Source organism: [Empedobacter] haloabium, from assembly GCA_008011715.2.
Classification (GTDB): Bacteria; Pseudomonadota; Gammaproteobacteria; order Burkholderiales; family Burkholderiaceae_D; genus Rugamonas; species Rugamonas haloabia.
Map to the genome: position 1 here is coordinate 2,355,954 of CP136508.1, position 56,511 is coordinate 2,412,464.

The window sequence follows — 56,511 nt, forward strand, 5'->3', positions numbered from 1 at the left end:
GACAGCAGCACCGGCCGGCCCTGCGACATCGTCGTCTACAGCGCCACCGCCGCGCCGGCCCTGGCGCCGGCTGCCGTGCCAGGCACGCTGACGATCGTCGATGGCGCGCGCAGCGGGCATTACCAGGGCGCCGTCACGCTGGTCGAGGAAGACCCGCATCTGCGCTTCGACATCGATACCCGCGAGGCGGCCCGGGCCGGCCTGAGATTCAGCTCGCGCCTGCTGCAACTGGCCAGGAACGTACTCTGATGCCGCACCGCAAACAAGCCGTCGCACCCGGCCAGCAGATCACGCGCACGCTGGGCGCGGGCCAGCTGGCGGCCGCCATCTCCGCGCTGGTTTTCGTCGGCGCCATCCTGCTGGCCTGCGAATGGGTCGCGCTGCGCGGCGCGCTGGCCGACGAGACACGCATGCAGGCCGCCATCGTGGCCGACAACGTCGCCGCCTCGCTGATGTTCGGCGATCAGCAGGCCGCCGGCGAGATGCTGGCATCGCTGCGCCAGGCCGGGCACTTGCGCACGGCCGCGCTGTACAGCCGCGACGGCCGGCTGTTCGCCCGCTACGTGGCGCCCGCGCATGCGCACCGCGCCGGCCTCGAGGCGGCCATGCCGGCCGTGGGCACGCTGGCGGTGACGCATCCGGTCAGCTATCGCGGCCAGGCGCTGGGCCGGATCGAGCTCGTCACCGGCGCCGACCGCATCGTCACGGGCCTGCTGCGCTATGCCGGGCTGCTGGCGCTGGCGTCGCTGGGCGGCCTGCTGGTGGTCGCGGTCGTGATGTACCGTACCCGTGCACGCGTGGCCGCGGCGGAACGGGAGCTGCACTACCTGGCCAATACCGACGCGGTCACCGGCCTGCCGAACCGGCGCGCCACCTACCAATGGCTGGAACAGGCCATTGCCGACCATCGCGACGGCCAGGTCGCCGTGCTGCTGGTCGACCTGGACAACTTCAAGCTGGTCAACGACACGGCCGGCCATGCGGCCGGCGACGTGCTGCTGCGCCAGGTGGCGGCGGCGCTGGGCGGCGTGGTGCGCCCGCCCGACCTGGTGGGGCGCATCGGCGGCGACGAATTCGCCGTCATTGCCGAAGTGGCCGACACGGCCGGCGCCCAGGCCATCGGCGAACGCCTGCTGGCGGCCCTGCGCACGCCGTTCGCCTTGGCATCGGGCGAGGTGTTCGCCACCGCGAGCGTGGGCCTGTGCCTGTATCCGCAGGATGCGCCCGGCATGACGGAATTGCTGAGCAGTGCGGACGCGGCGCTGTACCGTGCCAAGAGCGCCGGCCGCAACCGGCTGGTCGCCTTCGTGCCCGAGATGACGCTGGCCGCGCAGCGCCGCGCGCAGCTGGAGGCGGAGCTGCGCCGTGCCATCGAGCAGGAAGCGCTGCTGCCGTATTATCAACCGCAGTTCGATTGCCGCACGGGCGCGATGGTGGGCGTCGAAGCGCTGCTGCGCTGGCCGCACCCGGAGCGCGGGTTCGTCTCGCCGGCCGAGTTCATCCCGGTCGCGGAGGACACGGGCCTGATCGTCGAACTGGGCCGCTGGGTGCTGCGGCGCGCCTGCGCCGACCTGGCCGCCTGGGACCGGGCTGGCGCGCCACCGCTGACGGTGGCGGTGAACGTCTCGGCGCGCCAGCTGAAGGAACCGGACTTCCTGGGCGACGTGCTGGCCGCGCTGCACGCCAGCGGCCTGGCACCCGGCCGGCTCGAGCTGGAACTGACGGAAAGCCTGCTGATGGACGACGTGGAGTGCGCCGTCGCGTTCATGCACGCGGTGCGCGCGGCCGGCGTGCGCCTGTCGATCGACGACTTCGGCACCGGCTACTCGTCGCTGGCCTACCTGCAGTCGTTCCCGATCAACCAGTTGAAGGTGGACCGCAAGTTCGTGCAGTCGCTGCCGGTGGCCGGCCACACGATCGCCACCGCCGTGATCGCGCTGGCGCGCGGTTTCGGCCTGGCCGTGGTCGCGGAGGGCGTGGAGCGGCAGGAGCAGCTCGACTGGCTGCGCGCCGCCGGCTGCGATCATGCGCAGGGCTTCCTGCTGGGGATGCCGATGCCGGCGGCCCAGCTGCTGGCGACGGCAACGGCACCCCGCACCGCGGCGCTGACCTGACTCAGGCGCCTTGCTTGCGCACGCGCGCGGCGAACGACTTCTCGAAGAACTCGCCCAGCGTGGCTTCCAGCCATTGCGGCGTCAGCTCGGAGCAGGCGATGGTACCGCCTTGCTTGCCGCTGCCGTCGCGCGCGCGCAGGTCGAACGCGCTGGTCCACTCCAGCAGGCAGCTGTTCTCGATGGCGGCAAAGGTCAGCATGCAGGCATCGCGGCCCGCATGCGCGGCCAGGCGGTTCTTTTCCGGCACGAAGATCAGGCGGATGAAGTCGTTCCAGCCGTCGTTGCCTTCCTCGACCTTGCCGTCGTAATCGTGTTCGTACATCTGCTTGCGCACGGCGGCGAACTGTGGCCGCACGACGTTCTCCAGCGTGCGCCGGTATTGTTCCCGGAAATCCAGGCGCGCCTGGCGCGCGGCCTGCTCCTGCGCGGCCTGCCTGGCCGCCGCCAGGTCCGCCTCATGCTTCAGCGCGGCTTTAGAGAAGATCGACATCGCATCCTTACCTGAAAAACATCAGTGTACACGCAAGCCGTTGCGTTCTTGCGCCAGAAAGGGTAGCGCAAGCGCGTAAAACGTGGCCTGGCGGGTTCACCCATGCTACCATTGATTCCACATGGCAATATCACTTGTTGCCTTGCCCCTTCGGCCCCCATCCCCGCCCGAATCCGCGACGTCCCGTCGCCAGACTCATTCACATCCAGACAATATTATGAAGCTTGCTAATCTGAAAATCGGCGTTCGCCTGTCGCTGCTGGGAGCATTCTTCCTGGTGACCCTGCTGCTGGTCGGTATCACCGGCTGGTCGGCACTGCGCAGCATGAACGAGCGCAACGCGGCCGGCTTCGCCGAGGCGGAGCAGCTGCTGCGCGCCGTCGACAACGCCCGCATGGCCCAGGTGGATTTCAAGATCCAGGTGCAGGAATGGAAGAACATGTTGCTGCGCAGCTACGATGACGAGCACGCGACCAAGTACCGCGAAGCCTTTGTCAAGGCCGGCGCCAGCACGCAGGACAAGCTGAACAAGCTGCACAAGCAGATGACGCAACTGCAGCTCGATACCGCCCTGGTGGACGACGCCGTGCGCCTGCAGGGCGAGCTGCAGCAGCGCTACGTGAGCGCATTCAACGAATATACGGTGGGCGACCCGGCCAGCGCCAAGGGCGTGGACGCGGCCGTCAAGGGCATGGACCGCCCGCCGACCGAGCAGATCGACAAGATCGTCGCGTTTATCCAGAAGGCGGCCGACGAGCGCATGGCCAAGGTGGCGGCGCAGAACACCAGCGAGTACGAGCGTTCCGTGTTCATGCTGCTGGCACTGCTGGTGGCGGCCGTCGCCATTGGCGCCGTCATCGTCGTGATGCTGGTGCGCGGCATCACCGTGCCGCTGGCCCGCGCCCTGGACATCGCCCGTGACGTGGCCGACGGCGACCTGCGCGCCGAAGTGCGCTCCAACCGCCAGGACGAAATCGGCGACCTGTTGCGTGCCCTGGGCACGATGAGCGGCAACCTGGCCCGTATCGTCACCCGCGTGCGGGGCGGAACCCAGGCCATCGCGGCCGCCTCCGCCGAGATCGCCCATGGCAATGCCGACCTGTCGGCCCGTACCGAGGACATGGCCGGCTCGCTGGAAGAGACGGCGGCGTCGATGACGGAGCTGACCAGCACCGTGCGCGCCAACAGCGACAACGCCAGCGAGGCCGCGCGCCTGGCCGGCCAGGCCTCCAGCGTCTCCGGCCGCGGCAGCGAGACGGTGGCCGAGGTGGTGGCGTCGATGGGTGCGATCGGCGAGAGCTCGGGCAAGATCGCCGAGATCATCGGCGTCATCGACGGCATCGCGTTCCAGACCAACATCCTGGCACTGAACGCCGCCGTGGAAGCGGCCCGCGCCGGCGAGCAGGGCCGCGGCTTCGCCGTCGTCGCCAGCGAAGTGCGCAACCTGGCGCAGCGCTCGTCGTCGGCCGCCAAGGAAATCCGCGAGCTGATCACAGCGTCCGTTGCCGAGGTGGGCTCGGGCCGCGCGCTGGTGGACCGCGCCGGCGCCACGATGCGCGAGGTGCTGACGTCGGTCGAGCAGGTCACGGCCGTCGTCACCGAGATCTCGATGGCCAGCACCGAGCAGCAGGAGGGCATCGAACAGATCGGCACGGCGATCTCGCACATCGACAGCGTGACGCAGCAGAACGCGGCGCTGGTGGAGCAGGCCGCGGCGGCGGCGGAATCGCTGAAGCAGCAGGCGCGCGAACTGGACGAGGCGGTGGCGATCTTCAAGCTGGCTGCCTGAGTCACGGCAGCTCGATTGAAACGGCCGGGGCGTGCGAGCGTCCCGGCCGTTTGCGCATTCAGCGCGCCAGCACCATCCCCAGCCGCAATGCCGTGTCGCTGACCTCGTCCAGCGACGGCCGATAACCCTGTTCGATCCAGCGCAGCGCGATGTGGATGACGCCGCCGACGACGCCGGCCTGCAGCAGCGCGTCGCCGGGGCGGCCGGGCGCCAGCAGCCGCGCCACCATGGCGCCGGTGGTCCGCAGCGCCGCGTCGAACGCGGCGTCCACGGCAGGGCTGACGCCGCGGATTTCGACCAGGAACACGCGCGCGCAATGCGGCTCGCGCTGCAGTGCCGCGAAATAGGCATGCAGCATCGCTCGGGCGCGGCGGGCGCGCGCGCGGCCGGCGGCTTGCGCGGCCGCGGCGATTTCCGCGCCCACGCTGGCAACCACCGCTTCGAAACTGGCCACCAGCAGCGCCTCGCTGTTGGCGAACGATTCGTAGAAATAGCGCTCCGTCAGCCCGGCCGCCGTGCACACGGCTTTCACGGTGGCCTGGCGGTAGCCCGTGGCGCCGTACACGGCGATGGCGGCCGCGATCAGGCGGTGGCGCCGCTCGGCGCGTCGCTCCTCGGGAGGAAGGCCGCGGTAGGCGCGGCGGGATGGCTCTGCAGTCATGGCGTATTTTGGCACAGCGATTGTGTTTCCTGCATGGCTGGGCTATTCTGACAACGCGCGGTGTCAGAATGCCGCGACAGGAGACCGTATGTCACATGCCACCGCAAGCGGCGCCACGAACGACGTGCTGGACGTGCTGATCGTGGGCGCCGGCCTGTCCGGTATCGGCGCCGCCTGTGCCCTGCGCGCGGACAGCCCGGAGCGGCGCTTTGCCATCCTGGAGGCGCGCGATGCGATCGGCGGCACCTGGGACCTGTTCCGCTATCCGGGCGTGCGTTCGGACTCCGACATGCACACGCTGGGCTACCGCTTCCGCCCATGGGCCGACCCGCGCGCCATCGCGGACGGCCCGGCCATCCTGGACTACATCCGCGCCGCCGCGCGCGAGGGCGACGTGGAACGCCATATCCGCTTCGGCCACAAGGTGCTGCGCGCCGACTGGTGCAGCGCCAGCGCGCTGTGGACCGTGCAGGCCGAGCATGCGGGCGTCCCGGTGACCTTCAACTGCCGCTTTCTCTATCTGTGCGCCGGCTATTACGACTACCAGGCGGCGCACCGGCCCGCGTTCGACGGCGAGGCCTCGTTTCGCGGCACCGTCGTGCAGCCGCAGTTCTGGCCGGGCGAGCTCGATTGGCGCGGCCGCCGTGTCGTCGTCGTCGGCAGCGGCGCCACCGCCGTGACCCTGGTGCCGGCCATGGCACGCACGGCGGCGCACGTGACGATGCTGCAGCGTTCGCCCACCTACGTGGTGACGCGGCCGGCGGTGGACCGCTTTGCCGACACCGTGACGCGGCTGCTGCCGGCGCGGCTGGCCTACCGGGTGGTGCGCTGGAAGAACGTGCTCGAGAGCATCGTGCTGTACCGGCTGGCGCGGCGCCGTCCCGAGCTGGTCAAGCGCCACATCGTCGCGCAGGCGGCGCGCCAGCTCGAGCATGCCTGCGACGCGCGCCTGCACTTCACGCCCAGCTACCGGCCGTGGGACCAGCGTGTCTGCGTGGCGCCGGACGGCGACCTGTTCCAGGCGATCCGGCAGGGCCGCGCCAGCGTGGCGACCGACGTCATCGAACGCTTCACGCCGTGCGGCTTGCGCCTGCGCTCGGGGCGCGACCTGCCGGCCGACATCGTCGTGCTGGCCACGGGCCTGCAACTCAAGCTGCTGGGGGGCATGGCGCTGACGGTGGACGGCCGCCCCGTGCGGCCGGCCGACACGCTGGTATACAAGGGCATGATGCTGAGCGACGTGCCGAACCTGGCGCTGGCGTTCGGCTACACCAACGCCTCGTGGACGCTGAAGGCCGACCTGACGGCGCAGTGGGTATGCCGCCTGCTGCGCCACATGCGCCGCCACGGGCACGCGATCGCGCTGGCACGGCGCGAGCCGGACGTGGCCCCACGCCCGTTCCTGGACTTCACGTCCGGCTACGTGCAGCGCGGCGCGGGCCTGCTGCCGCGCCAGGGGGAGCGCCGGCCCTGGCAGGTGTACCAGAACTACCTGCTCGACCTGCTGACGATCCGCTGCGGCAGGCTGGCCGACGGGGTGCTGCGCTTCGGCGCCGCCGGCACCTTGCCCTGAGCCCCCATCAACCTGGAGGAGTACACGATGATCGGACCTGTAACGACGGCGCTGCTGGCCACGCCGGCCCTGGCCGCCGCCGCCCTGGCACTGCTGACCCAACGCGTGGCACGCAAGGTGGAGACGGCGCTGCCGCCGCGCGGCCGCTTCATCGACGTGCCAGGTACCCGGCTGCACGTGCGTGAGCTGGGCAGCGGCCCGGCGCTGCTGCTGGTGCATGGGCTGGGCGGGCAGATGGCACACTTCACCTACGGCCTGGCGCAGCGGCTGGCCGACCGCTACCGGGTGATCGTCGTGGACCGCCCCGGCTCAGGCTATTCGCAGCGCCATGCCGGCGGCGCGGGCCTGCGGACACAGGCCGCTGCCCTGGCGGCGTTGATCGATACGCTGGGATTGGAGCGCGCCATCGTGGTAGGTCATTCGCTCGGCGGCGCGGTCGCGTTGACGCTGGCGCTGGAGCATCCGGACCGGGTCGCCGGCCTGGCGCTGCTGGCACCGCTGACGCAGGCCCAGGACGAGGTGCCGCCGGCGTTTCGCGCGCTGACGATCAAAAGCGAGGCCGTGCGCACGGCGCTGGCGTGGACGCTGGCCACGCCGGGCGGCATGGCGCGCGGCGCCGCCGTGCTGCGCGAGGTGTTCGCGCCCGAGCCGGTACCGCAGGATTTCGCAGTGAAGGGCGGGGGGCTGCTCAGCCTGCGCCCGAGCCAGTTCCTCGCCGCGGCGGCCGACCTGCAGGCGCTGCCGGACGAGCTGCCGGCGCTGCATGCGCGCTATGCGGGCCTGCGCCTGCCGGTGGCCGTGCTGTTCGGGCGCGAGGATCGCATCCTGGACTGGCAGCGGCACGGTGCCGGGCTGACGGCCGCGGTACCTGGCGCGGTACTGGAAACCGTCGCGGGCGGGCACATGCTGCCGGTCACGCAGCCCGACGTGGCGGCAGCATTCGTCCACGCCGCCGCGCAACGCGCCCTGGCGCCAGCGAGGCAGGTCGCGTCGCCCTGATCAAGCCAGCGCATGGCCGGCGCCCGCCGGCAGGCGCGCATCCACCCCCCGCGCCAGATCGGCCAGCGTCACGCGGCCGAAGCGTGCCAGCAGCAAGGCCTCGGCCTCGCGCAACGCCTGGCCCAGTTCATCGTTGACTGCCTGCTCGACCAGGCAGGTGCTGCGTTCATTGGCCGCGCCGATCGCGAATACCGACGGACTGCCCAGCGCCGCATGGATGTCCAGCAGTGTGATCTCGGCCAGCGGGCGTGCCAGTACCCAGCCACCGCCGTGGCCTTTCTCCGAACTCACATAGCCGGCATCGCGCAGGCCGGCCATGGTGCGGCGTACCACGACGGGGTTGGTGGACAACATCTGCGCGATCGCTTCGGACGTCGCCCGTCCCGCGTGCGCATCCATATGAATCAGCACATGCAGCATGCGCGATAGTCGGCTGTCGGGTCTCATGCCGGCATTGTACGATGCCGCTTCCTGTAACTTCATGAGTTGCGTGATTTGGCTACTTATGTAACACTGTGAGTTACATAAGGAGGATTCCATGGATGCCATCATCATCGGCGGCAGCTTTGCCGGCCTGTCGGCCGCGCTGCAACTGGCCAGGGCACGCCGGCGCGTGCTCCTGATCGACGCGGCCGAGCCGCGCAACCGTTTCGCCGCGCACGCGCACGGCTTCCTGGGACAGGACGGCGTGCCGCCGCACGTCATCCGCGCCGGCGCGCGCGCCCAGCTGGCCGCCTACCCGACGCTGCGCTTCCACGACGGCGCCGCCACGGCTGCGCAGTGCGGGCAGGGCGGCTTCGTCGTCACGTGCGCCGACGGCAGCCTACATCGGGCAGCGCGGCTGGTGCTGGCCACCGGCGTGCGCGACACCCTGCCGAACCTGCCGGGATTGGCCGAGCGGTGGGGCCGCACGGTGATCCACTGCCCGTACTGCCACGGCTACGAGCTGGACGGGGCACCCGTCGGCGTGCTGGCGGGCCATGAAAAATCGGCGCACCAGGCGCTGCTCCTGCCGGACTGGGGGCCGACGACGTTCTTCACCGACGGGACCCACGAGCCGGACGCGCAAGCGCTGGCCTTGCTGGCGGCGCGCGGCGTCGTCGTCGAACGCACACCGGTGGTGGCGCTGCTGGGCGATGCGCCGGGCTTGACGGGCGTACGGCTGGCGGACGGCCGCACGGTGGCGCTGGGTGGCCTGTTCGTGGCGCCGCGTACCGACCCCGGGCCACTGGCGCGCCAGCTCGGCTGCGCGCTGGACGATGGCATGACGGGGCCGCTGGTGCGCGTCGACGCCCTGCAGCAGACCAGCGTGCCGGGCGTGTTCGCCGCTGGCGATGCGGCGACCCAGATGCACAACGCGACGTTGGCCGCGGCCGCAGGCGTGATGGCCGGCGTGGCGGTACATCAGTCCCTGGTGATGGCCGCCGCTACCAGATGATGGCGGTCAGCAGGTCGCCATCCTCCAGCACGCGCCAGTGCGCCCGTACGCCGGCGCCCACCGGCCACTCGGCGCACAGCGGTTCGGCCACGACGAAGTCCAGCCAGCCCTGGCCGAGCGCGCGCACGCGCACGGCGGAGAAGTCGAAGAAGCGGCCCACGGCGCCGTAGGCGGCCTTGTAGAAGCTCTCCTTGGCGGAAAATACCAGCGGCAGCAGCGCGTCGCGCGCCAGCACGTGCTCGTGCGCCGCCAGCAGCGCCAGTTCGGCCGCATCGACCGCGAGCGCGGCGATGCTGTCCTGCAGCTCGGGCGGGGCGGGCGACTCCAGGTCGATGCCCACGCCGTGCCACGCGCTGGCGCGCAGGGCGACGGCGCCGGCGCGGCGGCTGTTGTGGCTGATGCTGCCGATCGCGCCGGCCGGCCACAGCGGCTCGCGGTTGGGGCCCTTGCCGACGTCCGCCACGGGCAGATCGGCCTGCGCCAGGGCCAGGCGCGCGGCCAGCCGGCCATGGAAGTATTCGGCCTGGCGCTTGCGCACGCTGCGCGCCACGTCCGGCGGCAGCGCGATGGCGGCGCCGGCGAAAGCAGCAGGCTCGAAGGCGGCCGGGTTGAAGTCCAGCAGGTGCACGGCCAGGGTGACGGGCGTTGCGCTGCCGGCGGCGGTCACGGGCCAGGACAGCACGGCATGGCCGGCCGGCGCGGTGGGCATGGTCAGGTCGGCGCTCATGATGGTCTGAAAAATTGGCACGATACCCCTACAATAGGTTTTCGTCCACTTCGCCGCCGCCCATGCAACCCGAGATCCTCGTCATGGCCCCCAGCCCGTCGCCCGCCGTCATGGCGCAATTCGACGCCCGCTTCACTTGCCACCACGTGTGGCGCCTGCCGGCCGATGAGCACGAGGCGTTCATCGCCCGCGTCGGCGCGGGCGTACGCGGCCTGGCGACGACCGGCACGATCGGCATGGACGCGGCGCTGGCGGCGCGCTTGCCGCGGCTGGAAATCGTCGCCGTCAACGGCATCGGTGTCGATGCCGTCGATTTCAGCGTCACGCGCGCGCGTGGCATCCGCGTCACCAATACGCCTGGCGTGCTGACCGACGACGTGGCCGACCTGGCGGTGGCGCTGCTGCTGGCGGCGGCGCGGCGCATTCCGGCGCTGGACCATTATGTGCGCGGTGGCCAGTGGCAGGCACGCGTGCCGCTGCAGCCGGCCCGCACCCTGCGCGGCAAGACGGCCGGCATCTATGGCTTCGGCCGCATCGGCAAGGCCGTCGCCCAGCGGCTGGCCGGCTTCGGCATGGCGCTGCGCTATTTCCAGCCGAACGTGGTCGCGACGACGGACGTGCCGCGCAGCGCCTCGCTGCTGGCTTTGGCCGAGGAGAGCGATTACCTGGTGGTGTGCGCGCCGGGCGGCGCCGCCACCCGCGGTGTGATCGACGCGGCCGTGCTGGCGGCGCTGGGCCCGCAAGGGACGCTGATCAACGTGGCGCGTGGCTCGATCGTGGACGAGGCGGCGCTGGTCGCCGCGCTGGCGCACGGCACGCTGGGCGCGGCGGGGCTGGACGTCTTTGCCAATGAACCCGAGGTGCCGGCCGCGCTGGCGGCGCTGCCGAACGTGGTGCTGACCCCGCACGTGGGCAGCCTGACGGTGGAGACGCGCCATGCGATGGGCCAGCTGGTGATCGACAACCTGCTGGCGCATTTCGCCGGCGCGGCCCTGCTCACGCCGGTGCCGTAGGCCTCAGGGCGTGGTGCCGTGCAGCGCGCGCTCGCGGAACTGGCGCGGCGTGATGCCCATCAGCTTCTTGAACGCGCGGCTGAAATAGGCCGGGTCGCGAAAGCCCAGCTCCTCGCCCACGCTGGCGATGGAGGCCGGCATATAGGTCAGCTTGCGGCAGGCCTCCAGCAGCAGGCGGTCCTGCGTCATGTCGAACGCGGACTTGCCCGCCAGGCGCAGGCACACGCGGTTCAGGCGGGCGGCCGTGACCTGCAGTTCGTCCGCATAGCGGGCCACCAGCCACTGGGCGCGATAGTGCTGTTCCACCAGCGCGCGAAAGGCGCTGAACAGTTCGAAGTCGGACCGGCCCGATTCGTCGGCCAGGCGGCGCTCCGTGTCCAGCCGCACGACCAGCAGCAGGATGCTGCGCGCCAGCCACTCCACCATCAGCGGCTGCCCGTAGCGCGGTCCGCGCGCCTCGGCCGCCAGTTCGCCCAGCAACGCCGCCAGGCGCGCGCGCAGTTCCGGCGCCTCGTGCAGCCGCAGCGTCTGCGCGCGCTCGAACAGCGGCGTGAACAGGTCCACCGAGGTCACGATATGGTGGTCCAAGGTCAGCACCCAGCCGGCCGCGTGGTCGGGAAAGCTGAACGCATGGGTGACCTCGGCCGGCACGGCGATGACGGTGGGGCCGTCGCACTGCCACAGCATGTTTTCGACCTGGGCACTGACCCGGCCGGCCATCAGGAATACGAGCTGGTACAGGCCGCGATGGCGGTGCGCACCGATGTGCCAGTCGTGCGGGCGGCTGTGCGCCTCGATCGGCTCGATGTGGACGAATTCGGCGTTGTCGATCGGCGCGTTCGCGCCGTACAGGGCAAAGCGGGGCAGTTCGCGGGGCAGGCTTTTCATGGGGACTCGCCGGTGAGGTCCCATAGTACAAGTTTTATTCCCCGGCGACCAGTTGTTCACCGGGAGCTTGCCAGCGCCGCCAACTGCTCCAGCAACGCCATCATCCTTTTTTACTTGTTGCGGTTGGCGATCTCGTTGCCGACATAGCCGCCACCGATGATGCCGGCCAGCGTCGCCAGTTTCTTGCCATTGCCGTCGCCGACCTGGTTGCCCAGCAGGCCGCCGACCACGGCGCCGGTACCGATGGCCAGGTAGTTCGGCTGGCTCGGTTGAGCAACGGGGGCAGGGGCGGGCGCCGGCTGGGGATGGCGCTGTGCATAGCTGCGCGTTGGCTCTTTGTGCACATGCTTGCGCGGCGCCGGTTCGCGGTAATCGCTGTCCCGTGCCGCTACGCGCTCGGGCGATGCCTGAACGGCGGGCTGCGGTACCGCGGGAGCCGGTTGCGGTCCGAATGCCGGCTGCTGCGGCCCAAGCTGTTGCGCGGTCAGCGGCGCCGGCGCCAATGGCTGCGCTGCGAGAGCCTGGCGAGCGGCGAGGGCTTGCTGTTCCTGCTGCTGATTCACGGGCATGGTGTACGCCGCGGGTTCGGCTTTGCTCGTTGGCAGTACGCCGGTCAGCGCAGCGATGCCGGTGCCGCTCAGGGCGATCACCGATACGGCCGCGGCGGCGAACAGCGGGTGGATACGATTGGCGGTAGCGACTTTTTCCATGATCTTGTTCTCCGTTGCGATGGTTTTGCTTGCAGAGACAGATTAAGGGTTGCACCGCGCAGCGGCTAGGCAGCGACCTGTATCACTCGTTACCGTTTGTAAAACCGGCGTGGGAACTATAAGGGCAGCGCCGTCTGGTACTTCACCTCGCGCAGCGCCACGTTGGTGTTGATTTGCGAGACGCCCTGCAGCTTGAACATCACCTCGTGCAGGAAGTTCTGGTAGGCCTCCATGTCCGGCACGATGACCTTGATCGTGTAGTCCGAATTGCCGGTCGTTTCGTAGCACTCGACCACCTCGGCGCGCGCCTGCATCGCGCTTTCGAACGCCTCCACCACGCCGGCCGAGTGCCGGTTCAGCGACACGTGCGCCAGGCAGCACACCATCAGTCCCACCTTGCGGCGGTCCACCAGCGCCGCGTAGCGGGTGATGTAGCCGTGGTCCTCCAGCTCCTTCTGGCGGCGCCAGCAGGGCGTGGCGGACAGGCCCACGGCCTCGGCCAGCTCGGCCGTCGAGAGCCGGCTGTTCTGCTGCAGCGCGGCCAGGATCTTCACGGAGGGGGCGTCAAGGGAATGGTTTTTCATTTTGTGCGCAAAATCGAAAGAAACTCACCTGAAACTTAGCATACTCGACAATAAATAGGGAAATTATTCCGCTTCCGCGCAACTATCATTTTCGGCACGGAGACAAGCCCATCGAGGCAAGGAACAAGAATGAACGCCCACACCGCGCACAGCGCCGCCGCCATCGAAGCGGCCGGCAGCCCCACGACCATCGTCGATCCCGATTACGCCCTGCAGGACAACCTGACCCGCGCCAGCGGCCGCGTGTTCCTGACCGGTACCCAGGCCCTGGTACGCCTGTTGATGATGCAAAAGCGCCTGGACGCGGCCAATGGCCTGAACACGGCCGGCTTCGTCAGCGGCTACCGCGGCTCGCCCCTGGGCGCGGTCGACCAGGAGATGTGGCGCGCGCAGCAGCAGCTGGCCGCGCATGCCGTCGAGTTCCTGCCGGCCATCAACGAGGACCTGGGCGCCACCGCCGTGCTGGGCTCGCAGCAGGTCGAGACCGACCCGACCCGCAAGGTCGACGGGGTGTTCGCCATGTGGTACGGCAAGGGTCCCGGGGTGGACCGCTCCGGCGACGCCATCAAGCACGGCAATGCCTACGGCTCCTCGCCGCACGGTGGCGTACTGGTGGTGCTGGGCGACGACCACGGCTGCGTGTCGTCGTCGATGCCGCACCAGAGCGAGCAGGCGCTGATCGCCTGGAGCATGCCGGTGCTGAACCCGGCCAATATCGAGGAGTACCTGGAGTTCGGCCTGTATGGCTGGGCGCTGTCGCGCTTTTCCGGCAACTGGGTCGGCTTCAAGGCCATTTCGGAAACGGTGGAGGGCGGCGCGGTGGTCGAAGTGCCGGAACCGCCGCGCTTCGCCGTGCCCGACTACAGCTGTCCGCCCGAAGGCCTGCACTACCGCTGGCCCGACCTGCCCAGCCTGAAGATCGAGCAGCGCGTGGCGGAAAAGCTGAACGCCGTGCGCGCCTTCGCCCGCGTCAATTCGATCGACCGCTTCGTCACCGCCGCGCCGCAGGGGCGGCTCGGCATCGTCAGCGCCGGCAAGGCCTACCTGGACCTGATGGAAGCGCTGGATCGCATGGGCCTGACGACGGAGCGGCTGGAGCGGTTGGGCATCCGCCTGTACAAGCCGGGCCTGACCTGGCCGCTGGAGCCGACCCGGCTGGACCGCTTCGCCGACGGCCTGGCCGAGGTGCTGGTGGTGGAGGAAAAAGACCCCATCATCGAGCAGCAACTGAAGAACCATTTCTACAACCGCCCGGCCGGGCAGCGCCCGCAGTTGCTGGGCAAGACCGACCTGGCCGGCCAGCCGCTGCTGGCCGCCATCGGCGAGCTGCGGCCGTCGCGCATCGCGCCGGCGCTGATCCGCTGGCTGGCGCCGCACCTGCCCGAGCTGGGGCTGGAACAGCAGTTGCCGCACTTCTGCGCCGCCCAGGTGAAGGCCGATCCGGCCAACGCGATCCGCACGCCGTACTTCTGTTCCGGCTGCCCGCACAACACGTCGACCAGGGTGCCCGAGGGCAGCCTGGCGATCGCCGGCATCGGCTGCCATTTCATGGCCACGTGGATGGGCCGCGAGACGGTGCAGCTGACGCAGATGGGCGGCGAGGGCGTCACCTGGGTGGCGGCGTCGCGCTTCGTCGACCGGCCGCACGTGTTCCAGAACCTGGGCGACGGCACCTATTATCATTCCGGCTTCCTGGCACTGCGCCAGGCCGTCGCCGCGCGCGCCAACATCACGTACAAGATCCTGTACAACGACGCGGTGGCGATGACGGGCGGCCAGCCGGTGGACGGCAAGCTGACGGTGCCGCAGATCGTGCAGCAGGTGCTGACGGAAGGCGCGGTGCGCGCGGTCGTCGTCACCGACCAGCCGGAGAATTATGAGGGCGTGGCGCTGGCGCCGGGCGTCACCGTGCATCACCGTTCCGAGCTGGACATGATCCAGCGCCAGTTGCGCGATACCCGCGGCGTGACGGTGCTGGTGTACGACCAGACCTGCGCGGCCGAGAAGCGCCGCCGCCGCAAGAAGAACACCGCCACGCATACCGAGTTCCCCGATCCGGCCCGCCGTGTCGTCATCAACGAGGAAGTGTGCGAGGGCTGCGGCGACTGCGGCGTGCAGTCGAACTGCCTGTCGATCCTGCCGCTGGAGACGGAGCTGGGCCGCAAGCGCCAGATCGAGCAGGCTTCCTGCAACAAGGACTATTCGTGCGTGGAAGGCTTCTGCCCCAGCTTCGTCTCGGTGCTGGGCGGGCAGTTGAAGAAGCCGGCCGCGGCGAAGCTGGACACGGCCCGGCTGGAGGCGGCGCTGGCCGCGTTCCCGCCGCCGGCGCCCCATGATTTCAACGGCAAGCCGTTCGAGATGCTGGTGGCGGGCGTCGGCGGCACCGGTGTCGTCACCATCGGCGCGCTGATCACGATGGCCGCGCACCTGGAAGGCAAGGGCGCTTCCACGCTGGACTTCATGGGCTTCGCGCAGAAGGGCGGCGCCGTCATGTCGCACGTGCGCCTGGCCGCCTCGCCACGCGCGCTGCACCAGGTGCGCATCGACCTGCGCCAGGCCGATGCCGTGCTGGCCTGCGACGCCGTCGTCGCGGCCATGCCGGACGCGCTGGCCGTGATGGAGGTCGGCCACACCCAGGTGATCGCCAACGAGCGCGAGATCCCTACCGCCACGTTCACGCGCAATCCAGACGCCAGCAACGACATGGGCGGGCTGTTCGCCCAGCTGCGCCGCGCCGCCGGGGAGCATAACGTGCATGCGCTGGACGCGCAGGAGCTGGCCAGCCGCCTGCTGGGCGAGCCGATCGCCGGCAATATGCTGATGCTGGGCTATGCGTGGCAGAAGGGCCTGGTGCCCGTGGCACTGCCGGCGCTGCTGCGCGCGGTCGAGTTGAATGGCGTGGCGGTGGCGATGAACAAGCAGGCGCTGCTGCTGGGCCGCCTGGCGGCCGCCGACATGGCGCAGCTGGACGTGCTGGCCGGCAACCGCGGCAAGGTGGTGCAGTTCGCGGCGCCGGCTTCGCTGGAGGAACTGATCGCGCAGCGCATGCCGCGCCTGGTCGCGTACCAGAACGAAGCGTATGCGCAGCGCTACCTGGCCGCCGTGCGCAAGGTCGAGCAGCGCGAGCGTGCCATCGATGGCGCCGACTCGAAGACCCCGCTGGCGAAGGCGGTGGCGCGGGCGCTGTTCAAGCTGATGGCCTACAAGGACGAGTACGAGGTGGCGCGGCTGCACACGGACGCCGCGTTCCGCGCCAAGCTGGACAGCCAGTTCGCCGGCGACTTCAAGCTGCAGTTCCACCTGGCGCCGCCGCTGCTGGCGCGGCGCAAGCCGGGCAGCGACGTGCCGGCCAAGATCGCCGTCGGCCAGTGGATCCTGCCGGCGTTCCACCTGCTGGCGCCGCTGAAGCGGCTGCGCGGCACGCCGTTCGACCCGTTCGGCTGGACGGCCGAGCGGCGCCACGAGCGCGCCCAGCGCGACGAGTATTTCGCCATGCTGGACGAGCTGTGCGCGACCCTGACGGCCGACAACAAGGGCACGTGGTTGAAGCTGGTCCAGCTGCCCGAGCGCATCCGTGGCTTCGGTCACGTCAAGGCGCGCAATGCGCAGGCGGCGGCGGAAGAGGCGCAGCGGTTGCGGTTCCAGTTGCGGCAGGGGGCTGCGGCGCGGGCGGCCTAGTTGGCGGCTGAGCCGCTGGGGTCTGTCCCCGGTAAGCGTTCGCCGTGACCACGGCCTGCGGCGGTGCGAGGGGACTGACCCCGAAGTTGTAGCGTCGCGACGGCGCTGCCGAACTTCAGGGTCAGTCCCCAAGGGGACAGACCCTTGGCCCCCGTCGGCTCAATGCATCATCAACACCGGCAACGTCATCCGCCGCAATACCGTCTCCGTCACCCCGCCCAGCAGCAGCTCGCGCAGCCGCGCGTGGCCGTAGCCGCCCATCACCAGGAAGCCGGCGCCCACGTCCGCCGCCGTCGACAGCAGTTCTTCCCCGACATCGTGCCCGATCGACAGCGGCGCCACCGTGACGGCGATGCCGTGCCGGCTCAGGTACAACGCCAGGTCGGCACCCGGCTGCTCGCCATGGTCGGCGCCATGGCCGGCATTGAATACCGCGACCGTGACCGACGCCGCCCGCCGCAGCAGCGGCAGCGCGGCGGCCACGGCACGGGTGGCTTCGATGCCGCCGTCCCAGGCCACCAGGGCGTGGCGGCCGAAGTCGTCGAAGCGGCCGGCATAGGGCACCACCAGCACGGGACGGGCCGCGTGCAGCATCACATAGGCGGGCAGCGACGTCACCGCGGCCAGCGGTGCATCGGGATCGGTCTGGCTCAGCACCGCCAGGTCGCAGTAGCGCGCCTGCAGGGCCAGGCCACCCGCCGTGTCGTCGCTGCACAGCTGCCGTTCCACCGACGGCACGCCGGCGCGTCGGGCCACCGTGTCGAAGGCATCGAGCGCCCGGCGCGCGTCGTCGCGCAACGCCTCGAGCTGTTCGGCGATGGCGCCGCCGCTGATGCCGGCCGCGCCGGGCTGCAGGAAGCGCGAAATGCCGGTCGTGGCCGCGCCGATCAGGTGCGCTCCCATGTCCAGCGCGATGGCACAGGCCAGCTCGACGCGGTGGGTGGCCGCAGGGGCCAGGTCGGCATGGACGAGAATGGTTCGGTAGGTCATGGCGGATCCCCCCGCTGGCGGCGCCGATTGCGCCAGATCGCAGTGTGAACGCGTCTATGCGCAGCTTCCTTGACGTAAATCAAACAATAAAAAATTATAAATTCTCTGGCGATGTTCCGACCGGCGGGCGGCGTCCAGTCCTACTTTGTCGTCCAACCCCGCATGGGAGAATTTTGTCTCGCCGTGGCAAGCACGGCCAAGACAGGAAAAAGGAGATATTCATGAAAACGAAACTGGCACTCATTCTTACGGCAATGGTCGTCAGCGCTGGCGTCGCGGCGCAGTCGACCAGCTCGCAGGGCACCGATACCGATCCGCAGAAGAACTCCGCAACAAAGAAGACCCACAAGTCCGACAAGCACAAAAAAGGCAAGCATGACGCGGCCACTTCCGGCGCCAGCGGCAGCGACATGAGCTCGGGCAGCGCGACCGGCACGTCGGGCACCACGTCGGGCACCACGTCGGGCAGCACGTCGGGCAGCACGGGCACGACCGGCGACTGGAACAGCTCGGGCGCCAGCGGCACCGGCGCGACCGGCAGCGGCATGACGGGTACGGGCACGGGCACGGGCACCGGCGCCACGTCGGGCAACCGCAGCGGCACGGCCGGCACCACGGGCACGATGGGCACGTCGGGCGCGACCGGCACCGGCACGGGCAGCAGCGCCACCGGCACGTCCAACAGCAGCACCGGCGCCAGCGGCACGGGCACCAATACGCCGACCACGCCACCGACCCGCTGAGGCGGCGCGCAGTCGAGCAAGCCGCCCGCGGGCGGCTTTTTCTTGTCGGAGTGCGCGCACGTTACCGTGCGCGTATCGCAATCGGCGCCGTTTTACTCTACCTTGAAGGCGTCGTCCCGGGAATCCTGATCGAACAATGTCGAACAATCCAAACAGGAGGTTTTATGCTGGCGATGAATTACCGCGGACCGTACCGCGTGCGTGCGGACCACAAACCCGATCCCGTCATCGAACACCCGGGCGACGCCATCGTGCGCGTCACCCGCTCGTGCATCTGCGGGTCCGACCTGCACCTGTACCACGGCCTGGTGCCCGACACCCGCGTGGGCACGACGTTCGGGCATGAATTCGTCGGCATCGTCGAGGAGGTCGGATCAGGCGTGACCAAGCTGAAGGTGGGCGACCACGTGCTGGTGCCGTTCAACGTGTTCTGCGGTTCCTGCTTCTTCTGCCAGCGCGAGCTGTATGGCAACTGCCACAATACCAATCCGCAAGCGTCCGCCGTGGGCGGCATCTACGGCTACTCGCACACGGCCGGCGGCTACGACGGCGGCCAGGCCGAGTTCGTGCGCGTGCCGATGGCGGACGTGGGGCCGACCGTGATCCCGGCCGACCTGCACGAGGACGATGCCGTGCTGCTGACCGATGCGCTGCCGACCGGCTACCAGGCCGCCGAGATGGGCGACATCGCCGAGGGCGACACGGTGGTCGTGTTCGGCGCCGGCCCGGTCGGCATCTTTGCCGCCAAGTCGGCCTGGCTGATGGGCGCGGGCCGCGTGATCGTCGTCGACCACGTCGAATACCGGCTCGATTTCGTGCGCCGCTATGCGCAGTGCGAGGTCATCAACTTCCGCGAAGTCGATGACATGGCCCTGCACATCAAGAAGATGACGGACTGGCTGGGCGCGGACGTCTGCATCGACGCGGTCGGCTGCGAGGCGGCCGGCAACGCGATGCAGACCATCGCCGGGCCCTACACGATGCTGCAGGCCGGGTCGGCGACGGCGCTGCACTGGTGCATCAACTCCGTGCGCAAGGGCGGCAACGTGTCGATCGTGGGCGTCTACGGTCCCACCTTCAATGCCGTGCCGATCGGCAATGCGCTGAACAAGGGCCTGACCTTGCGCATGAACCAGGCCAGCGTCAAGCGCCACCTGCCGCGCCTGATCGAGCACATCCAGGCCGGCCGCATCGATCCCAAGCAGATCATCACGCACCGCGTGCCGCTGGAGGAGGTGGCCGACGCCTACCACATCTTCTCGAGCAAGCTGGACAACTGCATCAAGACCGTCCTGATTCCGCCCAGCGCGCGCCAGACCCGCGCCGTCGCCGCCACCGCTTTGAACTGAGGAGGATCGCATGAGCCATCACACCCATGAGCACGGCCACGACCATGAGCACGGTCACGGCCGCAACGACCTGGCCGTGTTCCAGCACGGTCGTCCGCCGGTGGACCGCTCGGCCATCCAGGGCTGGGGCGCGGACCTGGACCGCAAGAACCGTCCCGCCTATCCGATGGAGCGGATGCCGCAGCGCCTGGATGCGCCGCTGACCCAGCCCGACCAGCAGCCGCAGCACGTCGAGGTGCTGGTGTCGCCCGAGCGGCCGCACATGACGCCGCTGTTCGGCAGCCCGCAGCCGCCGTCGGGGTTGTCCGGCATGCTGCGCCGGGCCGCCTTCAGGAGTACGGAAAACGACGTCCGCCACTGGCTGCTGTTGCTGCTGGCGGACCGCGTCAACGTCGTCGAGGGGCTCGCCGAGGACCTCGCGCGCGGGCACGTGCCGAACATCTTTGCCGAGATGGGCATCAAGGCGGAGTGGGAGCACAACCGCGTCGGCCTGGCGAAGAAGGTGGCGGTGGCGGCGGCCGTGGCCGGGGTCGGCTACTACCTGCTGAAACGTCGCAGCGAGCGCTGACGGTGGCGGCCATGCAGACCAACGCCGCCACGCCGTCGTTGTGGACCGCCACGGCCCAGGTGCCGTCCAACCCGCCGCTGCCCGGCGATACCCAGGCCGACGTGTGCGTGGTCGGCGGCGGCATCGCGGGCCTGACGGCGGCCTATCTGCTGCTGAAGGAAGGCCGCTCCGTGCTGCTGATCGACGCGCTCGACGTGGGCGCCGGCGAGACCGGCCGCACCACGGCCCACTTCTTTCCGCCGGACGAGCGCTACTTTGAAATCGCGCGCCGTTTCGGCGACGACAAGGCGGCCATGCTGCGTGCCAGCTACGAGCAGGCCACCGACCTGGTCGAGAGCATCGTGCAGAGCGAGCAGATCACCTGCGATTTTCGCCGGCTGGAAGGTTACCTGGTGCCGGCCGGCCCGGGCGGCGCCGAAGTCATCGACAAGGAGCATGCGGCTGCCGTCAAGCTGGGCGTGGACGTGGCGCGCCTGCCGCGCGTGCCAGGGCTGGAGTGGGACACGGGGCCGGCGTTGTGCTTCCATCGCCAGGCCCAGTTCCATCCGGTCAAATACCTGGCCGGCCTGCTGCGCGCGGTCAAGCGCCTGGGCGGCCAGGTGTACGGCGGCACCCGCGCGCGCGAACTGTCCAGCAGCGCGGACGGCATCACGGTGACGACGGAGCGGGGCAATATCCGCGCCCGCGCCGTCGTGGTCGCGACCAATACGCCGTTCAATACGCGCGTCGTCATGCATACCAAGGTGACGGGTTACCACAGCTACGTGGTGGGCCTGAAGGTGCCGCGCGGCGCGCTGCAGCCGTTCCTGCTGTGGGACACGGGCGACCCTTATTATTATGTGAGGTTGGACGCGCAGCATGACGAGCAGCCGTACGACATCCTCGTGGTGGGTGGCCAGGACCACAAGGTGGGGCAGGACGGCACGCCGCGGCACCGCTATGACGAGATCGAGGCCTGGACCCGCCAGCGCTTCCCGCAGGCACAGGAAGTGGCGTATCGCTGGTCGGGCGAGGTGATGGAACCGGCGGACGGCGTCGCCTACCTGGGTCGTGCGCCAGGCGAGAAGGGCGAGGTGTACCTGATCACGGGCGACTCCGGCAACGGCATGACGCATTGCACGGCCGGCGCGATGCTGGTGACGGACCTGATCCAGGACCGCACCAACCCCTGGGTGCCGCTGTACAACCCGGCGCGCAAGCCGGTGCGCAGCCTGGGCGAATTCATGCTGGAACAGGCCAATACCCTGGCGCAGTATGCCGACTGGCTGCAGGGCGGCGAAGTCAGCGCGCCGGACCGCATTCCGCCGGGGGAGGGCGCGTTGATCCGCGACGGCCTGAAGCTGATGGCGGTGCACCGGGCCGACGACGGCAAGCTGACCTTCCTGTCGGCCGCCTGCCCGCACATGGGCTGCGCGGTGCACTGGAACTCGGGCGAGAAGTCATGGGACTGCCCATGCCATGGCTCGCGCTTCGACATCGAGGGCAAGGTGCTGCACGGGCCGTCGGCGGCGCCACTGGCACGCCTCGAGAGCAAATAGCATTGCTGTCGCCAGGGTCTGGCCCTCCGGGACTGACCCTAATGCCGCTAAGTTAAGGAAATTTATCAGCCGGCCGCAGACGTCTTTCCACCCAAAAGCGGAGAGCTGGGGTCAGACCCGGCGGGTCTGACCCCGGTTTTGGACCTGGGGTTGAGGGATACGCCTGCGGCCCAGTGAGTCTGACACCCTTAACTTAGCGGCATTAGGGACTGACCCTGAAGTTCGTCGGTGCTCTGCAAACTTCGGGGTATGGTGCCGGTTGGCAGACCGGCACCGCGCCGCAGGCAAGCAGCGCTGATGCTCGCAAGCCCTGCTGCGCTCCCTCAGGGACAGACCCAGTGCCAGGGGTGTCGTCTTCTACCATCCGATCGCCAGCAGGCGCTCCGCCATCCGCGGCCAGCACAGGTTGCGCACCTCGTCCGCCGTCGCCCAGCGGTAGCCGTCCGCCTCGGGCGTCGGCTTGCCCGTGATCCGGTGCGCAAAGAAGCTGGTGCAGCGCAGGGCCGACAGGTCGCCCAGCTCGTCGCCAGCGTCCACCCGGAACAGGTGCAGGCGCTTGTCGCGGCGATAGTCGAACACGCCCAGGTCGACATAACGGTCCAGGTCGAACACCACGCCCGCTTCCTCGAACAGCTCGCGCGCGGCGGCCTGCAGCGGCGTTTCGCCCGCGTCCAGCAGGCCTTTCGGGATGTCCCAGTGGGCCGTGCCCGTCACATGACACAGCAGCAACAGGCCAGCGCCGTTGACGACCAGGGTTCCGCACGACGTTTCCAAATTCTCATCCTCTTTACAAGACAGCAGCAAGCATTGTAGGGCAGTGCCGGCGCGGACAGCGCCCGACTGTTGTTTCTGTTGATCCGCGTAAAGTTCCTTGCGGAAACTTATCGACAGTTACTGTTGCTTTGGGTAAAGTTGTACGCCTGGTGGCACCCCGCCCTCGTGCCCCCGCCATTCCGGCAACCCATGCGAGCTGATGCTCGCCTATGTCTGTTCCGCTTGCCGCCCATTGGCCGGCGCGGCGTTCTTTCAATCGTCATCGGATCTTGCACATGCCACGCAGCTGCCGCCCAGTCTGTCATCGTCATCGCCGCGCGCGCGCCGCCGCGTGCCTGCTCGCCGTCGCGGTCGCGTTACCCGGCGCCGCCTTCGCGCAGAGCGGACCCAAGTGGACATTCGGCGGCTTCGGCACCGTCGGGGCAGTGCACAGCAGCGAAAAGTTCGCCGACTACGCCGCCACCCCGCTCTCGCCCGGCCAGGCCGGCCACACGCGCGACTGGGCCTTCGATGTCGACAGCCGCCTGGGCGCGCAACTGGCGGTGCAGCTCGACAAGCGCTGGTCCGGTGTGATCCAGGTCATCTCGGAACGCACCGTGACGGCCGGGTTCCAGCCGCACGTGGAGTGGGCCAACGTGAAATACCAGGCCACGCCCGACCTGTCGATCCGGGTGGGCCGGATCGCCGCACCGATGTTCCTGGCGGCGGACTACCGCAAGGCCAGCTTCGCGCTGCCGTGGGTCCGACCGCCCGTGGAGCTGTACAGCACCATGCCGATCACCAACAGCGATGGCGTCGATGCCACCTATCGCTGGCATACCGGCGCCGTGCGCCTGACCACGCAGGCGTTCGTCGGCGGCACCCGCATCCATCTGGCGCGCGACTTCACGGCGCGCGCCCGCCATGGCGGCATCAACCAGACGGCCGCGCTGGGCGCGCTGACCTTGGGCGTCTCGCTATCCCAGGCCCGGCTCGAGGTGCCGAACGGCGGCGAGCTGTTCGACGTGCTGGACCGGTTCGGCCCGCAGGGCCGGGCGCTGACCGAGCGCTACGACGTGCGCTCGCGCCGCACCAACGTGTTCGCGGCCGGGTTCAACTACGATCCGGGCAACTGGTTCGTGCAAGGCGAAATCGGACGCGTCAACACCCGCTCGATGCTGGGCGATCAGACCGGAACCTATGTCAGCGGCGGCTACCGCTTCGGCGCGCTGACGCCGTTCGCGACCCTCAGTCACGTGCGCGCCAACATGGCCACCCGGGTGGAAGGCCTGGCCACCGCCCACCTGCCGCCGCCGGCGGCGGCGCTGGCCGGCCAGGCCAATGCCGTGCTGAACGATTTCCTGCGCGAGGTGCCGGACCAGAGCAGCGCCAGCGTGGGCCTGCGCTGGGACGTGGCGCCGAACTACGCCGTCAAGCTGCAGTTCGACAGCGCCAAGCCGCACAAGGACTCGGTGGGAACGCTCGTCAATGTGCAGCCGGGCTTCCGGTCCGACCGTGCCTTCCGCGTGTTCAGCGCGTCGCTCGACTTCGTGTTTTGAGGGGAGGGCGCATGCTGAAATCGACTCTCTTCGCAGCGCTGCTGCTGGGTGGCCTCACCGGCGGCGCCGCCGATGCGGCCGAACTGGTGGTGATCGTGTCCGCACGCGCGGCCGTCACGACGTTGCGCCAGGACCAGGTGGCCGGCATCTTCCTGGCCGAGGCCAGCAGCTTCCCCGACGGCGGCGAGGCCGTGGCGGTGGACCAGGGCGTCGGTTCGCCGCTGCGCGACGAGTTCTACCAGAAAGTGGCGAACCGCTCGCCGGCCCTGATGAAGGCCTACTGGACCAAGATGATCTTCACCGGCCGCGGCCAGCCACCGCGCGAGGCGCCCAACAGCGCGGCGGTGCGCCGGCTGGTGGCCGACAACCCCGGCATGATCGGCTACATCGAGCGCGCCGCGCTCGACCCGTCCGTGCGTCCCGTGCTGGTGCTGAAATGATGCGCGCCGCCAAAGCCCGGCTGGTCGGCCTGCGCTGGCTGCGCCTGGGTCTCGAGACCTATGTGTCGCTGCCGCTGTTCGCGCTGCTGTTGCTGGGCGTGATCTGGGGCGCCGCCTTCCACTTCATCGGCAACGACCGCATCGCCGCGCAGGGGGCCGCACGCGATTCCGTGCAGGAGCTGATGGAAATCTACGAGGCGCAGGTGGTGCGCAACCTGAACGGCATCGACCAGACGCTGAAGGTGATCAAGTATGCCGTCGAGCGCAAGGGCACCGCGGGCGCGCTGCCGGAGCTGGCCGAGCAGGGCCTGTTGCCGCCGGGCGTAGTGTTTGCCGTCAGCATCGCCGATGCGAACGGCCACATCGTCGCCAGCAGCCCGCGCTCGTCCCTGCATTCAGTGGCGGGGGAACGCTATTTCGCGGCCCAACGCGACAGCCGTGCCGACAACCTGTACACCTCCGAGGCGATGCGCGACGCCGCGCGCGACGACTGGCACCTGCATTTCACGCGCCGCCTGAACGATCGCGACGGCAGGTTCGCCGGCATCGTCATCCTGGAGGTCGATCCGACCTATTTCACCAGCGGCTACGAACGCTCGCGTCAGGGCGATCTGGGCATGGTCGCCCTCGTCGGCAGCGACAGCCTGGCGCGCACGGTGCGCATCGGTGAGCACAGCAGCTGGGGCCAGCGCATCGACCTGGAGCTGTGGCGCCATCCACAGGCGCAGCCGTGGCCGGGCCGGCTGGACGGCGTGCGCCGCTACACGGCGGCGCGCACGCTGCGCAACTACAACCTGACGGTACTGGTCGGCCTGGCCGAGGTGGAACAGCTGGCCGCTTTCGAGCGGCAGCGCCGCAAGTACCTGTGGGAGGCTGGCCTGGCTTCGGCCGCCACCGTATTCGTCATGGCGGTGCTGTGGATCTGGTCGTGGCAGGGCGCCAAGGCGCGCGCGCGCATCCGCCGCGCGCAGGAGACCTACGCGGCCGCGTCGGAAGCGAACCTGGACGCCTTCTTCGTGCTGCGCGCGGTGCGCGACGGCGGCGGCGCCATCGTCGACTTCCGCATCGCCTCGGCCAACAGCCGCGCCGAACAGATGACGGGCCGCAGCAAGGAGGAGCTGCGCAGCCACACGCTGTGCCAGTGGCTGCCGCAGGCGCGCGACAACGGCATGTTCGCGCGGCTGGCACAGATCATGGTGGCGGGCGGCACGCACCAGGAAGAGTGGCGCAACGAGATGCCGGAGTTCAAGGCCGAGTGGATGTACTGGCAGATCGTCGGCGTCGAGGGCGGCCTGGTGGCGATCGTGCGCGACATCTCCGAACGCAAGCGCGACGAGGCGCGCATCGTCCACATGGCGCACCACGATACGCTGACGGGCCTGCCGAACCGCAGCCTGATCGGCGACCGCCTGGAGCAGGCGATCCTGCTGGCCGAGCGCGAGAAGCACCAGCTGCTGGTGGCATTCGTCGACCTGGACAGCTTCAAGCTGGTCAACGACAGCCTCGGTCATGCGGCCGGCGACGAGCTGCTCAAGGTGGTGGCCAGCCGCATGGTGGACTGCCTGCGCCGCAGCGACACGGTGGGCCGCTTCGGTGGCGACGAGTTCGTGCTGGTGCTGCCGCAGCCGCAGGGCATCGACAGCGGCGGCATCGAGGCGGCGGCGCTGCTCGAAAAGGTGCTGGCGGCGGTGGTACGGCCGGTCGCGCTGGAAGGGCAGGAGGTCCAGGTCAGCTGCTCGATCGGCGTGGCCATGTACCCGCGCGACGGCAACGACGGCGGCACGCTGCTGATGAACGCGGATGCCGCGATGTACCGCGCCAAGGAACTCGGCAAGAACAACGTGCAGTTCTACGCGCAGGAGATGAACGCCTCGCTGGAAGAGAAGCTGGCGCTGATGGAGGGGCTGCGCAAGGCCGTCGACGATGAGCAGCTGCGCCTGGTCTATCAGCCCAAGGTGGACCTGGCCAGCGGCGCCGTGTTCGGGGTCGAGGCGCTGCTGCGCTGGCAGCATCCGGAGCGCGGCATGGTGCGGCCGGACCACTTCATACCGCTGGCCGAGGAGAGCGGCAGCATCGTCGCGATCGGCGAGTGGGTGCTGCGCGAGGCCTGCCGCCAGGCGCGCCGCTGGCAGGACGCCGGGCTGCCGCCGCTGGTGGTGTCGGTCAACGTGTCGCCGCGCCAGTTCGACGACCGGCGCCTCGTGACGCGGGTGGCGGACGCGCTGCGCGACGCCGGGCTGGAGGCGCGCTGGCTGGAACTGGAAGTAACGGAAAGCCTGATCATGCGCGATGTGCAGCAGGCGGTGGACAAGATGCGCGAACTGGAGGCGATGGGCGTCGCGCTGTCGATCGACGATTTCGGCACCGGCTATTCCAGCCTGGCCGCGTTGAAGTCATTCCCGATCAGCCGCCTGAAGATCGACAAGTCGTTCGTGCACGACCTGGCCCACAGCCCGGACGACCAGGCCATCGCCCGGGCCATCATCTCGCTGTCGCACCAGCTGCAGATGCGCGTGATCGCCGAAGGCGTCGAGACGGAACAGCAGCGCGCCTTCCTGGTGCAGTACGGTTGCGACGAGATGCAGGGCTACCTGTTCAGCCGCCCGGTCGCGGCGGACGAGGTTCCGGCGCTGGTGCTGCCACCCGCCGCGGCGGCCTGAATGCAAAGCTTGCACTTTGCCACCATGACGGCGTGCGGTACGATAGCGACCGTACTCGAGTCGAGCGCTGCTGCTACAATCGATGAGCCGACTCCAATCACGAGGACAAGCGCGCCATGCTGAACCGAACCATCATCCGGCGACCCGCCGGGCCCCCTAGCGCCGCGCCATCGGCCGGCCGGTGGGGGCGGTGACGTGCCGCGCCTGAACAGCCTGCGCGGCCGCCTGATCCTGCTGGTGGCGCTGGCCATCACGCCGATGGCCGCGATGACGGTGCTGACCGGCGTGCGCGAGCGCGAACACGCGATCGAGGTGGCGCGCGAGAACCTGCAGCGGGTGGCCAACCTGGCCGCCGCCAACGAGGCCCAGTCGATCGAAGGCGCGCGCCAGATCCTGCGCGACCTGTCGAGCGTGCCCGACCTGCTGGGCGACCCGAACGATTGCAGCGTGCTGCTGTCCGATATCCTCGCCAAGAACACCGACTATGCCAATTTCGGCTTGATCCGCCTGAACGGCGACGTCACCTGCAGCGCCGTCTCATCCGCCACGCCGGTCAACCTGGCCGACCGGCCGCACTTCCGCCGCGCCATCACGGAACGCCGTTTCGTGGCCGGCAACTACGTGTTCGGCCGCGTGATCGGCAAGCACACGGTCAACCTGACCTATCCCGTCACGCATGGCGACGACGTCGTGGCCGTGCTGTTCGCGGCACTCGACCTGGCAGAGCTGGACAAGTTCGTGCTGGACGTGAAGCTGTCGCCCGGCTCCGTGCTGTGGACGGCCGATGCCAACGGCACCATCATCTCGCGCCGGCCGGACCCGGGGCCGTGGTTCGGCAAGAAGGTACCGGCGCCGCTGCATGCCGCGCTGGCGCAGCGGCCGAAGGTACCCGTCGTGCTGGCGGATGCCGACGGCGTCCAGCGCCTGTACGCGTTCGCCCGGGTCGGCAGCCACGAAGTGTCGGACTACACGGTGATGATCGGCATCCCCTACCAGGAGATCGTGGCGGCGGCCACGCGCGACCAGCTGATCGCCATCGTCGGCCTGGTCGCCACGATCACGCTGGCGCTGCTGGCGGCCTGGTTCGGCGGCGACGTGCTGATCGTGCGGCGCGTGCAGGCGCTGGCGCGTACGGCCAACCGCATCGCTTCCGGTTCGCTCGAGACGCGCACCGGCATGCGCTACGAGAACGAGGAGATCAGCGACCTGGCCCGCTCGCTGGACGAGATGGCGCAGGCGCTGCAGAAGAAGGATCTGGAACGCGATGCGGCCTCCGCCTCGCTGCAGGCAGCCGACCGGCGCAAGGACGAGTTCCTGGCGATGCTGGCGCACGAGCTGCGCAATCCGCTGGCACCCATCAGCGCGGGCGCCCAGGTGTTGAAGCTGACCCAGGGCGACAACCCTGCGGTGGCGCGCACGGCCGACATCATCGCGCGCCAGGTCGAGCACATGACGCGCCTGATCGACGACCTGCTGGACGTCTCGCGTGTGACGCGCGGCCTGGTCAAGCTCAATCGCCAGCCGCTCGACCTGCGCGGCGTGGTCGAGGACGCGGTGGAGCAGGCCTACCCGCTGTTCAAGAGCCGCCGCCAGCAGCTCGAACTGAGCCTGCCGCAGGTGCCGGTCGGCATCGACGCCGATCACAAGCGCATGGTGCAGGTGGTGGCCAACCTGCTCAACAACGCGGCCAAGTATACGCCCGAATACGGCCATGTGCGTGTCGCCGTCGTCCGCGACGACAGCATCGTGCGCCTGACGGTGAGCGACGACGGGATCGGCATGGCGCCCGAGCTGGTGGCGCGCGTGTTCGAGCTGTTCACGCAGGCCGAGCGCACGTCCGACCGTTCGCAGGGCGGCCTGGGCCTGGGGCTGGCGCTGGCGCGCACGCTGGTGCTGCTGCACGGCGGCAGCGTGCGCGCGGAAAGTGCCGGCCTGGAGCGCGGCAGCACGTTTACCGTCGAGCTGCCGTGGCACGAGCTGGTGGCGCCGGCCGTCGCCGTCGCCCCGGCCGACGACGCGCTGGCCCGGCCGGGCCGGCTGCGCTGCCTCGTCGTGGACGACAACGCCGATGCGGCGCAGACACTGGCCCTGTTCCTGGAAGCGGCCGGGCACGAGGTGATGGTCGCCTACCGCGCCGCCGATGCGCTGGCCATGGCCGCGGCGGGCCGGCCGCAGGTGTGCTTCCTCGATATCGGCCTGCCCGACATGGACGGCAACGAGCTGGCCACGCGTCTGCGGGCGCTGCCGCAGACCGCCGGCGCGCACCTGATCGCCGTCACCGGCTACGGCCGCAAGGAAGACCAGGAAAAGGCCATCGCCGCCGGCTTCGACCATTATTTCGTCAAGCCGATGGACACGGCCAAGCTGGTCAACCTGCTGGGCGTGCTGACCGGGCAAGCCCGGCAGGTCGGTGAGGCGGCTACCTCGGCATAATGCCGGGTGGCGTTGCTGGCATAGTAAGATGCTGCCTTTTCATGCCGATCGCCTTGTGATATTGCCCTTCCTGTCCGCTGCGCCGGCTTGTGCCAGGCCGGCGCGCGTTGCGCCGCGGCGCACCGGTGGCTGGTTGCTCGTCGGTGCGCTGGGCGCGGCTGCCTGCCCCATCGCATGGGGTTTCGAGCACGAGCTTGGCGTACCGCTGGCGCTTGCCGCGCAAATCGGCCCGCTGACAGTGGCGCGTACGGCCGTCCGGCTCGACGGTCGCGCGGTCACGATCACGAACCTGCTGCGCAACGACAGCGCGGCAGCGCAAACCGCCGCCTTCTATGCCGCCACGCCCATCGTGGGCCAACTGGGTATCGCCGAAGAGCACGCCGACAAGCGATTCGCCGAGCTGGCGGTCCTGGTGCAAGGCCGGCCGGTACGGCTGCGCCGTGCGGCGACGACCTACTTCCAGGGGCGCGACATCACGCGCCAGCTGGCGCGTGCCGGCATCGATGCGCTGCGTCCGGACGCGGCGGCGCCGCGCCAGCTGGCCCGCCTGCCGCCCCATCTGCGGGTCAATGCGGACCAGTGGCGCAGCACCGTGACCTACGCCTGGCGCAGCACGCTCGCCGCCGGCGCCAGCATGGTGCAGGAAGTACGTTACCGCGCGCTGCCGCGCTTCAACCTTGCGCTGAGCCCGTCGGTGGAGCTCGACCGGCAGGTCGCGCAGTTCTGCGGCGCCGCCAGCGACGTGCGGCGGGCGATCGACGCGGCCGACCCGGGCGCCGCCGCCGTGCTGGTCGAGCGCTACGATGTCCCGCTGGACTACAGCATGCTGGGCGACGTCGAGGTCGCCGTTCACCAGCCGGCGCCCAACTGGCAGGGCGCCAGGCCGGTGGCGACGCTGGGCTGCGGCCTGTCAGCCCAAGCGGGCAACGCACTGGCAGGCACGGTCGCACCTGTCGATGCGACGCTCAGCTTCCTGGTCATTTCCGTGGTCGGTCCGGGTGAGGCGCATGCGCTCGCGGGCGATTAACGCACTGCCGGCGCTGCTGCTGGCACTGGCGTGGAGCGGGGCGGCCCGGGCGGACGATTTCCGCCTCGGTAAGCTCAGGGTGACCGAGCGGGACGATGGCCTGATCGTGCGGGCGAGCGAACCCGTCGCGCTGGCCGCGCTGGGCAGTGGACGGTACTGGCCGCCACTCGTGCTGGACAGCAGGGGCCGCCTGCACGCGGGCGCGGCCGTCGTCGACGCGGCCAGTGGCCGCGTTACGCGGCACGCCGGCGTCACCTTGGCGCTGCCGCACGGGGTCTCGGTGACGGTGCGCGGGCAGGGCTACCGCATCCGTCGCGGCAAGGCCGGCTGCACGGTACGGCCGGCGGCGCTGGGCCTGGGTGACGGCAAGACGGCAGCCGCGGCCCTGCATGACGGCAATGTGAAGTTCGTGCCGTCGGCGACCGGGCTGGTGGCCCTGGCCAGCTGGCTGGGATGGGACACGCGTGACACGCGGTATATGGCGACGGCGATCGACATCGAACGCTGTCGGCTGCGCGCCACGCCGCTGGGCAATCCCGACCTGCTGGTGGAACTGAACCATTCGCCCGGCGCCGGCTGGTGGATCACGGGATCGATCGAGCAGACCCTGCTGCGCTCGCGCGACGGCCGTCACTGGCGGCCCGTGCCGCTGCCGCAAGGCCTGTCCAGCCTGGTCAGCAGCTATGCCGTGGACGCCCGGGAAATCTGGCTGGCGGGAATCCACGACGCCGACCTGGAGCGCGACCCATTGCTGGTGCACTCCGCCGACGGCGGCCGCCACTGGCGCAATGTGCCGCCCGGCGACCCCTTGCTGGCGCGGCTCCCCGTCGGTTGGCTGGAGGGGCAACGGCGCCTGCCGCGGCCTTGATCGGCGCGCCGCGCGGCGTGCGCTGCGCCGGCGGCGCCCCTGGCATACTGCGGCCATGAAACGCTATCGCAACCTGGAAGGCCACTCGGGCGTGCTGGCCTACGACATCCGCGACACGGCGATCGCCGTCAAGTTCGTCGGCGGCGACGTGTATGACTACACCTATGCGAGGCCGGGCCGTACCCACGTCGAGGCGATGAAACGGCTGGCGCTGGCCGGGCGAGGATTGTCCACCTACATTTCGCAGCACGTGCGCGACGACTACGCGGCCCGTCACGAAGCAGGCTGACGCAGGCCGGTCGCTGCCACGCAAGGAAGCCGCCGGCTATAATGGCTGCGGGCGGCGCTGCCGCCGTGCCACCATGCCTCCCGATGAGACTGACTTCCTTTACCGATTACACGCTGCGTTCCCTGATCTACCTGGGAATGAACCGCGATCGCCTGGCCACGATCCAGGACATCGCCGACCTGCACAAGATCTCCAAGAACCACCTGACCAAGGTGATCCACCAGTTGGGTGCCAGCGGCCTCGTCGAGACCGTACGCGGCCGCAATGGCGGCCTGCGGCTGGCGCGCGAGCCGGAAGACATCAATATCGGCGCCGTGGTGCGCCAGAGCGAGCCGGACTTTTTCATTGCCGAGTGCTTCGACCAGTCCCGCCACGATTGCATCTTCACTGGCGCCTGCGCGCTGCAGCACAAGCTGGGCGAGGCCATGCGCGCCTTCCTTACCGTGCTGGACGGCGTTACGCTGGCCGATGTGCTGCCGCGTCCGCGCAGCGCGATGGGCCAGGCCCTGCACGAGCAGCCCGTCGTGCTGCATCGCCTGCTCAAGTAACCCGCTTGCCCGGCGCACTGCCGGGGCTGTGTCAGCTTTGGTGCCTGACCCCAAAGCTGACACGCGCTCGACTGTAAGCGCCTGAGACATTTTGTCCCGACACGAGCCGTTTCAAACATGTAAAATGAATGCATGTTTAATTCAGGCCATCACGAGGAGTCTCACATGCTGTCTGCCGAACACCGCGCCATCGTTTCCGCCACCGTTCCCATCCTGGAGCAGGGCGGTGAAGCGCTGACCACTCATTTCTACCAGCTGCTGTTCGCCGACTTCCCCGAGGTCAAGGCCTACTTCAACCAGGCCCACCAGCACGACGGCGGGCAGCCGCGCGCGTTGGCCAACAGCATCCTGATGTACGCGAAAAACATCGACCGGCTCGCGGCGCTGGGCGACCTGGTGTCCGTCATCGTCAACAAGCACGTGTCGCTCAATATCCTGCCGGAGCACTATCCGATGGTCGGTGCCAGCCTGCTGAAGGCGATCCGCGAAGTGCTGGGCGCCGAGACGGCTACGGATGCCGTGCTGGAAGCGTGGGGCGCCGCATATGGCCAGCTGGCCGATATCCTGATCGGTGCCGAGCGTGCCGCCTATGAAGGCCAGGCCCATGCGCCGGGCGGCTGGAACGGCCTGCGCCGCTTCGTCGTGGCCGAGAAGCGTGCCGAGAGCGAGGAGATCACCAGCTTCGTGCTGCGCCCGCAAGACGGCGGCGCCGTGATGGATTTCCAGCCAGGCCAGTACATCGGCTTGCGCGTGCTGGTCGACGGCGCCGAGCAGCGCCGCCAGTATTCGCTGTCGGCCGCGCCCAACGGCCAGACCTACCAGATCAGCGTCAAGCGCGAAGCGGGCGGCAAGGTATCGAACCACCTGCATGACAGCGTCGACGTGGGCGACGTGGTCGAACTGCTGCCGCCGTCGGGCGCTTTCACGCTCAGCGACAGCGCCAAGCCGATCGTGCTGATCAGCGGCGGTGTGGGCATCACGCCCACGCTGCCAATGCTGAACCGGGCGCTGGCCACCGGACGCGAGGTGCGCTTCATCCACGCGGCCCGCCATGGCGGCGTGCACGCATTCCGCGACCACGTGGATGCGCTGGCGGCCCAACACCCGCAGCTGCGCCGGCACTACATCTACGCGGAAACGCGCGACGGTCATCCGGTGCCGGATGCGGTGGGCCTGCTGGACCGCGAAAAACTGGCCGGCTGGCTGCCCGCGTCGCGCGACGTGGAAGCGTATTTCCTGGGGCCGACGCCGTTCATGCGCGCAGTGAAACAGCTGTTGCGCGAGCTCGGCATTCCGGAGTCGCAGACGTATTTCGAGTTCTTCGGCCCGGCCGCGGCGCTGAACTGAGCGCCGGGCCCGTACTGGGCCACGGGCCTCGAATGGGCGGGCGGCACGCGGCCGCTCGCCCGACATGTCAGCGGTCGCGGCGGCGACGGCGCACGGCTCCGGCGCTCAGCAGCAGGCCGGCCCCCAGCATTGCGCAGGTGGATGGTTCTGGTACCGAAGAGGTAATGGAGAACCTCGTCTGGACGGTCGGTCTCCGCTGGAAATCGCCGCAGCAAATGGCGTTGCTGGGATTGTCGTACCCATAAGTGGGCATGTCCCAGTAATGGAATTCATGGACCGATGCGGCAGACGAGTATTCCGAACTGGCGGCGAACGCCAACTCGCCGCCGATGGTGTACGTGAAGGAATGGATCTGGCAGCCCGTAAAGCCGTACGTATCCTGGCCGCGTTGCGGGCATCCGATCAATTCGACTACCCTGGAGCGGCCGAAGATGATGCCGAAACGCTCCAGTTCATTTTGCGAAATGACGTTATCGCCATCGAGGTTGTCAGCCTTGAAGTAACCCCAGACCGTTGCGTCGGGATTCCATGTGACCGGCGGCTCGCCCGAATCCCGATCCGGGGGGCTGGTTTCAGTGAATCCCTTCCATTGAAATTCATAATAGCGGGGCGCCGCGTCGACAGTCGGATCTAGTACAAGCGCGGCAGCGGCGATCAGCCAACTTTTTTAACATGTCTTCTCCTTTTCAGATGAAAGATCCTTGTGTGTTGGCCGATTCGGGAACGTATCGCACCGCCGCGCCGTATCGGATCGGAGCCAGTGCTCAGCGGTCGCGACGCCGCGCCACGCCGGCTGTCAGCAGCAGGCCGGCGCCCAGCATGGCCCAGGTCGACGGTTCCGGCACGGAAGCGGTGATGGTAAAGGTGGTCTCCGGCGTCGCGTTGGCCCAGGAGCTGCCGCAGCAGACGTCATTGCTGGTACGCTGGTAACCGCCGCCCGGCATGCTCCACGACCTGTAGCTATAGACGCTGCCGCTGGAGGACCATTCGCCGCTGGCCTGCAGGGTGAGGTCACCGCCCTTGACATAGGAGAAGGCGCCGATCGAGCAGCTTGTCAGGCCGCCGGTATTCCAGGCCGTATCGGGACAGCCGATCAGCTCGCTCGGGCGCCAACCGCCCGCATCGATGCCTAGACGCGAGATCTCGCTGAGGACGATGATATTGTCACCGTTCAGGTCTTCGCCCTTGAAATAACCTTTGATCGACGCCAGCGGGCTCCAGCCGCCATTGGTCTCGCCGGTCCACGGGTTGGTCGAGAACACGTCAAAACCCTTCCATTCGAATTCGTAATACATCGGTGCGGCGTTCGCCATACCCAATGCCGACAGTGCGGCAGCTGCCGCGAGGAGTTTTTTCAGCATATTAGTTCCTTCTTTATTGATAGTTAATATGAAAATACGGAACTTGATAATATATTATTTTTGGTGCTGATGGATTATCTCGGATTATTCACCGCTTGGCCGTCGATGCGGCGATGAACAGGTCGGCCACGGAGTCGGCCTGGGAAACGGCCTCGCGCAGTGTGGCCAGCAGCGACGCCACGGCAGAGAAGTGATTGGCCAGCAGCAGGGTAACGATTCGGCGGGCCATACCGTGACATGGTATGCCGGCTGGCTGCGACGCATGGGGGACGGCGGCACGGTGCTGAGCCAGCATGCGCTGGGCTATCCCGGCAATACGGCCCGGCAGGGCGCGCCCTGGAAGCAAGCGCAGACCGTGGACATCGGCGCTCGGACGGTATGTTCAAACCGTCGGGCAGGATCGGCCGCATGCGCGCGATCGCCGTCGCGCCGCGCCTGTTGCGACCACCAGTCCGGCTGCCAGCATGGTCCACGTCGATGGCTCGGGAACCGACGCGATCATGGTGAACTTCGTGTCCTGCGTTACGCTCAGCCAGGAATCGCCACAGCACACATCGTTGCTGAAATTGCTTCGACCGTGCTCGGGCATATCCCAGTAATAGACCCGGTAAACCGAGCCGGCAGAGGACCATTCGGCGCGGGCCCGGAACGACAGCGGGCCGCCGGTCTCATAGGAGAAGTGCTCGATCACGCAACCAGTCAGGCCGGATATATCCGAATCCCGTCCCGGGCAACCGATCATCTCGCCCTCGCCGGCATTGAATCGCTCCACCTCGCCAAGCGTGATGATGCCATCGCTGTTGACGTCATCGGCCTTGAAATAGCCGCTGATGACGGCTTCGGGCTCCCAGCGCGTGACCGGTTCCGGATCGATCGGCGTGGTGTAGCTGTAATTGAATCCCTTCCATTCGAAAGCATAATACATGGGGGCTGCCTGGACAGAGGAGAGCGTGAGCAACGCGGTCGCGGCGGCAATCAGGTGTTTTTGCATGATGGTACCTCTGGCGTGGACGTGATATCGCAGACGTGCGGCCCTGCCGCACTGCCGACCCGAGAGTGCGGTCTGGCTGGTATCAATATAGTCCAGCCATGCCGCCCCGTTCGGACTGCCGGAATCGCCTTGATGTACGTCAGAACCCAGTGCGGCGGGACGGCCGCGATGAGGCGCGACGTCCGCGGCACTGTGCCTTCAACCGACCCTGCCTGGGCGGCTCACACCAGCATCGCGCTGTTCATCGCGGCGGCATCGGCCTTGGCCTGCTCGACCAGGCGCTTGGCCATGTCCTCGTCGATGAACAGGTCGACCACGGAGTCGGCCTGGGGCACGGCCTCGCGCGGCGTGGCCAGCGGCGACGGGACTGGGGAAAAATGATTGGCCAGCAGCAGGGTATCGAGCAGCGTTTCCGGGGGCACGCCCAGGAAGCCGTCGCGCAGGCCCTCGATGGCGCTGGCGACCGGCTCGGGAATACCCAGCTTGTGCATGACTTCGCGCAGGATGATCTCCTCGCTGGCGGGCTGCCAGTTGTCCGGATCGGGATCCAGCAGGCCGGGGAATTCGTCGGCGCGCGACAGCAGGTAAAAGCCGCCGACCTCGTGCACGATGCCGGCGAACAGGGCGGTATCCTGGTTCACTTCCGTCACGTCGCGGGCGATCAGGCGCGCCAGGCAGGCGACGTGGATGGTGTGCTGCCACAGCTGCTCGGCCTTGGCGCGCAGCGCCGGGTCGCCGATCTTGCTGCCGAACTGGCGCACGACCATTGCCGCCGCCAGCGCGTACAGGTTGTGGTAGCCGATGCGCGTGATGGCCGCGCGCACATTGGTGATCGTGCCGCCGCCGCGGTTGAACATGGCCGAGTTGGACAGCGCGACGGTGCGCGCGGCCAGCAGGGGCTCGGCCAGCACGAGGCGGATCGCCTCGTCCATCGGGCAGTCGGGATCGTCCAGTGCCAGCTGGACCCGCAATGCGGCGTTGACGCTGGTGGGGAACACCAGGTCGCCACGTATCGCCAGCGCGGCGATGTGCCCGAAGGCTTCCAGTTTATTCATGCATAAAATTATACGCAGGGCGGCACGGCGACACAAACGTGCGCCGTGTGCCTGTCGCTCAGGCGCCCGCCAGCTGCGGCTGGCGCGCCGGGTCCTTGCTGCGATAGCGTTCCACGGACAGGTCGTCCGCATGGATCGCCGGGCGGCGGGCCGACATGATGTCGGCCAGCAGCTGCGCGGACCCGCACGACATCGTCCAGCCCAGGGTGCCGTGGCCGGTGTTGATGAACAGGTTGCGCAGCGGGGTGCGGCCGACCACCGGTGTGCCATCCGGTGTCATCGGACGCAAACCGGTCCAGAAGGTGGCATCCAGCGTATTGCCGGCGCCGGGGAACAGGTCGTTGACGACCATTTCCAGCGTTTCGCGCCGGCGCGGGTTCAGGCGCTTGTCGTAGCCCGCGATCTCGGCCATCCCGCCCACGCGGATGCGCTCGTCGAAACGGGTCACGGCGATCTTGTAGGTCTCGTCCAGGATCGTCGACGTCGGCGCCTTGGCCGCGTCCACGATCGGCACCGTGATCGAATAGCCCTTCAGCGGGTAGACGGGGATGTCCACCAGATTCTTCAGCAGCGGCGTGGAATAGGCGCCCAGCGCGACGACATACGAATCGGCCGTGACGATCTCGGCGCCGCAACGCACGCCGCCGATCTCGTCGCCCTGCGTGACGAGCCCGGTGATGTCGACGTTGTAGCGGAACTTGACGCCCAGCTCCTCGGCCATGGCCGTCAGCTTGGTCGTGAACAGCTGGCAGTCGCCCGTTTCGTCGTTCGGCAGGCGCAGGCCGCCGACCAGGCGTCCGGCCGCGATGCCAGGCTCGGCCGACAGCAGCTCGCGCGCGCCCAGCAGTTCGTACGGCACCCCGGTCTCTTTCAGCACTTCGATGTCCTTGGCCGCGTCGTCCATCTGCTTCTGGGTGCGGAACAGCTGGGTCGTGCCTTGCTGCCGGCCTTCATAACTGATGCCGGTGGCGGCGCGCAGCGCCTTGAAGCAGTCACGGCTGTACTCGGCCAGGCGCACCATGCGTTCCTTGTTGACGGCGTAGCTGTCGGCATTGCAGTTCTTCAGCATCTGCCACATCCACTGCAGCTGGAACAAGGTGCCGTCCGGCGTGATGGACAGCGGCGCGTGGCGCTGCAGCATCCATTTCATGGCCTTCAGCGGGATGCCCGGCGCGGCCCAGGGCGACGCGTAACCGGGCGAAATCTGGCCGGCGTTGGCGAAGCTGGTTTCCAGGGCCGGACCGGGCTGCCGGTCCAGCACCGTCACGTCATGGCCGGAACGGGCCAGGTAATAAGCCGTGGTGACGCCGATGACGCCGCTACCGAGAATGACTACGCGCATGCTTGCCTCGAATATAAGAATAGTTGTGTGCAGATTTTTACTATGATAATGTGGTCCAGGCAGTGTTTGTTACTATAAAAAATCGGGAATTCAGTAAAAAATCATGCGCACACAAAAGGAATCCGTTCGTACCCTGGACAAGCTGGACCGCAAGATCCTGCGCATCCTGCAGGAAGACGGGCGCATCTCGATGAAGGACCTGTCGGAGCAGGTGGGTCTGTCCATCACGCCGGCCATCGAGCGGGTCAAGCGCATGGAGCGCGACGGCGTCATCACGGGCTACCACGCCCGGCTCAATCCGGCCGCGGTCGGCGCGACCTTGCTGGTGTTTGTCGAGATCACGCTGAACCAGAAATCGGCCAGCCACTTCGAACAGTTCCGCCGCGAGGTATTGCGCATTCCCGAGGTGCAGGAGTGCCACCTGGTGTCGGGTGACTTCGACTACCTGATCAAGGCGCGCATCCACGAGATGGCGGAATACCGCAAGCTGTTGGGCGACATGTTGCTGAACCTGCCCGGCGCCGCGCAGTCGAAAAGCTATGTGGTGATGGAGGAGATCAAGGAAACGCTGGTGCTGGCGACGGAGCCCGGGTAGCGGTTGCGACCCGGATCTCGGCGATCATCTCGCCATCGGCGTCGATGCCGATCTCGGCGAATCCACAGGACCGGTACAGGCGCCGCGCCGCCAGGTTGTCCGGCTTGTAACAGATCGTGATGCGGCGCGCGTCCGGGCGGGCGCGCAGGTCGTCCAGCAGCAAGCGCAGCGCGCGGCGGCCGACGCCCCGGCCCTGGCGCTCGTGCGCGACCATGAAGCGGTAGATGCCGTAGTGGCCCGGCTCGTCGTGCGCCATGCTGTCGTACAGCAGGAAGCCGGCCGGTGTGCCGTCGCAATAGATGGCGTGCATGCGCCAGTCGGTATAGTAGTGCGCCTGCGCGATCGACTCGGCATTGTTCGCCAGCCAGCGATCCTGTTTGGGCGGCAGGCGCAGCGCGATCAGGTCTTCGAAGTTGTCGATGGTGACGGGTTCCAGCGTAACGAGCAAGGTTGCCTCCTGGCAGAAAAACGATCAGGCAAATCGCATCGCCGCCGCGCCACAGGCGATCAGGCCGGCCGCGGCCATGCGCCGCCGGCCTATGTCCTCGCGCAACAGCACACCCGCGATCAGGGTGGCAAACAGGATCGACGTCTCGCGCAGCGCCGCGACCAGCGCCACGGGCGCGCGCGTCATCGCCCACAGCGCCAGTCCATAGGCGAGCACCGTGCCCACGCTCCCGGCCAGGCCCACGCGCCAGTGGGCCCGCGCATAGGCCAGCATCGCGGCCCGGCGCGGCAGCACGGACAGCAGCAGCAGCGGCGCCGACAGCACGAACAGCCACAATGTGTAGCCGGCCGCGCTGCCGGAGCGGCGCACGCCGATGCCATCGATCAGCGTGTAGGTGGCAATGGTCAGCGCAGTGCCCAGCGCAAAGAGGGTCGCGCGACGTCCGGCACGGCCGTGGCCCAGGCTCATGGCCAGGACGCCGCCGCAGATGACGAGGGCCGCGCCATACTGTGCCGATGTCAGCGTTTCGCCCAGCAGGGGCGCGCTGGCCGCCAGTGCGAACAAGGGCGCGGCGCCGCGCATCAGCGGGTAGGCATGGCTCATGTCGCCGTGTGCGTAGGCGGCCGCAAGCAGTCGGTAATAGACGAGGTGGCAAGCGGCCGACGCCGTCAGCCATGGCCAGCTGGCGGGGGCCGGCGGCCGGACGAAACACAGCAGCGGCAGGGCCACCAGCGCGGCGCTGGTGGCGATCAGCACGGTGCCGAACAGCTTGTCGGGACCTGCCTTGACGACAGCGTTCCAGCTGGCATGCAGCAGGGCGGCGCACAGGACAACGGAGAGCAGAAGGATGGACATGGGCCTGATTGTTGCATTAATGGCAATCGAGGACAAGTGTTCCGCGCCAGGGCGGCGCTTTTGTAGTGCGGCACGCCCACGCTGGCGCGCACCGGCGCGAAGTCGGCCGGCGCCCCGCGCACCGCTGCGCGGCAGTTTCCGCCGACCCGCGCTTCCACTAGAATGCAAGAACGGCATTTTTTCTTCCAAACGGGAGCCATCGTGAACGACGCTACTTCCCATCCGCAACTGACGCCGGCCGCACCGGTCCTGACATTGAAGTTGCGCACGCTGGACGAACACCTGTGCTCCGACCAGAGCTTCGCCTCGGCGCTGGCGCGTGCCGTCGGCGCCGTCGCCGTCGGCGAGGATGGCACCGTCACGCTCGCCCAGTTCGCCGCGGTGACGGATATCGCGGGCGAGGGCAAGGCCTCCGCCGTGTTCACCGCGCTGGTGCTGAACGCCATCGAGTCCGGCGTTACCGTCGAGTGGGCGCTGAACGCATTGGCGCGCAGCAGCGGCAGCGCCGACATGGCCGCGCGCGAGGGCGCCTTCGTGCTGATGCGCCCGCTGCTCGCGCTGCACGGGACCCGGGCCCGGCCGCTGGCCCAGAAGGTGGCGCGCGCGCTCGGCATCCGCCTGACGCCCGAGCACTACTACACGCTGCCGCCGGAGCAGGAACGCCGCCTGCTGAACAACCTGGGCACGCAGGCGCGCAAGCTGGTCAAAGGCAGGGGGCTGGTCGACGCCATCGCCGATTTCGGCCGCAGCACGGGCCAGACCGAGTTGCTGGACCATGCGCGCGGCTTCAACGGCGGCATGATGGGCCAGGAGGAGCTGCGTGACGCCGTGCAGCGGGCCGTCGCCACGATCAGCCAGGGCATCGCTACCTACGAGGAAAGCGCCGGCGCGCCCCTGCCGGCCGAGGCCGGCGCTGCCGGGCTGTCCGCCACGGCCGAGCAATTGCGCCAGCAGGTGCTGCAGCGCCTGGCGCTGATCGACGCCCGCATCGCGTACGAGCGGCGGGTGCTGTGGCAGGACATCGACGATGCCGTGCACGACGCCGGCAACGCCGTCGAGCTGGCCATCGCGGAGCGGCTCGACAACGAGCAGTGGAAGGACGAGCAGGTCTGGTCCAGCATCGGCCGCCAGCAGTTTGCCCAGGAAATGGAGACCCGGCTGGAACGCGTCACGCGGCGCAAGCAGGAGGCGCTCGACCTGCTCAACAACGACCTCAAGCTGTTCCAGGCCGACATGCGGCTGTCCCAGGTCAATGCCTTCGAACGTCAACACAGTGCCGCGCTGGCGCGCCTGATGCCGCGGCTGCGTATCGGCACCCGGCTCGTCAACACGGTCGATACCGCTGCCAACCTGACGCTGATGGGCAGCGCCGTGGCCGCCGCCGGCACCAGCACCGCGGCCTACCTGTTCGGCGTGGCGGTCGTGGTGCCCGTCGTGGCGCCGGTGGTGCCCTTCGTCGGCGGCGCGGTGCTGCTGGCCAGTGCGTTCAAATGGGCCACCGACAGCAACAAGCGCAAGCGCGACGAGATCCGCGACAAGCGCCGCGCCTTCGAGGAAGAGCTGCGCCGGCGCATGAAGGAGGCGGAGGAATCGTTCGTCGTGCAGCTGGACCGGATCGGCACGGCGTTCTACGAATCGGCCAGCCAGTTGCTGACGCCGCTGATGCTGGAAGCGGAAGCCGCCGGCCGCATCCAGGGCATGCGCAAGCGCATTGCCGACAAGGTCATCGCCCAGGCGCGCGGGGCGATCGCCCAGCTGGAAGGCGCGCTGGCGCGTCCCGCCTGAGCCACCTTCGTGCGGTGGCGAACATACGCAATCGGAATTGACTAAGTACAATAAAGCCGTGCCGGCCACCCCGCGCCGGCCTTGGTCCTGACGAATGTGTATATGAAACAGCTTATCCTTGCCGCCAGCCTGCTGGCCCTCTCTTCCGTGTGCGCCGCCCAGGACGTCGGCGTGTCCATCAACATCGGCCAGCCCGGCTTCTACGGCCGCATCGACATCGGCAACACGGCGCCGCCGCCCGTCATCTACCGGGAACCGATTATCGTGCAGCGTCCGGCCCACTACGTCGCCGAGCCGCTGTACTTGCGCGTACCGCCCGGCCACGCGAAGAAATGGAGCAAGCATTGCGCCCGCTACCGCGCCTGCGGCAGGCCGGTGTACTTCGTCCGGGACGACTGGTACCTGAACGAGTATGCGCCACGCTACCGCGCCGAGCACGGCCGCGGCGGCCCGCACCGCGAGGAGCGCGAGCACGGCGGCGGCCACGGCAAGGGTCATGGCCGCGACAAGGACCATGGCCATGGCAACGGTCACGGCAAAGGTCACGGCCGTGACTGATTGAGCCGGCCGGCCGCCATTCAACCAGGGAGGAACGTTTGCACAGCAAATATGTCATCGTCGGAGGTGGGGCGGGCGGCCTGGAACTGGCCTGCAAACTGGGCCGCAAGCTCGGTCCGAACAAGGTCATGCTGGTGGACAGCCGGCTGTACCACATCTGGAAGCCGTCGCTGCACGAGGTGGCGGCGGGCACCCTGGACATCCACGCCGAGGGCCTGTCGTACCAGATGCTGGCGCACGACAACGGCTTCACCTACGTGTACGGCGCGCTGGAGGCGCTGGACGCGGCTGGCAACACGATCACCGTCAGCCCCATCGAGACCCAGTCCGGCGAGACCGTGTTGCCCGAGCGGCGCATCGGCTACGACTCGCTGGTGCTGGCCGTCGGCAGCACCTCCAACTACTTCGGCGTGCCGGGCGCGCGCGAACACACGATCTCGCTGAACGCCACCGAAGACGCGGAGCGCTTCCGCCTGACGCTGCTGAAACTGCTGGCCAAGGCCGCGACGGCCAAGCAAGACCAGGCCGGCAGCCAGGGCATCGACATCGTCATCATCGGCGGTGGCGCCACCGGCGTCGAGCTGGCGGCCGAGCTGCGCGAGGCCAGCGGCGTGTACGCCGCCTACGGTTTCGGCCACCTGCAACCGCTGCAGGACGTGCGCATCACGATCCTGGAAGGCGCGCCGCGCATCCTGGCGCCGCTGCCCGAACGGGTGTCGGCCGCGGCCGTCAAGCTGCTGGCCGAACGGGGCGTCAAGGTCAGCGCCGAAACGCGGGTGACGCAGATCGAGGCGGACCGGGTCACGGTCGGCAACGGCACCGTCTACCCGTCCGACATCACGGTCTGGGCCGCCGGCATCAAGGCGCCCGACTTCCTGGCCCAGCTGGGGCTGCCGACCGTCAAGGGCGGCCAGCTCGACGTCACCGGCGAACTGGTGGTGAAAGGCTTCCCGAACATCTACGCGCTGGGTGACTGCGCGCTGTGCCTGGGCGCGGACGGCAAGCCGGTGCCGCCGCGCGCGCAGGCGGCGCACCAGCAGGCCGATTACCTGCTCGACGCGCTGCTGCGCAAGGAGCGGGGCAAGCCGCCCAGCGGCAAGCCCTACGTCTACCGCGACTACGGTTCGCTGGTGTCGTTCGGCCAGTCGACCTCGGTCGGCAGCCTGATGGGCTCACTGCAGGGCAGCAACTGGTTCGTCGAGGGCACGTTCGCGCGCCTGATGTATACGAGCCTGCACCTGATGCACCACCAGGCCATCATGGGCACGCTGCGCACCGGCGTGCTGGCGCTGGCGCGCTTCCTGATCAAGCGCTCGACGCCGCACGTCAAGCTGCATTGAGCCGCTTGGCGGCGCGCGGGCGCAGCACCATCGTCAGGGGCGCCGGCGCCATCACGAAGCCCAGCACCTCGGCCGGCTCGGCGCCGTCCGCGGCTGCCACGCTGTCCAGGTCGAATTGCCCCAGCAGCGCCACCAGCGCGACCTTCATCTCCAGCAGCGCCAGGTAGCGGCCCGGACAGGCACGCGCGCCGGCGCCGAACGGCAGGATGGCCTGGCGCGCGGGCGCCGTCGTCGCATCCCCGCCGGGCAGCCAGCGCTCCGGCTGGAACCCGGCCGCGCAGGCCAGCAGCGCGTCGTCGACACTGGCGTGGCGCAGCACGCACCACAGCAAGGTGCCGGGCGGCAGCGTGACGCCCAGCACCTCGGTCGCGCGCAGCGCCTGCAGCGGGATGAAGGGCGCGGGCGGCTTCAGCCGCATCGCCTCCAGCGCGCAAGCCTCCACATAGTCCAGCGCGTCGGCCTGGGCCGGCGTGATGCTTGCCAGGTCGGGCACCTTGGCGCGCACCTCGTCCTGCGCCCGGCGCAGTGCGGCCGGGTGACGCGCCAGCAGCCAGGCCAGCCAGGCCAGCGCGCTGGCCGTCGTGTCCTCGCCGGCCATCAGCATCGTTGCCACGTTGCCGGCCACCTCGGCGTCGCCCAGGCCGCTGCCCGGTGCGTCGGCGGCGGCGATCAGCGCCTGCAGCAGGTTGGCCGGCCGCGCGCGCAAGGCCGGGTCGGCCGCCATGGCCGCGCGGCCGCTGGCGACGAACCCGTCGATGGCGGCCTGCAGCGCTGTCACGCTCGTCCGCAGCCGACGCTCGGCAGGGAGCGGCAGCCAGCGCCAGTAAGGCAGCGGCGCCAGCGAGCGGCGCGCCACGCCGGCCAGCACCGTGTCGATATGGTCCTGCAGGTCGCTCGTGCCGGCGTTGACGGTATCGACGTCGGCGCCGAACGCGAGGCCGGCGACGACGTCCACGGCATAGCGCTTCAGGTCGGCCGACAGAGGGATCGGCCGGCCGGCCACGGCCGCCTGCTGCCAGCGCGCGGCCAGCCGCACGCCCACCTGGGCCAGGCGTGGCAGGTAGGCCTTGACGAAGCCTGGCGCGAACGCCTGCATCACCATGCGGCGCTGGCGGCGCCAGTCGTCGCCCTCGGCCAGCGTCAGCCCCGGCAGGCCGCCCAGCTCGCGCGTCACGTCGGCCGTGACGGCGGGGCGCCGGAAACCGTCCGGCCGGTCGCGCAGCACGCTGCCGATGGCATCCGGGTCGGCCAGCACGACGGCCGTGCGCGCGCCCAGGCGCACGCGGAACATCGGGCCGTACTGGCGGCTCCAGGCTTCCATCGTCCGGTGGATGGTGCGCGGGTGCAGCTGCAGGGCGCTGCCCAGCAGGGGCAGGCCGCGCGGGCCGGGCAGGGTGGCGATGAGGCGGTCGGGCATGGCGGCTCCTGGCAGTGTCATGACCCGCAGTATGGTGGCGTGCCGGCGTATCGTCTTGAACGTTTGCGACGGCGCTGTGCCCCGGTCCTGATTGGCACCCTTGGCGTCCCGGCCACGCTAGAATGCCAGTATGGAAGAGCCAACCTATCCCCCGACCGTTGCCCGCCTGGTGGCGCCCCGCGTCGCGCTGGCGTCGTGCGTGCGTGCCTGGGTGGTGCGCAGCACGGTCGGCTGCGCGCCGCTGGCCGCGCCGCAGCGCCTGAACCGCTTCCCGGCCACGCCGTTCTGCACGATCACCTGGATGTTCGAGGGCAGCGCCCAACTGGTCGTGCCGGCGGTGGACGACCCGGCCATCGATACCTGGCTGCGGCCGGGCCAGGCGCTGTTCTGCGGCCCGCAGTCGCGGCCGTTCGTCACGTCCAATCCCGGTCCCGTGCACGTCATGACGGTGATGCTCTTCGCCGACGCGCTGCACCGGTTGACGGGCCTGGACATGGCCGCGCAACTGGACCGCATGGCGCCGCTGGGCGAGGTGCTCGATACCTGGTGGCAGGACTTGTCCGCCAGCGTACTGGCCGCCGTCACGGACGAGGAGCGGATCGCCGTCTTCGAGACGGGGCTGGAGCGGCGCTGGCGTGGCGTGCGGGCCGACGGGGCGCTGGTGCACGCGCGCGACTGGGTGCAGGCGCTGGCCGTGCGCGCGGCCGCCGCCGGCATGGGCCGCAGCGCGCGCATGGCCGAGCGCCGTGTGCGCGCGTGGGCCGGCCATCCGCTGCGCACCTTGCGCCGGCTGGACCGGATCGAGCGGTCGATGGTGGCCGCACGGACCGCGTCGCAGGCCGAGCAGGGCAGGGTCAGCCTGGCCGAGGTGGCGGCGGCCGGCGGCTTCGCCGACCAGGCCCACCTGTCGCGCGAGGCGCGTGCCATCGCCGGTACCAGTCCCGCCGAACTGCTGCGCCTGGCGCAAACCGACGAGAGCTACTGGCTGTACCGGATCTGGCTGTGAGCGCAAGGCGCCGCTGGGCGCCGGCCGATCAGGGCGCCGGCGTCTTCGGCAGCACCAGCGTCAGCGCGCTGCCGCCATCGGGGTGGGCCTTCAGGTCGAGGGTGCCGCCCAGGTGGCGCGCCCGTTCGCGCACCAGGCGCAGGCCATATTTGTCGGCGCCCGCGTCGGGCGCGCCGGGCCCGCTGCCGTTGTCGCGCACGGTCAGCATGATCTCGTCCTCGTTATCGTCGACGATGACGTTCACCTCGGTCGCGCCCGCGTGGGCGGCCACGTTGCGCAGCCCTTCCTCCAGCGCGAACAGCAGCGCCACGCCGTGCTCGCGCGAGCAGGCCGGTTCGTCCTCGGGCAGGCTGCAGCGCGCCGCGACGCGGTAATGCTCGCCGAACTCCGTCACGGCCTCGCTGAAGGCAACCTTGATGCCGAGGAACTCGAGCTTGTCATTCCACAGCTTGTGCTGCATGCGGCGGTTGTTCTCGATAATCGTGTGCAGCAGGTTCTTCATCTGCACCGCACGTTCGCGCAGCGCGGGCGGGTCTTCCGGCAACTTCGCCGTCAATAGGCCAAGGTGCATGGTCAGCGCGGTCAGCGAGGAACCCACGCTGTCGTGCAACTGGCGCGCCAGGGAGCGGCGTTCGTTGTCCCAGGTGCTGTTGACGTGCCCCAGCAGGTCGCTGAGTTCGGCGACACGGGCTGCGTCGTTCTGATCTTCCGGTGCAATATCGGACATGGTGTTTTCTTATTGTATGCAGGCGGTAACGCCTGGATCATACATGAGGTTTTGCGGAAATGTCGCACCGGCACCATCGTGAAATGCCGCACATACACAGCGCTGCAAAAGTGACAAGCTGTGCCCATCATCCAACCGACACAAAAGGAGCAGCCATGAGTGCCACAGCCAAGCCGCAAGACGCGATCGCCCTGCTGAAGCAGGACCACGCCGAAGTGAAGGCGATGTTCAAGCAGTTCGAGGAGCTGGGCGAGCGCGCGTTTGTCGCGAAGAAAAAACTGGCCGACAAGATCTGCCTGGAACTGACCAAGCACGCGATCGCGGAGGAAGAGATCTTCTACCCGGCCGTGCGCCAGGAAGCCGAGGACAGCGATGACCTGGTCGACGAGGCGACGGTCGAGCACGCGTCGGCCAAGGACCTGATCGCCCAGATCAGCGCGATGGACCCGCATGATGACCTGTACGATGCCAAGGTGAAAGTACTGGGCGAGTACATCGAGCACCACGTCAAGGAAGAAGAGAGCGAGATGTTCCCGAAAGCGAAGCAGGCCGACCTGGACATGGTCGAGCTGGGGGAACGCATCCAGGCCCGCAAGGACGAGATCGACATGATCCCGCCCGAGCCGATGGTCACCGTGAAGGGCGCGCAGGCCAGCCAGCCGCGCATGTAAGCCCGCCGGGAGCGCGCCGCGCTCCCGCTTCCTGGCCGCTCAGGCGGCCGGCGCCGAGGAACTGTTCGGATTGGTCAGGCTGCCGATCGCCTTCATCAGGCTTTCGATGTCCACCGGTTTCACCAGGTGCATGTCGAAGCCGGCTTCCAGCACGCGACGCTGGTCTTCCGCCAGGCCGTAGCCCGTCAGCGCGATCAGGCGGATGCCGCTGGTCTCGCCGTTGGCGCGCAGCCGCCGCGCCACCTCGTAGCCGTCGATGCCCGGCAGGCCGATGTCGACCAGCGCCACGTCGGGCCGGTAGCCCTGCGCCGCCGCGATGCCCTGCAGGCCGTCGGCGGCGTGCTGCACCTCGTAGCCGTAACAGCCCAGCATCATGGCCATCATCTCGCGGCCATCGTCGTTGTCTTCAATCAGCAGAATGGTTGGCTTGCTCTGTACGGTCGTTTCCATGGTTTCAGGCTTCGTTTCAGTGATACGTTCGGTGCGGGGCAGGCGGATCGAGAACGTGCTGCCTTCGCCCGCTCCCGCGCTCTCGGCTTCGACGCTGCCCCCATGCAATTCAGCCAGGCGCCGCACCAGTGCCAGGCCGATGCCCAGGCCGCCCTGGGCACGGTCCAGCGTGCTGGTGCCCTGCACGAAGACGTCGAAGACATGGGGCAGCAGCTCGGCCGAAATGCCGACGCCGGTGTCGTGCACGGTCAGCACGACCTCATCGCCGTCCAGTTCCAGCACGATGTCGATGCTGCCACCCGGCGGCGTGTACTTGAGTGCATTGTCCAGCAGGTTGGAAAAGATCTGCTCCAGCCGCGTCACGTCGCCGTCGACCCAGCCCGGCTCGAGCTCCATGGTGACATGGTAATCCGCCGTGCGTCCGGTGGCACGGTAGGTTTCCAGGCTGTTGGCGATCAGGGCGGCCAGGTCGAGCGGCGCCCGGTTCAGCAGGATCTTGCCGGACATCGCGCGCGACAGGTCCAGCAGGTCGTCGACGATGCGGCCCAGGTGCTGGCTCTGGCGCTGGATGATCTTCTTGGCCCGCGCCGCGCCTTCGCCGGACACGCCGGGCAGGCCGATCAGCGAGGCGGCACTGCTGATGGCCGACAGCGGATTGCGCAGCTCGTGACCCAGCATTGCGAGGAATTCATCCTTGGCATGGTTTTGCCGCTCCGCCACCTTGCGCTCCTCGATTTCCTGCAGCAGCCGCTGGTTGCTGGCGATCAGGTCGTTGGTGCGCTGGTGCAACTGCCTGGCCTGCTTCTTCAATTCCTCGTTCTTCACGGCCAGCGCGACGAACACCGAGATCTTGGCATGCAGGATTTGCGGGATGACAGGCGTGAACAGGAAATCGGCGGCGCCGCGCTGGTAGGCCTTCAGGCGGTCCAGCTCGTCGGCCACGAAGGCCGTGATGAAGATGATCGGAATATTGGCCGAGCGCCCGCGCTGGTGGATCGCCTCGGCCGTCTCGAACCCGTCCATGCCGGGCATGTTCACGTCGAGCAGGATCACGGCGAAGTCGTGCCGCAATACCTGCCGCAGCGCTTCCTCGCCGCTGCGCGCGGCAATTACCTCATAGGGCTCTTGCTCGGCCCACTGTGCCAGCAGGCTCGTCAGGGCGAACAGGCTGTTGGCGTCATCGTTGACGACGAGGATCTTTGGTTTGTCCAATTTGGGTACTTTTAATAGTTTCAGATCACGTCGCGGAGAAACAGTTTTGTCAGGCAAACATCCTGACGATCATAGCAACCGCATATCGCAATGTCAAAAGTCCATGCGGCAACGGGAACAGCCCCGATATTGTTCGATTGCGCACATACATGTCCGTGGCAATCATGACATATTGAAAGCGTAGACACCACGCCACACAACGAAAGGACCCAATATGAATATCGATACCGTCGTAGACAAAAAACACCTGGGCAAGTGCTTCAAGGAACTGGCTGACGCGCCGCTCAGCGCACTGCGCGGTGTCAGTGAAAAAGATGCCAAGGCGCTGCAGCAGGCCTTCAACATCAGCACGGTGCGTGAGCTGGCGAATCTGAACTTCATCAAGTGGGCCGTGGCGATCACCACCCTGGCCGACGAGGAGCAGATGCAGCCGGCCGAGAAGGCCAAGGAAGAGCTGCTGGACGACGCGGTCGAGATGACGTTCCCGGCCAGCGACCCGATTTCCGTCGACTCGGGAATCACCCGCATCGAAGTGGCGCCGGACAAGGTCGACGCGCAAGCCGACCACCAGCATGCCAACAAGGTCGAGGAGTCCACCGAGACCGGCAAGGAAAAGGAAGCGGCGGCGCAGTAAGCGAGGCGAAACCCAGGCGCACCGGGGTCTGTCCCGCAGGGACTGACCCTAATGCCGCTAAGTTAAGAGAAAAGTAGCTGGGTTAGGGTCTGTCCCCGCAGGGGACTGACCCTGGTTTTAATCGCAGAACCATGCGACTTGCGCGATAAAAACCGGGGTCAGTCCCAAAAAACGGGACAGACCCCAAGCGAGCGTCTGTTCTCTGCGCGCCAAAATTCCTTAACTTAGCGGCATTAGGGACTGATCCCGAAGTTTGGCAGGTTCGCCGCGGCGGCTGACGGCAATCGCGTATCGAAAGGAACCTCATTCCTTACGATACGCGATTGCCTTCTTGCGCTATTGGCACGCAGCACTTCGGGGTCAGTCCCAACGGGACAGACCCCATTTCAGGCGGCGGTGGTGGCGACGCTTTTCAGCTGATGCGGCACGCTGGCCGCGGCGGCCTTGGTGCTGCCGGGCGCCGCGCAGAAGCGGTTCTTGCCGGCACGCTTGGCGTCGTACAGGGCGTTGTCGGCCGCGTGGATCAGGTCGCCAACGGTCGATGCGTCGTCCGGGAACAGCGCGATGCCGATGCTGGTGGACAGGCGCAAGGTGATGCCGTTCACGAGGTAGGGTTCGGACACCACCTCGATCAGCTTCGAGGCCGGTTCGCGCGCGTCCGGCAGGCCGCTCACGTCGCCCAGCACGATGACGAATTCGTCGCCCCCGACCCGCGCCACCGTGTCCTCCTTGCGCGAGGAGCCCACCAGGCGCTGTGCCACGAGCTTGAGGATTTCGTCGCCATAGGCATGGCCGTGGGTATCGTTGATGGCCTTGAAGCCGTCCAGGTCGAGGTACATGACGGCGGCCTTGCGCTGGTTGCGCATTGCGTGCTGCAGCGTGGTCTCGATGCGGTCTTCCAGCAGGCGCCGGTTCGGCAGGCCCGTCAGCGGGTCGTGCAGGGCCAGCTCCTGCTGCTTCTTGCTGTACTGCGCCAGCTCCTTGTAGAGCAGGCGTACCTCCAGCATATTGTGGATGCGCTTGTGCACCTCGAGCAGGTCGAACGGCTTGCTGATGAAGTCGCGCGCGCCGGCTTCCAGCGCGGCAATCTTGAACGCCGGCTGGGCCGTCAGCGCCAGCACCGGCAGGTAACCGTCCTGCTCGATTTCCTTCAGTCCCTTCATGACCTGGAAGCCGTTCAGGCCAGGCATCTGCAGGTCCAGCAGGATCAGATCGTAGCAATGTTGCCGATGCAGGGTGCAAACCTGGTCGGGCAGCATCGTCGCCGTGACGTCGGTGTAGCCGGCTTCACGCAGGATCTCGAGCATCAGGTCGACATTGTCCGCGCAATCGTCCACCACCAGGATCTTGGCATTCAGGATCTCATCTGGGCTGGGCATATCTCTTCTCGCCTCATCGTGCACACAGGCTCCGGCGTTTTTTCGGCCTGGAGCGGAATTCTAAGTGTAGCGCCGCAGGGTTTGCTGCGTCGCACGTATTGAAAAATTATTTTCCAAGGGAAGATTTTTCAGATATTGGAGTGTATCAAACTTGCACGAGTTTCTTGTAGGACATTGCCGCGTCCGGCAGTAGGAAGGCGGGAAAAATCATGTTTAAAGTTAATGCTTGTTGTATTTCGATCGTCGAGTGATCAAAAAACAACAGTCGGCTGAAGGTCAGTCGGCCCGGCATTGGGCCGCGACCAGCGCCACCGTGGCGATCAGTTCGGCAGGCTCGACCGGTTTCGTGATGTGGTCCTGAAATCCGGCTTCCAGGGCGCGCAGGCGGTCTTCGGACTGGGCGAACGCGGTCAGGGCAATCGCCGGCACGTCGCCGCCGGCGGCGGGGCCCAGCGCGCGCACGCGTTCGAGCAGCTCGAAGCCGTCCATGTCCGGCATGCCGATATCGCTCAGCAGCAGTTGGGCCCGTATGCGCGGCAGCAGGGCCAGCGCTTCGGCCGCCGTCTCGGCTGTCGTGACTTCGGCATTGCGATCGGCCAGCACCCGCTTGATCAGCTCGCGGCCGTCCGCCTCGTCGTCCACCACCAGCACGCGTAACCCGCGCAGGTCGGCCGGCTCGCCGTCGCGGCCGCGGGCGGTGCTGGCCGCGCTGGCGGGGCGGGCTGGCCGCTCGCCCAGCGGCAGCTTGCCGGCCAGCGGCAGGCGCACCGTGAACGCGGCGCCATGGCCCTCGCCGGCGCTGGCCGCGGCCACCGTGCCACCGTGCTGCTCGACCAGGTGCTTGACGATCGACAGCCCAAGACCCAGGCCGCCATGGCGGCGCGTGGTGGAGGCGTCGGCCTGGCGGAAACGGTCGAACACGTGGCCCAGGAATTCGGCACCGATGCCAATGCCGGTATCGGCGACGCCGATCTCGGCCTGGCCGTCGCGCTCGCGGATCGTCACGCGCACGCGGCCGTCCGGCGGAGTGAACTTGATGGCGTTCGACAGCAGGTTCCAGACGACCTGCTGCAGCCGGCCCGGGTCGGCCGCGATCGGCGCGCACGACGCGAAGTCGCGCTCGATGACGATGTTCTTGGTGCCCGCGGCCGGGCGCACCGCCTCGATCGCCGCGTCCACGATGGTGGCGGGCAGCACGCCCTGCAATTCCAGCAGCACCTGGCCGGACATGATGCGGCTCATGTCCAGCAGGTCTTCGATCAGCTGGGCCTGGGCGCGGGCATTGCGCTCGATCGTCTGCAGGCCCTTGTGCAGGTCGGCCTCGCCGCGGCTGCCGCGCCGCAGCACCTGCGACCAGCCGAGGATGGCGTTGAGCGGGGTGCGCAGCTCGTGCGACAGGGTGGCTAGGAACTCGTCTTTCATCTGGCTGCTGCGCTCGGCCTCGGCACGGGCGCTGCGTTCGCGGTCGAGCAGGGCGATACGTTCCTCGGCGGCCCGGCGTGCCGCTTCGTTCAGGCGCGCATTGTCGATGGCCACGCCGGCCTGGGCGGCGATGCCGCCGATGATGCGTTCCGAGCGCTCGCTGAACATGCCCGGCTCCGGATGGCCGAACAGCAGCGTGCCGACGACGTCGCCCGTGCGCGACGTGACCGGCGCGGCCAGCAGGCTGCGCAGGTGACGCCCCAGTGCGGGATCCAGTTGCGCCGCGCAGTCGGGCTGGTACAGCAGGTCGTCGCAGCGCACGATGCCGCCGGCGGCGCTGCCGCCCTGTTCCAGCAGGCCGTGACCGGACACCAGCGCCGCGCCTGGCGCGGCCAGGTCGCCATAGTCCGCCGGCGGCCGGCCGGACAGCGTGCACAGCTCCAGCGCGCTGCCGCCGCTGTGGTAGAAGAACGCGCCGAAGCGGGCGCCGACGATGCGCGTGGCCGCGTCCGTGACTTCCTGCAACAGCGGCTGCAGGTCGCGGTGGCGCGCCAGCGCATTGCCGGTGCTGTTGAGCATCTCCAGGATATTGGTCTCGTCGCGCAATGCTTCCTGGGCGCGCTTGACCTGGTCGACATCGGTGCTGGTGCCGAACCAGCGCAGCATCTGGCCGGAGGCGTCGCGTACCGGGTTGGCGCGCGTCAGGAACCAGCGGTACTGTCCATCGGCGCCGCGGATCGGCACTTCCATTTCGAAAGGCTCGCCCGATTCCAGCGATGCGCGCCAGTGCGCGATCATCGGTTCCACGCAATCCGGTGCATATACCTGCGACCAGCCGTCGCCTTCCAGCTCGCCGGGCGGCAGGCCGGTGTAGTCGTGCCAGCGGCGGTTGTACCAGACGATGCGGCCGTCGTGATGCGCGATCCAGGCCAGCTGCGGAATCGAGTCGGCCAGCGCGCGCAATTGCTTCTCGCTGTGGCGCAGCGTGTCCTCGGCGGCCTTGCGTTCGCTGATGTCCTGCACCATGCCGGTCATGCCGACCAGGCGGCCGGCGTCATCGTAGAAGCCATGCCCGGCCACGGACAGCCATGCACTGCCGCCGTTACGGACGATGCGGCATTCCACGCTGAAGTCGCTGCGCGCCGTGAACGCGCGCATGAACGCGGCCTGGGCATCGGCGCGGTCGGCCGCGACGATGCGCTCCTGCAGCGCGCTCCAGGTGGTCGCTTCCCCGGGCGGCAGGTCGAAAATGGCGGCCGCGCGCGGGCCACAGGTGACGACGTCGTTGGCGGCCGTCCAGGTCCAGTCGCCCAGCTTGCCGGCGGCCAGCGCGACCTGCAGGCGGTTGCTGTTCTCGCGCAGCGCCCGTTCGTGCTGCTTGCGCTGGTGGATGTCGTGCAGCATGCAAGTGATGCCGTCCTCGAACGGGAAGGCGCGCACTTCCAGCCAGCGCTGGCGCGCACCGTGGAACAGTTCGAAGCTGACGGCCTGGCGCCGCTCCTGCGCATGGCGCAGCTGCGTTTCCAGCAGCGTGCCGGCCAGCTGCGGGAAGGCCTGCCACAGCACCTGGCCCACGGCGTTCGCCACTTCTTGCGCCGGTCCGCGCAGCAGGTCGTCGGCCGGGCGATTCAGGTACGTGACGCGGCAGCCGCGGTCCAGCACCACCAGGCCGTCGCTGACGCCCCCCAGCGCCGCGACCAGCTGCCCGGGCGACAGGCGCGCGCGCTCCTGTGCTTCCTGCACGGCGCGGGGCTGGTCTGCTTGGGAACTTGGGCTGTCACCTGGCCCGGTTGGGAACATCATCGATTGGTCGCAGCGGTTAAAAGAATAGGCGAGAACAGGCGAGAACAGGGGAGAACAGGCGAGAGCGCCTGCAAGAGCGCGGGCACCGCCAGCGTGCTGCGATTGTAGCGTCAGGCAGCACGCTGCGCACGCACTGTTGACGAATTGCCAGCGCCTGGCCGGCCGGGCTGGCGGGTCAGGCCGGAATGCGCGCGCCCACCCGTTCCAGGATCGCCTGCAGTTGCTCGATCTCGTATGGCTTCTGGATCGCCTCGGTCTTGAAGTCGAGCTGCTGCGTCACCGCCGTGCCGTAGCCGGAGGCGAAGATCACCTGCAGGCCGGGCTGTGCGGCCACGGCGCGGCGCGCCAGTTCGATGCCGGAGATGCCGGGCAGGCTGACGTCGGAAAACAATACTTCGATATCGCCGCGCCGCAGCCGTTCCAGCGCCGCCTCGCCGCTGGCCACGGCGTCCACCTCATGGCCGAACGCGCGCAGCATTTCGCATACCAGGTATTGCGCGTCCAGGTTGTCTTCCACGACCAGCATGCGCAGCATGCGGGCGGCCGCCGGGGCGCCGGTCGCGGCCGGTGGCGCCAGCGTGCACAGGATGCCCTGCACGACGCGCTCCGCGTCGCGCAGCGGCGTATAGGTGAGGTCGAAACGCTGTTCGCTGATGCCGTCGTGGCGCCACAGGCGCAGCGTGGCGCCGGGGAAGGCGAGGGTGCGGCCGGCCCAGCAGCCCTCGATGGCGGCGGGGTTCCAGCTCCAGGCCGACGGCTGCATGGCCGGCACGCGGCCGCCGGGTGCCGGCTGCTGCGCCGGTCCCACCAGGTCGACGTAGGCATCGTTATACAGCATCACCTGCTGCCGGCCCCACATGACGAGCATCGGCAGCGGCACGCTGAGGATGATGTCCATGGTCAGGCGCAGCGCAGGCGGCCAGGTGTCCGGGTGGCCGATGGTCGCACGTGACCAGTCGTGTTCGGCCAGCGCGGCCAGGCTGTTGCAGGCTTGTGCAGTCATCGCGTCGGCCAACTCCGTGTCGGGCGTAATAGTATTAAGCTGAAAGCAAACGTGGTTTATCGTACACCAACGGGGCACGGCGCGGCGATGGAAATGCCCTCGGAGCGGGGCATGCATCGCCCATGCATTTTGCTCTGGACAATGGAGCGGGGCCGCCCTATAATCTTGCTCCTTTCGCAGCAAACGTTGCGAAGGACAGGCGGGAAAGCGGCAGTAGGCTTTTCGGTTCTGGAAACGTCGGGTTGGCGGCGCAAGCGGCAAACGAGACGATGGATAAAAAATCCAGCTTTCCAAACCGTAATAAATACTGTAAAATGCCGACTCGCTTGACAATGCGGCTGTAGCTCAGCTGGATAGAGTACTTGGCTACGAACCAAGGGGTCGTGGGTTCGATTCCTGCCAGCCGCACCAGAATTCGTCAGCAGATGGAAGTCTGCCGGCAAGCAGTATCGCAGTAAGCAGCGCGTGTGACGAGGTTTGCCGCCGGGCTGTTATAATTGAGGAAGTTTTGCGGCTGTAGCTCAGCTGGATAGAGTACTTGGCTACGAACCAAGGGGTCGTGGGTTCGATTCCTGCCAGCCGCACCAGTTGTACCGCGCAGATGGAAGTCTGTGCTTGAAGTTTGTAAGTGAGAAGTTTTGCGGCTGTAGCTCAGCTGGATAGAGTACTTGGCTACGAACC

51 protein-coding genes and 3 tRNA genes (2 of these 54 running past the window's edge) are annotated in these 56,511 nt (G+C 68.4%); 32 read left to right on the forward strand and 22 right to left on the reverse strand.

The features are described 5' to 3' along the window. Both E7V67_010285 and E7V67_010290 read left to right on the forward strand, forming a co-directional pair. Positions 1–249, forward strand: partial view of a YfiR family protein gene (locus E7V67_010285; GenBank protein WUR15462.1) — the end only. 258 nt of this gene lie to the left of the window's left edge; the window shows 249 of its 507 coding nt (coding positions 259–507); the start codon falls outside the window, past its left edge; its stop codon occupies positions 247–249. Beyond that, complete coding sequence (locus tag E7V67_010290; protein ID WUR15463.1) at positions 249–2,114, forward strand: EAL domain-containing protein; 1,866 nt, start codon at positions 249–251, stop codon at positions 2,112–2,114. The genes E7V67_010285 and E7V67_010290 overlap by 1 nt, the downstream gene beginning before the upstream one ends. A gap of 1 nt (position 2,115) precedes the next feature. Here the strand turns inward: E7V67_010290 and E7V67_010295 are convergent, their stop codons facing one another. After that, positions 2,116–2,604 carry a hypothetical protein gene (locus E7V67_010295; protein ID WUR15464.1) on the reverse strand — a complete coding sequence of 163 codons (489 nt, stop codon included), beginning with the start codon at positions 2,602–2,604 and terminating at the stop codon, positions 2,116–2,118. A gap of 217 nt (positions 2,605–2,821) precedes the next feature. On the opposite strand from E7V67_010295, the gene E7V67_010300 reads away from it, so the two are divergent. Beyond that, complete coding sequence (locus tag E7V67_010300) at positions 2,822–4,393, forward strand: methyl-accepting chemotaxis protein (GenBank protein WUR15465.1); 1,572 nt, start codon at positions 2,822–2,824, stop codon at positions 4,391–4,393. 58 nt (positions 4,394–4,451) lie between these two features. Here the strand turns inward: E7V67_010300 and E7V67_010305 are convergent, their stop codons facing one another. Then, the gene (locus E7V67_010305) at positions 4,452–5,054 is read right to left on the reverse strand and encodes a TetR/AcrR family transcriptional regulator (protein WUR15466.1); all 603 of its coding nucleotides are present in this window, start codon (positions 5,052–5,054) and stop codon (positions 4,452–4,454) included. 88 nt (positions 5,055–5,142) lie between these two features. Here E7V67_010305 and E7V67_010310 point away from each other — a divergent pair, with 88 nt between their 5' ends. Both E7V67_010310 and E7V67_010315 read left to right on the forward strand, forming a co-directional pair. Next, positions 5,143–6,627 carry an NAD(P)/FAD-dependent oxidoreductase gene (locus E7V67_010310; protein WUR15467.1) on the forward strand — a complete coding sequence of 495 codons (1,485 nt, stop codon included), beginning with the start codon at positions 5,143–5,145 and terminating at the stop codon, positions 6,625–6,627. Between the two features lie 27 nt (positions 6,628–6,654). After that, positions 6,655–7,626, forward strand: a complete 972-nt coding sequence (locus E7V67_010315) for an alpha/beta fold hydrolase (protein ID WUR15468.1) — start codon at positions 6,655–6,657, stop codon at positions 7,624–7,626. Here the strand turns inward: E7V67_010315 and E7V67_010320 are convergent, their stop codons facing one another. Further along, positions 7,627–8,073, reverse strand: coding sequence for an Rrf2 family transcriptional regulator (locus E7V67_010320; protein ID WUR16259.1), 447 nt, complete (start codon positions 8,071–8,073; stop codon positions 7,627–7,629). It lies immediately after the preceding gene. A gap of 91 nt (positions 8,074–8,164) precedes the next feature. On the opposite strand from E7V67_010320, the gene E7V67_010325 reads away from it, so the two are divergent. Continuing rightward, a complete protein-coding gene (locus E7V67_010325; GenBank protein ID WUR15469.1) occupies positions 8,165–9,064 on the forward strand; it encodes an NAD(P)/FAD-dependent oxidoreductase in 900 nt (299 codons plus the stop codon). Here the strand turns inward: E7V67_010325 and E7V67_010330 are convergent. Further along, positions 9,054–9,791 (reverse strand): 4'-phosphopantetheinyl transferase superfamily protein, encoded by a 738-nt coding sequence (locus E7V67_010330; GenBank protein WUR15470.1) that lies wholly within the window; start codon positions 9,789–9,791, stop codon positions 9,054–9,056. The genes E7V67_010325 and E7V67_010330 overlap by 11 nt on opposite strands. 62 nt (positions 9,792–9,853) lie before the next feature. On the opposite strand from E7V67_010330, the gene E7V67_010335 reads away from it, so the two are divergent. After that, positions 9,854–10,804: a 2-hydroxyacid dehydrogenase gene (locus E7V67_010335; GenBank protein ID WUR15471.1), complete on the forward strand. Its 951-nt coding sequence runs from the start codon at positions 9,854–9,856 to the stop codon at positions 10,802–10,804. Between the two features lie 3 nt (positions 10,805–10,807). Here the strand turns inward: E7V67_010335 and E7V67_010340 are convergent, their stop codons facing one another. From E7V67_010340 to E7V67_010350, 3 genes are all read right to left on the reverse strand, one after another. After that, complete coding sequence (locus tag E7V67_010340) at positions 10,808–11,692, reverse strand: helix-turn-helix domain-containing protein (protein ID WUR15472.1); 885 nt, start codon at positions 11,690–11,692, stop codon at positions 10,808–10,810. A 110-nt stretch (positions 11,693–11,802) separates the two neighbouring features. Then, positions 11,803–12,402, reverse strand: coding sequence for a glycine zipper 2TM domain-containing protein (locus E7V67_010345; protein ID WUR15473.1), 600 nt, complete (start codon positions 12,400–12,402; stop codon positions 11,803–11,805). Between the two features lie 116 nt (positions 12,403–12,518). Further along, positions 12,519–12,986, reverse strand: a complete 468-nt coding sequence (locus E7V67_010350) for an Lrp/AsnC family transcriptional regulator (GenBank protein ID WUR15474.1) — start codon at positions 12,984–12,986, stop codon at positions 12,519–12,521. A gap of 129 nt (positions 12,987–13,115) precedes the next feature. On the opposite strand from E7V67_010350, the gene E7V67_010355 reads away from it, so the two are divergent. After that, a complete protein-coding gene (locus E7V67_010355; protein WUR15475.1) occupies positions 13,116–16,664 on the forward strand; it encodes an indolepyruvate ferredoxin oxidoreductase family protein in 3,549 nt (1,182 codons plus the stop codon). A gap of 159 nt (positions 16,665–16,823) precedes the next feature. Here the strand turns inward: E7V67_010355 and E7V67_010360 are convergent, their stop codons facing one another. Continuing rightward, complete coding sequence (locus tag E7V67_010360) at positions 16,824–17,654, reverse strand: universal stress protein (protein ID WUR15476.1); 831 nt, start codon at positions 17,652–17,654, stop codon at positions 16,824–16,826. A gap of 221 nt (positions 17,655–17,875) precedes the next feature. Between E7V67_010360 and E7V67_010365 the strand changes: the two genes are divergently transcribed. The 4 genes from E7V67_010365 (at position 17,876) to E7V67_010380 (ending at position 21,852) form a co-directional block, all read left to right on the forward strand. Beyond that, positions 17,876–18,397, forward strand: coding sequence for a hypothetical protein (locus E7V67_010365; protein ID WUR15477.1), 522 nt, complete (start codon positions 17,876–17,878; stop codon positions 18,395–18,397). A gap of 164 nt (positions 18,398–18,561) precedes the next feature. Next, a complete protein-coding gene (locus tag E7V67_010370) occupies positions 18,562–19,746 on the forward strand; it encodes a zinc-dependent alcohol dehydrogenase (GenBank protein WUR15478.1) in 1,185 nt (394 codons plus the stop codon). A 10-nt stretch (positions 19,747–19,756) separates the two neighbouring features. Then, positions 19,757–20,314 (forward strand): hypothetical protein, encoded by a 558-nt coding sequence (locus E7V67_010375; protein ID WUR15479.1) that lies wholly within the window; start codon positions 19,757–19,759, stop codon positions 20,312–20,314. 11 nt (positions 20,315–20,325) lie between these two features. Further along, a complete protein-coding gene (locus tag E7V67_010380; protein WUR15480.1) occupies positions 20,326–21,852 on the forward strand; it encodes an FAD-dependent oxidoreductase in 1,527 nt (508 codons plus the stop codon). Positions 21,853–22,209: 357 nt separating this feature from the next. Here the strand turns inward: E7V67_010380 and E7V67_010385 are convergent, their stop codons facing one another. Then, positions 22,210–22,626 carry an NUDIX domain-containing protein gene (locus E7V67_010385; protein ID WUR15481.1) on the reverse strand — a complete coding sequence of 139 codons (417 nt, stop codon included), beginning with the start codon at positions 22,624–22,626 and terminating at the stop codon, positions 22,210–22,212. Positions 22,627–22,901: 275 nt separating this feature from the next. Between E7V67_010385 and E7V67_010390 the strand changes: the two genes are divergently transcribed. The 10 genes from E7V67_010390 to E7V67_010435 all read left to right on the forward strand — a co-directional run bounded on the left by E7V67_010390 (position 22,902) and on the right by E7V67_010435 (position 34,410). After that, positions 22,902–24,164: a porin gene (locus E7V67_010390; GenBank protein WUR15482.1), complete on the forward strand. Its 1,263-nt coding sequence runs from the start codon at positions 22,902–22,904 to the stop codon at positions 24,162–24,164. 11 nt (positions 24,165–24,175) lie between these two features. Continuing rightward, positions 24,176–24,604, forward strand: a complete 429-nt coding sequence (locus E7V67_010395; protein ID WUR15483.1) for a phosphate ABC transporter substrate-binding protein — start codon at positions 24,176–24,178, stop codon at positions 24,602–24,604. After that, positions 24,601–27,264, forward strand: coding sequence for an EAL domain-containing protein (locus E7V67_010400; GenBank protein WUR15484.1), 2,664 nt, complete (start codon positions 24,601–24,603; stop codon positions 27,262–27,264). Before E7V67_010395 ends, E7V67_010400 begins: the two co-directional genes overlap by 4 nt. Before the next feature lie 195 nt (positions 27,265–27,459). Then, positions 27,460–29,697: an ATP-binding protein gene (locus tag E7V67_010405; GenBank protein ID WUR15485.1), complete on the forward strand. Its 2,238-nt coding sequence runs from the start codon at positions 27,460–27,462 to the stop codon at positions 29,695–29,697. Positions 29,698–29,752: 55 nt separating this feature from the next. Further along, positions 29,753–30,724 carry a DUF4424 family protein gene (locus E7V67_010410; GenBank protein ID WUR15486.1) on the forward strand — a complete coding sequence of 324 codons (972 nt, stop codon included), beginning with the start codon at positions 29,753–29,755 and terminating at the stop codon, positions 30,722–30,724. Continuing rightward, complete coding sequence (locus tag E7V67_010415; GenBank protein WUR15487.1) at positions 30,705–31,592, forward strand: hypothetical protein; 888 nt, start codon at positions 30,705–30,707, stop codon at positions 31,590–31,592. The genes E7V67_010410 and E7V67_010415 overlap by 20 nt, the downstream gene beginning before the upstream one ends. Positions 31,593–31,647: 55 nt before the next feature. Beyond that, a complete protein-coding gene (locus tag E7V67_010420; GenBank protein WUR15488.1) occupies positions 31,648–31,881 on the forward strand; it encodes a hypothetical protein in 234 nt (77 codons plus the stop codon). Positions 31,882–31,964: 83 nt separating this feature from the next. Continuing rightward, positions 31,965–32,429, forward strand: a complete 465-nt coding sequence (locus E7V67_010425) for an Rrf2 family transcriptional regulator (protein ID WUR15489.1) — start codon at positions 31,965–31,967, stop codon at positions 32,427–32,429. 165 nt (positions 32,430–32,594) lie between these two features. Continuing rightward, the gene (gene hmpA / locus E7V67_010430; GenBank protein WUR15490.1) at positions 32,595–33,776 is read left to right on the forward strand and encodes an NO-inducible flavohemoprotein; all 1,182 of its coding nucleotides are present in this window, start codon (positions 32,595–32,597) and stop codon (positions 33,774–33,776) included. Positions 33,777–34,038: 262 nt separating this feature from the next. Further along, positions 34,039–34,410 (forward strand): hypothetical protein, encoded by a 372-nt coding sequence (locus tag E7V67_010435; protein WUR15491.1) that lies wholly within the window; start codon positions 34,039–34,041, stop codon positions 34,408–34,410. 130 nt (positions 34,411–34,540) lie between these two features. On the opposite strand, the gene E7V67_010440 is transcribed toward E7V67_010435, so the two are convergent. The 5 genes from E7V67_010440 to E7V67_010460 all read right to left on the reverse strand — a co-directional run bounded on the left by E7V67_010440 (position 34,541) and on the right by E7V67_010460 (position 38,525). Further along, positions 34,541–35,137 (reverse strand): PEP-CTERM sorting domain-containing protein, encoded by a 597-nt coding sequence (locus E7V67_010440; GenBank protein ID WUR15492.1) that lies wholly within the window; start codon positions 35,135–35,137, stop codon positions 34,541–34,543. Between the two features lie 88 nt (positions 35,138–35,225). Beyond that, positions 35,226–35,366, reverse strand: coding sequence for a hypothetical protein (locus tag E7V67_010445; protein WUR15493.1), 141 nt, complete (start codon positions 35,364–35,366; stop codon positions 35,226–35,228). Positions 35,367–35,519: 153 nt separating this feature from the next. Next, entirely contained in the window at positions 35,520–36,128 is a 609-nt protein-coding gene (locus tag E7V67_010450; GenBank protein ID WUR15494.1) for a PEP-CTERM sorting domain-containing protein, read from the reverse strand. A gap of 221 nt (positions 36,129–36,349) precedes the next feature. Further along, on the reverse strand, positions 36,350–37,183 hold the full coding sequence (locus E7V67_010455; protein ID WUR15495.1) for an HDOD domain-containing protein: 834 nt from the start codon (positions 37,181–37,183) through the stop codon (positions 36,350–36,352). 58 nt (positions 37,184–37,241) lie between these two features. Then, positions 37,242–38,525 carry a D-amino acid dehydrogenase gene (locus E7V67_010460; GenBank protein WUR15496.1) on the reverse strand — a complete coding sequence of 428 codons (1,284 nt, stop codon included), beginning with the start codon at positions 38,523–38,525 and terminating at the stop codon, positions 37,242–37,244. Between the two features lie 103 nt (positions 38,526–38,628). On the opposite strand from E7V67_010460, the gene E7V67_010465 reads away from it, so the two are divergent. Beyond that, positions 38,629–39,120 carry an Lrp/AsnC ligand binding domain-containing protein gene (locus E7V67_010465; GenBank protein WUR15497.1) on the forward strand — a complete coding sequence of 164 codons (492 nt, stop codon included), beginning with the start codon at positions 38,629–38,631 and terminating at the stop codon, positions 39,118–39,120. Here the strand turns inward: E7V67_010465 and E7V67_010470 are convergent. Together E7V67_010470 and E7V67_010475 are read right to left on the reverse strand one after the other, a co-directional pair. Further along, on the reverse strand, positions 39,083–39,568 hold the full coding sequence (locus tag E7V67_010470; protein ID WUR15498.1) for a GNAT family N-acetyltransferase: 486 nt from the start codon (positions 39,566–39,568) through the stop codon (positions 39,083–39,085). The genes E7V67_010465 and E7V67_010470 overlap by 38 nt on opposite strands. Positions 39,569–39,592: 24 nt before the next feature. Beyond that, on the reverse strand, positions 39,593–40,423 hold the full coding sequence (locus tag E7V67_010475; protein WUR15499.1) for a DMT family transporter: 831 nt from the start codon (positions 40,421–40,423) through the stop codon (positions 39,593–39,595). A 201-nt stretch (positions 40,424–40,624) separates the two neighbouring features. Here E7V67_010475 and E7V67_010480 point away from each other — a divergent pair, with 201 nt between their 5' ends. The 3 genes from E7V67_010480 (at position 40,625) to E7V67_010490 (ending at position 44,106) form a co-directional block, all read left to right on the forward strand. Next, entirely contained in the window at positions 40,625–42,208 is a 1,584-nt protein-coding gene (locus tag E7V67_010480; GenBank protein WUR15500.1) for a hypothetical protein, read from the forward strand. Positions 42,209–42,310: 102 nt separating this feature from the next. Beyond that, complete coding sequence (locus E7V67_010485) at positions 42,311–42,766, forward strand: hypothetical protein (GenBank protein ID WUR15501.1); 456 nt, start codon at positions 42,311–42,313, stop codon at positions 42,764–42,766. Positions 42,767–42,804: 38 nt separating this feature from the next. After that, positions 42,805–44,106, forward strand: a complete 1,302-nt coding sequence (locus E7V67_010490; protein ID WUR15502.1) for an NAD(P)/FAD-dependent oxidoreductase — start codon at positions 42,805–42,807, stop codon at positions 44,104–44,106. Here E7V67_010490 and E7V67_010495 read toward each other — a convergent pair. Next, on the reverse strand, positions 44,093–45,523 hold the full coding sequence (locus tag E7V67_010495; protein ID WUR15503.1) for a cytochrome P450: 1,431 nt from the start codon (positions 45,521–45,523) through the stop codon (positions 44,093–44,095). The two genes, E7V67_010490 and E7V67_010495, sit on opposite strands and share 14 nt — an antisense overlap. A 130-nt stretch (positions 45,524–45,653) precedes the next feature. Here E7V67_010495 and E7V67_010500 point away from each other — a divergent pair, with 130 nt between their 5' ends. Beyond that, complete coding sequence (locus E7V67_010500; protein WUR15504.1) at positions 45,654–46,529, forward strand: helix-turn-helix domain-containing protein; 876 nt, start codon at positions 45,654–45,656, stop codon at positions 46,527–46,529. A gap of 28 nt (positions 46,530–46,557) precedes the next feature. Here the strand turns inward: E7V67_010500 and E7V67_010505 are convergent, their stop codons facing one another. Continuing rightward, complete coding sequence (locus E7V67_010505; protein ID WUR15505.1) at positions 46,558–47,256, reverse strand: histidine kinase; 699 nt, start codon at positions 47,254–47,256, stop codon at positions 46,558–46,560. 155 nt (positions 47,257–47,411) lie between these two features. Here E7V67_010505 and E7V67_010510 point away from each other — a divergent pair, with 155 nt between their 5' ends. Further along, positions 47,412–47,927 (forward strand): hemerythrin domain-containing protein, encoded by a 516-nt coding sequence (locus tag E7V67_010510; GenBank protein WUR15506.1) that lies wholly within the window; start codon positions 47,412–47,414, stop codon positions 47,925–47,927. 39 nt (positions 47,928–47,966) lie between these two features. On the opposite strand, the gene E7V67_010515 is transcribed toward E7V67_010510, so the two are convergent. Next, positions 47,967–49,589, reverse strand: coding sequence for a response regulator (locus tag E7V67_010515; GenBank protein WUR15507.1), 1,623 nt, complete (start codon positions 49,587–49,589; stop codon positions 47,967–47,969). A gap of 214 nt (positions 49,590–49,803) precedes the next feature. Here E7V67_010515 and E7V67_010520 point away from each other — a divergent pair, with 214 nt between their 5' ends. After that, entirely contained in the window at positions 49,804–50,223 is a 420-nt protein-coding gene (locus E7V67_010520; GenBank protein ID WUR15508.1) for a hypothetical protein, read from the forward strand. A 386-nt stretch (positions 50,224–50,609) separates the two neighbouring features. On the opposite strand, the gene E7V67_010525 is transcribed toward E7V67_010520, so the two are convergent. The 3 genes from E7V67_010525 to E7V67_010535 all read right to left on the reverse strand — a co-directional run bounded on the left by E7V67_010525 (position 50,610) and on the right by E7V67_010535 (position 55,830). Beyond that, positions 50,610–51,602, reverse strand: a complete 993-nt coding sequence (locus tag E7V67_010525; GenBank protein WUR15509.1) for a diguanylate cyclase — start codon at positions 51,600–51,602, stop codon at positions 50,610–50,612. 276 nt (positions 51,603–51,878) lie between these two features. After that, entirely contained in the window at positions 51,879–54,767 is a 2,889-nt protein-coding gene (locus E7V67_010530; protein WUR15510.1) for a PAS domain-containing protein, read from the reverse strand. 235 nt (positions 54,768–55,002) lie between these two features. Beyond that, positions 55,003–55,830 carry a response regulator gene (locus E7V67_010535; GenBank protein ID WUR15511.1) on the reverse strand — a complete coding sequence of 276 codons (828 nt, stop codon included), beginning with the start codon at positions 55,828–55,830 and terminating at the stop codon, positions 55,003–55,005. A 334-nt stretch (positions 55,831–56,164) separates the two neighbouring features. On the opposite strand from E7V67_010535, the gene E7V67_010540 reads away from it, so the two are divergent. The 3 genes from E7V67_010540 to E7V67_010550 all read left to right on the forward strand — a co-directional run. Next, positions 56,165–56,241 (forward strand) — tRNA-Arg (locus tag E7V67_010540). 99 nt (positions 56,242–56,340) lie between these two features. After that, a tRNA-Arg gene (locus tag E7V67_010545) sits at positions 56,341–56,417 on the forward strand. 53 nt (positions 56,418–56,470) lie between these two features. Further along, a tRNA-Arg gene (locus E7V67_010550) sits at positions 56,471–56,511 on the forward strand (it continues 36 nt past the right edge of the window).

What these genes read in the sequence shown, in the direction of transcription:
- E7V67_010380 (WUR15480.1), top strand. Translation starts at nt 20,326, where the DNA reads ATGCAGACCAACGCCGCCACGCCGTCGTTGTGGACCGCCACGGCCCAG.
- E7V67_010300 (WUR15465.1), top strand. Translation starts at nt 2,822, where the DNA reads ATGAAGCTTGCTAATCTGAAAATCGGCGTTCGCCTGTCGCTGCTGGGA.
- E7V67_010310 (WUR15467.1), top strand. Translation starts at nt 5,143, where the DNA reads ATGTCACATGCCACCGCAAGCGGCGCCACGAACGACGTGCTGGACGTG.
- E7V67_010345 (WUR15473.1), bottom strand. Translation starts at nt 12,402, where the DNA reads ATGGAAAAAGTCGCTACCGCCAATCGTATCCACCCGCTGTTCGCCGCC.
- E7V67_010375 (WUR15479.1), top strand. Translation starts at nt 19,757, where the DNA reads ATGAGCCATCACACCCATGAGCACGGCCACGACCATGAGCACGGTCAC.
- E7V67_010475 (WUR15499.1), bottom strand. Translation starts at nt 40,423, where the DNA reads ATGTCCATCCTTCTGCTCTCCGTTGTCCTGTGCGCCGCCCTGCTGCAT.
- E7V67_010415 (WUR15487.1), top strand. Translation starts at nt 30,705, where the DNA reads ATGCGCTCGCGGGCGATTAACGCACTGCCGGCGCTGCTGCTGGCACTG.
- E7V67_010510 (WUR15506.1), top strand. Translation starts at nt 47,412, where the DNA reads ATGAGTGCCACAGCCAAGCCGCAAGACGCGATCGCCCTGCTGAAGCAG.
- E7V67_010450 (WUR15494.1), bottom strand. Translation starts at nt 36,128, where the DNA reads ATGCAAAAACACCTGATTGCCGCCGCGACCGCGTTGCTCACGCTCTCC.
- E7V67_010350 (WUR15474.1), bottom strand. Translation starts at nt 12,986, where the DNA reads ATGAAAAACCATTCCCTTGACGCCCCCTCCGTGAAGATCCTGGCCGCG.
- E7V67_010435 (WUR15491.1), top strand. Translation starts at nt 34,039, where the DNA reads ATGGAATTCATGGACCGATGCGGCAGACGAGTATTCCGAACTGGCGGC.
- E7V67_010390 (WUR15482.1), top strand. Translation starts at nt 22,902, where the DNA reads ATGCCACGCAGCTGCCGCCCAGTCTGTCATCGTCATCGCCGCGCGCGC.
- E7V67_010315 (WUR15468.1), top strand. Translation starts at nt 6,655, where the DNA reads ATGATCGGACCTGTAACGACGGCGCTGCTGGCCACGCCGGCCCTGGCC.
- E7V67_010460 (WUR15496.1), bottom strand. Translation starts at nt 38,525, where the DNA reads ATGCGCGTAGTCATTCTCGGTAGCGGCGTCATCGGCGTCACCACGGCT.
- E7V67_010400 (WUR15484.1), top strand. Translation starts at nt 24,601, where the DNA reads ATGATGCGCGCCGCCAAAGCCCGGCTGGTCGGCCTGCGCTGGCTGCGC.
- E7V67_010525 (WUR15509.1), bottom strand. Translation starts at nt 51,602, where the DNA reads ATGCCCAGCCCAGATGAGATCCTGAATGCCAAGATCCTGGTGGTGGAC.
- E7V67_010325 (WUR15469.1), top strand. Translation starts at nt 8,165, where the DNA reads ATGGATGCCATCATCATCGGCGGCAGCTTTGCCGGCCTGTCGGCCGCG.
- E7V67_010395 (WUR15483.1), top strand. Translation starts at nt 24,176, where the DNA reads ATGCTGAAATCGACTCTCTTCGCAGCGCTGCTGCTGGGTGGCCTCACC.
- E7V67_010485 (WUR15501.1), top strand. Translation starts at nt 42,311, where the DNA reads ATGAAACAGCTTATCCTTGCCGCCAGCCTGCTGGCCCTCTCTTCCGTG.
- E7V67_010335 (WUR15471.1), top strand. Translation starts at nt 9,854, where the DNA reads ATGCAACCCGAGATCCTCGTCATGGCCCCCAGCCCGTCGCCCGCCGTC.
- E7V67_010495 (WUR15503.1), bottom strand. Translation starts at nt 45,523, where the DNA reads ATGCCCGACCGCCTCATCGCCACCCTGCCCGGCCCGCGCGGCCTGCCC.
- E7V67_010425 (WUR15489.1), top strand. Translation starts at nt 31,965, where the DNA reads ATGAGACTGACTTCCTTTACCGATTACACGCTGCGTTCCCTGATCTAC.
- E7V67_010290 (WUR15463.1), top strand. Translation starts at nt 249, where the DNA reads ATGCCGCACCGCAAACAAGCCGTCGCACCCGGCCAGCAGATCACGCGC.
- E7V67_010355 (WUR15475.1), top strand. Translation starts at nt 13,116, where the DNA reads ATGAACGCCCACACCGCGCACAGCGCCGCCGCCATCGAAGCGGCCGGC.
- E7V67_010295 (WUR15464.1), bottom strand. Translation starts at nt 2,604, where the DNA reads ATGTCGATCTTCTCTAAAGCCGCGCTGAAGCATGAGGCGGACCTGGCG.
- E7V67_010320 (WUR16259.1), bottom strand. Translation starts at nt 8,073, where the DNA reads ATGAGACCCGACAGCCGACTATCGCGCATGCTGCATGTGCTGATTCAT.
- E7V67_010340 (WUR15472.1), bottom strand. Translation starts at nt 11,692, where the DNA reads ATGAAAAGCCTGCCCCGCGAACTGCCCCGCTTTGCCCTGTACGGCGCG.
- E7V67_010445 (WUR15493.1), bottom strand. Translation starts at nt 35,366, where the DNA reads ATGGCCCGCCGAATCGTTACCCTGCTGCTGGCCAATCACTTCTCTGCC.
- E7V67_010440 (WUR15492.1), bottom strand. Translation starts at nt 35,137, where the DNA reads ATGCTGAAAAAACTCCTCGCGGCAGCTGCCGCACTGTCGGCATTGGGT.
- E7V67_010535 (WUR15511.1), bottom strand. Translation starts at nt 55,830, where the DNA reads ATGACTGCACAAGCCTGCAACAGCCTGGCCGCGCTGGCCGAACACGAC.
- E7V67_010365 (WUR15477.1), top strand. Translation starts at nt 17,876, where the DNA reads ATGAAAACGAAACTGGCACTCATTCTTACGGCAATGGTCGTCAGCGCT.
- E7V67_010305 (WUR15466.1), bottom strand. Translation starts at nt 5,054, where the DNA reads ATGACTGCAGAGCCATCCCGCCGCGCCTACCGCGGCCTTCCTCCCGAG.
- E7V67_010455 (WUR15495.1), bottom strand. Translation starts at nt 37,183, where the DNA reads ATGAATAAACTGGAAGCCTTCGGGCACATCGCCGCGCTGGCGATACGT.
- E7V67_010330 (WUR15470.1), bottom strand. Translation starts at nt 9,791, where the DNA reads ATGAGCGCCGACCTGACCATGCCCACCGCGCCGGCCGGCCATGCCGTG.
- E7V67_010420 (WUR15488.1), top strand. Translation starts at nt 31,648, where the DNA reads ATGAAACGCTATCGCAACCTGGAAGGCCACTCGGGCGTGCTGGCCTAC.
- E7V67_010360 (WUR15476.1), bottom strand. Translation starts at nt 17,654, where the DNA reads ATGACCTACCGAACCATTCTCGTCCATGCCGACCTGGCCCCTGCGGCC.
- E7V67_010370 (WUR15478.1), top strand. Translation starts at nt 18,562, where the DNA reads ATGCTGGCGATGAATTACCGCGGACCGTACCGCGTGCGTGCGGACCAC.
- E7V67_010500 (WUR15504.1), top strand. Translation starts at nt 45,654, where the DNA reads ATGGAAGAGCCAACCTATCCCCCGACCGTTGCCCGCCTGGTGGCGCCC.
- E7V67_010465 (WUR15497.1), top strand. Translation starts at nt 38,629, where the DNA reads ATGCGCACACAAAAGGAATCCGTTCGTACCCTGGACAAGCTGGACCGC.
- E7V67_010520 (WUR15508.1), top strand. Translation starts at nt 49,804, where the DNA reads ATGAATATCGATACCGTCGTAGACAAAAAACACCTGGGCAAGTGCTTC.
- hmpA (WUR15490.1), top strand. Translation starts at nt 32,595, where the DNA reads ATGCTGTCTGCCGAACACCGCGCCATCGTTTCCGCCACCGTTCCCATC.
- E7V67_010505 (WUR15505.1), bottom strand. Translation starts at nt 47,256, where the DNA reads ATGTCCGATATTGCACCGGAAGATCAGAACGACGCAGCCCGTGTCGCC.